The organism is Robertmurraya mesotrionivorans (genome assembly GCF_050971805.1).
Taxonomy (GTDB): Bacteria; Bacillota; Bacilli; order Bacillales; family Cytobacillaceae; genus Robertmurraya_A.
This window is the reverse complement of the sequence record NZ_JBPCCH010000025.1, coordinates 1-54,881: the sequence shown is the minus strand read 5'-3', so window position 1 is coordinate 54,881 and position 54,881 is coordinate 1. Positions and strand designations below refer to the sequence as shown.

At 37.5% G+C, this 54,881-nt stretch carries 53 protein-coding genes, 1 pseudogene and 1 riboswitch; of the genes and pseudogenes, 11 read left to right on the top strand and 43 right to left on the bottom strand.

What is annotated here, in order from left to right; genetic code table 11:
- Positions 1-264 precede the first annotated feature (264 nt).
- Positions 265-1,203 carry a homocysteine S-methyltransferase gene (gene mmuM, locus ACRX5O_RS22450; RefSeq protein ID WP_433907991.1) on the bottom strand — a complete coding sequence of 313 codons (939 nt, stop codon included), beginning with the start codon at positions 1,201-1,203 and terminating at the stop codon, positions 265-267.
- On the bottom strand, positions 1,181-2,587 hold the full coding sequence (gene mmuP, locus ACRX5O_RS22445; RefSeq protein WP_433907990.1) for an S-methylmethionine permease: 1,407 nt from the start codon (positions 2,585-2,587) through the stop codon (positions 1,181-1,183). Before mmuP ends, mmuM begins: the two co-directional genes overlap by 23 nt.
- A 124-nt stretch (positions 2,588-2,711) precedes the next feature.
- A riboswitch (SAM riboswitch) is annotated at positions 2,712-2,817 on the bottom strand.
- Between the two features lie 146 nt (positions 2,818-2,963).
- Between mmuP and ACRX5O_RS22440 the strand changes: the two genes are divergently transcribed.
- Positions 2,964-3,182: a YuzF family protein gene (locus tag ACRX5O_RS22440; RefSeq protein ID WP_160549507.1), complete on the top strand. Its 219-nt coding sequence runs from the start codon at positions 2,964-2,966 to the stop codon at positions 3,180-3,182.
- A gap of 12 nt (positions 3,183-3,194) precedes the next feature.
- On the top strand, positions 3,195-4,088 hold the full coding sequence (locus ACRX5O_RS22435; protein WP_433907989.1) for a manganese catalase family protein: 894 nt from the start codon (positions 3,195-3,197) through the stop codon (positions 4,086-4,088).
- A gap of 47 nt (positions 4,089-4,135) precedes the next feature.
- Here ACRX5O_RS22435 and ACRX5O_RS22430 read toward each other — a convergent pair whose 3' ends face one another.
- Positions 4,136-4,807, bottom strand: coding sequence for a bifunctional 4-hydroxy-2-oxoglutarate aldolase/2-dehydro-3-deoxy-phosphogluconate aldolase (locus tag ACRX5O_RS22430; protein ID WP_433907988.1), 672 nt, complete (start codon positions 4,805-4,807; stop codon positions 4,136-4,138).
- 158 nt (positions 4,808-4,965) lie between these two features.
- Here ACRX5O_RS22430 and ACRX5O_RS22425 point away from each other — a divergent pair, with 158 nt between their 5' ends.
- The gene (locus tag ACRX5O_RS22425; protein WP_433907987.1) at positions 4,966-5,730 is read left to right on the top strand and encodes an IclR family transcriptional regulator; all 765 of its coding nucleotides are present in this window, start codon (positions 4,966-4,968) and stop codon (positions 5,728-5,730) included.
- A 38-nt stretch (positions 5,731-5,768) separates the two neighbouring features.
- On the opposite strand, the gene ACRX5O_RS22420 is transcribed toward ACRX5O_RS22425, so the two are convergent.
- From ACRX5O_RS22420 to ACRX5O_RS22335, 18 genes are all read right to left on the bottom strand, one after another.
- Complete coding sequence (locus ACRX5O_RS22420) at positions 5,769-6,722, bottom strand: sugar kinase (protein WP_433907986.1); 954 nt, start codon at positions 6,720-6,722, stop codon at positions 5,769-5,771.
- A 63-nt stretch (positions 6,723-6,785) separates the two neighbouring features.
- Complete coding sequence (kdgT, locus tag ACRX5O_RS22415) at positions 6,786-7,778, bottom strand: 2-keto-3-deoxygluconate transporter (protein WP_433907985.1); 993 nt, start codon at positions 7,776-7,778, stop codon at positions 6,786-6,788.
- 195 nt (positions 7,779-7,973) lie between these two features.
- Positions 7,974-8,420, bottom strand: a complete 447-nt coding sequence (locus ACRX5O_RS22410; RefSeq protein ID WP_433907984.1) for a NanQ anomerase/TabA/YiaL family protein — start codon at positions 8,418-8,420, stop codon at positions 7,974-7,976.
- 25 nt (positions 8,421-8,445) lie between these two features.
- Positions 8,446-9,222 (bottom strand): 2-dehydro-3-deoxy-D-gluconate 5-dehydrogenase KduD, encoded by a 777-nt coding sequence (gene kduD / locus ACRX5O_RS22405; protein ID WP_433907983.1) that lies wholly within the window; start codon positions 9,220-9,222, stop codon positions 8,446-8,448.
- A 57-nt stretch (positions 9,223-9,279) separates the two neighbouring features.
- Complete coding sequence (gene kduI, locus ACRX5O_RS22400; protein WP_433907982.1) at positions 9,280-10,110, bottom strand: 5-dehydro-4-deoxy-D-glucuronate isomerase; 831 nt, start codon at positions 10,108-10,110, stop codon at positions 9,280-9,282.
- A 174-nt stretch (positions 10,111-10,284) separates the two neighbouring features.
- A complete protein-coding gene (locus tag ACRX5O_RS22395) occupies positions 10,285-11,007 on the bottom strand; it encodes an amino acid ABC transporter ATP-binding protein (protein WP_433907981.1) in 723 nt (240 codons plus the stop codon).
- A complete protein-coding gene (locus ACRX5O_RS22390; RefSeq protein ID WP_119706937.1) occupies positions 11,000-11,659 on the bottom strand; it encodes an amino acid ABC transporter permease in 660 nt (219 codons plus the stop codon). Before ACRX5O_RS22390 ends, ACRX5O_RS22395 begins: the two co-directional genes overlap by 8 nt.
- A gap of 36 nt (positions 11,660-11,695) precedes the next feature.
- A complete protein-coding gene (locus ACRX5O_RS22385; RefSeq protein WP_433907980.1) occupies positions 11,696-12,463 on the bottom strand; it encodes a transporter substrate-binding domain-containing protein in 768 nt (255 codons plus the stop codon).
- 169 nt (positions 12,464-12,632) lie between these two features.
- Positions 12,633-13,805 carry a M20 family metallopeptidase gene (locus ACRX5O_RS22380; protein WP_433907979.1) on the bottom strand — a complete coding sequence of 391 codons (1,173 nt, stop codon included), beginning with the start codon at positions 13,803-13,805 and terminating at the stop codon, positions 12,633-12,635.
- A gap of 195 nt (positions 13,806-14,000) precedes the next feature.
- Positions 14,001-14,867, bottom strand: a complete 867-nt coding sequence (locus ACRX5O_RS22375; RefSeq protein WP_433907978.1) for a glycoside hydrolase domain-containing protein — start codon at positions 14,865-14,867, stop codon at positions 14,001-14,003.
- 114 nt (positions 14,868-14,981) lie between these two features.
- Entirely contained in the window at positions 14,982-15,290 is a 309-nt protein-coding gene (locus ACRX5O_RS22370) for a hypothetical protein (protein WP_433907977.1), read from the bottom strand.
- A 155-nt stretch (positions 15,291-15,445) separates the two neighbouring features.
- The gene (locus tag ACRX5O_RS22365) at positions 15,446-16,174 is read right to left on the bottom strand and encodes a nucleoside phosphorylase (protein ID WP_433907976.1); all 729 of its coding nucleotides are present in this window, start codon (positions 16,172-16,174) and stop codon (positions 15,446-15,448) included.
- Positions 16,167-16,835, bottom strand: a complete 669-nt coding sequence (locus tag ACRX5O_RS22360; protein ID WP_433907975.1) for a sulfite oxidase-like oxidoreductase — start codon at positions 16,833-16,835, stop codon at positions 16,167-16,169. The genes ACRX5O_RS22365 and ACRX5O_RS22360 overlap by 8 nt, the downstream gene beginning before the upstream one ends.
- Positions 16,836-16,852: 17 nt before the next feature.
- The gene (locus ACRX5O_RS22355; protein ID WP_433907974.1) at positions 16,853-17,770 is read right to left on the bottom strand and encodes an ABC transporter permease; all 918 of its coding nucleotides are present in this window, start codon (positions 17,768-17,770) and stop codon (positions 16,853-16,855) included.
- A complete protein-coding gene (locus ACRX5O_RS22350; protein ID WP_433907973.1) occupies positions 17,757-18,833 on the bottom strand; it encodes an ABC transporter permease in 1,077 nt (358 codons plus the stop codon). Before ACRX5O_RS22350 ends, ACRX5O_RS22355 begins: the two co-directional genes overlap by 14 nt.
- Positions 18,799-20,337, bottom strand: a complete 1,539-nt coding sequence (locus ACRX5O_RS22345; RefSeq protein ID WP_433907972.1) for an ABC transporter ATP-binding protein — start codon at positions 20,335-20,337, stop codon at positions 18,799-18,801. Before ACRX5O_RS22345 ends, ACRX5O_RS22350 begins: the two co-directional genes overlap by 35 nt.
- A 62-nt stretch (positions 20,338-20,399) precedes the next feature.
- The gene (locus ACRX5O_RS22340) at positions 20,400-21,419 is read right to left on the bottom strand and encodes a BMP family protein (RefSeq protein WP_433907971.1); all 1,020 of its coding nucleotides are present in this window, start codon (positions 21,417-21,419) and stop codon (positions 20,400-20,402) included.
- A 228-nt stretch (positions 21,420-21,647) separates the two neighbouring features.
- A complete protein-coding gene (locus ACRX5O_RS22335) occupies positions 21,648-24,308 on the bottom strand; it encodes a putative bifunctional diguanylate cyclase/phosphodiesterase (RefSeq protein WP_433907970.1) in 2,661 nt (886 codons plus the stop codon).
- A gap of 202 nt (positions 24,309-24,510) precedes the next feature.
- Here ACRX5O_RS22335 and ACRX5O_RS22330 point away from each other — a divergent pair, with 202 nt between their 5' ends.
- Positions 24,511-25,089 (top strand): CBO0543 family protein, encoded by a 579-nt coding sequence (locus ACRX5O_RS22330; RefSeq protein ID WP_433907969.1) that lies wholly within the window; start codon positions 24,511-24,513, stop codon positions 25,087-25,089.
- Between the two features lie 78 nt (positions 25,090-25,167).
- On the opposite strand, the gene ACRX5O_RS22325 is transcribed toward ACRX5O_RS22330, so the two are convergent.
- The 5 genes from ACRX5O_RS22325 to ACRX5O_RS22305 all read right to left on the bottom strand — a co-directional run bounded on the left by ACRX5O_RS22325 (position 25,168) and on the right by ACRX5O_RS22305 (position 28,018).
- The gene (locus ACRX5O_RS22325) at positions 25,168-25,623 is read right to left on the bottom strand and encodes a GNAT family N-acetyltransferase (RefSeq protein ID WP_433907968.1); all 456 of its coding nucleotides are present in this window, start codon (positions 25,621-25,623) and stop codon (positions 25,168-25,170) included.
- Between the two features lie 149 nt (positions 25,624-25,772).
- A complete protein-coding gene (locus ACRX5O_RS22320; protein WP_433907967.1) occupies positions 25,773-26,135 on the bottom strand; it encodes a group I truncated hemoglobin in 363 nt (120 codons plus the stop codon).
- 142 nt (positions 26,136-26,277) lie between these two features.
- Entirely contained in the window at positions 26,278-26,481 is a 204-nt protein-coding gene (locus ACRX5O_RS22315) for a zinc ribbon domain-containing protein (RefSeq protein WP_433907966.1), read from the bottom strand.
- 63 nt (positions 26,482-26,544) lie between these two features.
- Entirely contained in the window at positions 26,545-27,429 is an 885-nt protein-coding gene (locus ACRX5O_RS22310; RefSeq protein ID WP_433907965.1) for a PhzF family phenazine biosynthesis isomerase, read from the bottom strand.
- A gap of 37 nt (positions 27,430-27,466) precedes the next feature.
- On the bottom strand, positions 27,467-28,018 hold the full coding sequence (locus ACRX5O_RS22305) for a GNAT family N-acetyltransferase (RefSeq protein WP_433907964.1): 552 nt from the start codon (positions 28,016-28,018) through the stop codon (positions 27,467-27,469).
- Between the two features lie 145 nt (positions 28,019-28,163).
- Here ACRX5O_RS22305 and ACRX5O_RS22300 point away from each other — a divergent pair, with 145 nt between their 5' ends.
- Positions 28,164-28,346 (top strand): YolD-like family protein, encoded by a 183-nt coding sequence (locus ACRX5O_RS22300; protein WP_119706919.1) that lies wholly within the window; start codon positions 28,164-28,166, stop codon positions 28,344-28,346.
- 143 nt (positions 28,347-28,489) lie between these two features.
- Here ACRX5O_RS22300 and ACRX5O_RS22295 read toward each other — a convergent pair whose 3' ends face one another.
- The 3 genes from ACRX5O_RS22295 to ACRX5O_RS22285 all read right to left on the bottom strand — a co-directional run bounded on the left by ACRX5O_RS22295 (position 28,490) and on the right by ACRX5O_RS22285 (position 30,332).
- On the bottom strand, positions 28,490-29,200 hold the full coding sequence (locus tag ACRX5O_RS22295; RefSeq protein WP_433907963.1) for an SAM-dependent methyltransferase: 711 nt from the start codon (positions 29,198-29,200) through the stop codon (positions 28,490-28,492).
- Positions 29,201-29,284: 84 nt separating this feature from the next.
- Complete coding sequence (locus tag ACRX5O_RS22290; protein ID WP_433907962.1) at positions 29,285-29,509, bottom strand: hypothetical protein; 225 nt, start codon at positions 29,507-29,509, stop codon at positions 29,285-29,287.
- Between the two features lie 64 nt (positions 29,510-29,573).
- Positions 29,574-30,332, bottom strand: a complete 759-nt coding sequence (locus tag ACRX5O_RS22285; protein ID WP_433907961.1) for an AAA family ATPase — start codon at positions 30,330-30,332, stop codon at positions 29,574-29,576.
- Positions 30,333-30,577: 245 nt separating this feature from the next.
- Between ACRX5O_RS22285 and rarD the strand changes: the two genes are divergently transcribed.
- Positions 30,578-31,498: an EamA family transporter RarD gene (gene rarD, locus ACRX5O_RS22280; RefSeq protein ID WP_433907960.1), complete on the top strand. Its 921-nt coding sequence runs from the start codon at positions 30,578-30,580 to the stop codon at positions 31,496-31,498.
- Between the two features lie 45 nt (positions 31,499-31,543).
- Here rarD and ACRX5O_RS22275 read toward each other — a convergent pair whose 3' ends face one another.
- The 3 genes from ACRX5O_RS22275 to ACRX5O_RS22265 form a co-directional block, all read right to left on the bottom strand.
- Positions 31,544-33,055, bottom strand: a complete 1,512-nt coding sequence (locus ACRX5O_RS22275; RefSeq protein WP_433907959.1) for an HD domain-containing phosphohydrolase — start codon at positions 33,053-33,055, stop codon at positions 31,544-31,546.
- On the bottom strand, positions 33,039-35,132 hold the full coding sequence (locus tag ACRX5O_RS22270; protein ID WP_433907958.1) for a 7TM diverse intracellular signaling domain-containing protein: 2,094 nt from the start codon (positions 35,130-35,132) through the stop codon (positions 33,039-33,041). Before ACRX5O_RS22270 ends, ACRX5O_RS22275 begins: the two co-directional genes overlap by 17 nt.
- 119 nt (positions 35,133-35,251) lie before the next feature.
- Positions 35,252-35,767, bottom strand: a complete 516-nt coding sequence (locus ACRX5O_RS22265) for a ferritin (protein WP_433907957.1) — start codon at positions 35,765-35,767, stop codon at positions 35,252-35,254.
- Between the two features lie 252 nt (positions 35,768-36,019).
- Here ACRX5O_RS22265 and ACRX5O_RS22260 point away from each other — a divergent pair, with 252 nt between their 5' ends.
- Positions 36,020-36,439, top strand: a complete 420-nt coding sequence (locus ACRX5O_RS22260) for a hypothetical protein (RefSeq protein ID WP_433907956.1) — start codon at positions 36,020-36,022, stop codon at positions 36,437-36,439.
- Positions 36,440-36,491: 52 nt separating this feature from the next.
- Here the strand turns inward: ACRX5O_RS22260 and ACRX5O_RS22255 are convergent, their stop codons facing one another.
- The 10 genes from ACRX5O_RS22255 to ACRX5O_RS22210 form a co-directional block, all read right to left on the bottom strand.
- Positions 36,492-36,971 (bottom strand): hypothetical protein, encoded by a 480-nt coding sequence (locus ACRX5O_RS22255; RefSeq protein WP_433907955.1) that lies wholly within the window; start codon positions 36,969-36,971, stop codon positions 36,492-36,494.
- Positions 36,972-37,149: 178 nt separating this feature from the next.
- On the bottom strand, positions 37,150-38,100 hold the full coding sequence (locus ACRX5O_RS22250) for a TRM11 family SAM-dependent methyltransferase (RefSeq protein WP_433907954.1): 951 nt from the start codon (positions 38,098-38,100) through the stop codon (positions 37,150-37,152).
- Between the two features lie 557 nt (positions 38,101-38,657).
- Positions 38,658-39,590, bottom strand: coding sequence for an exonuclease domain-containing protein (locus tag ACRX5O_RS22245; RefSeq protein WP_433907994.1), 933 nt, complete (start codon positions 39,588-39,590; stop codon positions 38,658-38,660).
- A gap of 38 nt (positions 39,591-39,628) precedes the next feature.
- A complete protein-coding gene (locus ACRX5O_RS22240) occupies positions 39,629-40,192 on the bottom strand; it encodes a GNAT family N-acetyltransferase (protein WP_433907953.1) in 564 nt (187 codons plus the stop codon).
- A gap of 95 nt (positions 40,193-40,287) precedes the next feature.
- Positions 40,288-41,298 carry a glycosyltransferase gene (locus ACRX5O_RS22235; RefSeq protein ID WP_433907952.1) on the bottom strand — a complete coding sequence of 337 codons (1,011 nt, stop codon included), beginning with the start codon at positions 41,296-41,298 and terminating at the stop codon, positions 40,288-40,290.
- Positions 41,299-41,312: 14 nt separating this feature from the next.
- Positions 41,313-42,248 carry a phosphodiester glycosidase family protein gene (locus ACRX5O_RS22230; RefSeq protein WP_433907951.1) on the bottom strand — a complete coding sequence of 312 codons (936 nt, stop codon included), beginning with the start codon at positions 42,246-42,248 and terminating at the stop codon, positions 41,313-41,315.
- A 168-nt stretch (positions 42,249-42,416) separates the two neighbouring features.
- Positions 42,417-43,805: a sigma-54 interaction domain-containing protein gene (locus ACRX5O_RS22225; protein ID WP_433907993.1), complete on the bottom strand. Its 1,389-nt coding sequence runs from the start codon at positions 43,803-43,805 to the stop codon at positions 42,417-42,419.
- A gap of 144 nt (positions 43,806-43,949) precedes the next feature.
- A complete protein-coding gene (locus tag ACRX5O_RS22220) occupies positions 43,950-44,909 on the bottom strand; it encodes a DUF561 domain-containing protein (protein WP_433907950.1) in 960 nt (319 codons plus the stop codon).
- A 32-nt stretch (positions 44,910-44,941) separates the two neighbouring features.
- Positions 44,942-46,183 (bottom strand): L-lactate MFS transporter, encoded by a 1,242-nt coding sequence (locus ACRX5O_RS22215; RefSeq protein ID WP_433907949.1) that lies wholly within the window; start codon positions 46,181-46,183, stop codon positions 44,942-44,944.
- A 24-nt stretch (positions 46,184-46,207) separates the two neighbouring features.
- Entirely contained in the window at positions 46,208-47,794 is a 1,587-nt protein-coding gene (locus ACRX5O_RS22210) for an acyl CoA:acetate/3-ketoacid CoA transferase (protein WP_433907948.1), read from the bottom strand.
- Between the two features lie 570 nt (positions 47,795-48,364).
- On the opposite strand from ACRX5O_RS22210, the gene ACRX5O_RS22205 reads away from it, so the two are divergent.
- From ACRX5O_RS22205 to ACRX5O_RS22190, 4 genes are all read left to right on the top strand, one after another.
- Positions 48,365-48,859 (top strand): L,D-transpeptidase family protein, encoded by a 495-nt coding sequence (locus ACRX5O_RS22205; protein ID WP_433907992.1) that lies wholly within the window; start codon positions 48,365-48,367, stop codon positions 48,857-48,859.
- 284 nt (positions 48,860-49,143) lie between these two features.
- A complete protein-coding gene (locus tag ACRX5O_RS22200; protein WP_433907947.1) occupies positions 49,144-50,835 on the top strand; it encodes a multicopper oxidase family protein in 1,692 nt (563 codons plus the stop codon).
- Positions 50,836-51,601: 766 nt separating this feature from the next.
- Entirely contained in the window at positions 51,602-52,177 is a 576-nt protein-coding gene (locus ACRX5O_RS22195) for a TetR/AcrR family transcriptional regulator (RefSeq protein WP_433907946.1), read from the top strand.
- Positions 52,178-52,243: 66 nt separating this feature from the next.
- Positions 52,244-53,455, top strand: a complete 1,212-nt coding sequence (locus ACRX5O_RS22190; RefSeq protein WP_433907945.1) for an MFS transporter — start codon at positions 52,244-52,246, stop codon at positions 53,453-53,455.
- A 278-nt stretch (positions 53,456-53,733) separates the two neighbouring features.
- On the opposite strand, the pseudogene ACRX5O_RS22185 reads toward ACRX5O_RS22190, so the two are convergent.
- Positions 53,734-54,633 (bottom strand): annotated as a pseudogene (locus ACRX5O_RS22185) (IS110 family transposase); the annotation flags it as partial.
- Between the last annotated feature and the right edge of the window lie 248 nt (positions 54,634-54,881).

Here is a 54,881-nt window from a genome sequence, read left to right as displayed (position 1 = left end):
AAATTTTATAATTATGAAAGATTACAAAAAAGACTAAACGGCCTTAGTCCCTTAGAATACAGGGCTAACGCCGCTTAGAGTCGTTTTTTTATTTCCGCTGTCTACTTGACGGGGGGCACTTCAAAATTCTCACGCTATTTTATGTGTCATTTTATACGTATGCACCTTAAAACGAAACCCTTTGCGTTTTTTGAAATATGGTTGTAAATGCTTTTTAGCGAATTATGGTAAATCCCCACGAAGTTTTTGATATTTCCTCGGAAATTAGCGCCACTTCCCCGAAATAGCTTCAATGTCCCTTGGTGATGTTCGGCAACATCCTCCAATTAATCGAGCCCCAGCTTCGTACCACTCTTTTGATTTCGACTCTAGTGTATTGCATGATTCTTGACCGTGCCAAGTTTTTGTCTCGGGATCATACGTTTCCCCAGAGTTTGGGTAAACAATGATAGGTTTTTCTGTGTGGGTTCTAAGATTGCTAATGGCCCCTGTAACATAATCTAATGGAGCACAGTTTAGTCCAACGGCAGCAATCTGTTCACATTCATTCGCCAGTTCAGCACATTCTTGTAACAACGTACCGTCACTTATTGACCTTTCGTCCTTCAAGGAGAAGGAAAGCCATGCATAAGTTCCAGGAAACTCCTGCAATAAAGAAATTAATACTTTCGCCTCCTGAAGGGAAGGAATGGTTTCAAATGCCAAAATATCAGCTCCAGCTTCTATAAGTACCGCCATTCTCTGACGGTGGAAATCTTTAAGGAGATTATCGCTCACCCCATAGTTTCCAACATACTCTGAGCCATCTGCTAAGAACGCACCATATGGTCCAACAGATGCAGCTACCAATGGTTTGGATCTAACAAGTTGTTGCTCTTCTTGCCAAAAGTCATCTCTTGCACTCTTCGCAAGCACTACTGTCTTTTTTATCAATTCCAAGGCTTCTTCTTCTTGTAATCCACGTTTTGTAAATCCTTCAACTGTTGCTTGATAGCTTGCAGTTATCGCACAATCTGCGCCTGCCTGAAAATAGTCTAAATGTACCTGATAGATCATCTGCGGATTCTCGAGTAACACACGAGCTGACCAAAGAGGATCATCCAAATTACATCCATAGGATTCAAGCTCGGTAGCCATTGCTCCATCTAAAATAATAAGTGAATGCTCTTGTAAAATAGCATCAATTGGATTGTTTTTTTTCAACGTAAACGTCTCCCTTCTTGTTAAACCCTTGTTTTATATAATAACTAGCATAGCAAAGCAAGATAAATGGAATTCCACAAAACAGTGCAATTCTCTGTGTTGGATCAAAAGCAATACCTATACAGGAAGCCAGACAAAGAAAGAACGCTGCAATCGGAACGATAGGATACAATGGCGTTCGGTAAGCAAGGTCTTGCACGGAATGGCCTTCTTTTACATATTGTCTACGGAATAATAACTGTGAAACACTAATACTCATCCATACAATAACTACTGCTAGTCCTGAAATGGACACAAGTACGATATATACAGTATCAGGTGCAATAATACTAGAAAACAGAGCTAAGCCGCCACCTAGCATACTGAAAATGATAGCATTAAGTGGAACACCTCGATTTGTTAACTTTGCAAAGAATGGAGAGATTGTTTCTTTTTCTGCAAGTGACCAAAGCATTCTTGAGGAAGCGTATAATCCAGAGTTCGCTGCCGATAAAATCGCCGTTAAGATAACGAAGTTCATAATATCCGCACCATAAGGTACCCCTATTCTATCTAGAACAGCAACAAAAGGGCTTTCCAATACCCCAGCATCAGAAAAAGGGAGCAGAGCTGATAACACAATGATGGTTCCGACAAAGAAGATAATTAATCTCCACAGTGTCGTTCGAATAGCCTTCGGAATTGCCTTTTCTGGATTTTCAGTTTCTCCAGCAGCAATCCCAATTAATTCTGTCCCAGAAAATGCAAAATTCACTGCCAACATGGTCATAAAAATGGCAAATACACCGTTTGGAAATAACCCTTGGCCAATGATATTTGAAAACACGGGTGCTGTCTCAGAACCCTCTATTGGCAGAATACCGACCATAGCTGCTGCACCTAAAATAATAAAGAACAAAATTGCGAGAACTTTTATGGATGCAAACCAAAATTCTGATTCAGCAAAGAATTTAACAGTTACTGCATTTAATAAAAAAATTAAAATAGCAAATAGAGCACTCCAAATCCATACATTCACATTTGGGAACCAACGCTGCATCAATAACCCAGCAGCTGTGAACTCTGAACCTAATGCCACTGTCCAAGTTAACCAATACAACCAAGCAACAGTAAAGCCTGTTGCGGGTCCAATATATTTGGCTGCGTAACTATGGAACGCTCCCGTTTCTGGCATATGTACAGATAACTCCCCCAAACATAACATAACTAAATAGACCACCAAGGCACCGATTAAGTACGAAAGAATCGTTCCAAACGGTCCTGCCTGTTGAATCGTATAACCTGAACTTAGAAACAAACCGGTCCCAATGACCCCACCTAAGGATAACATGACTAGATGTCTTGCTTGCATTTTCCTTTGAAATCCTTGTTCTTCCACTTTCACAAATAACTCCTCCTTAACCTACATCCAGAAGCAACCATTACAAACGATCAATGAATACTTTAGTGGGGGAAACAAAAAAACGCACTCAGGAAACGAGTGCACTACTGACAAATAAAAACGTCCGCTCCTATCTATCGAGGAAAAATCACCCGCTGGAATTAGCACAGTATCCTAGTTGATCTGTTGCTGAGGCTTCACAGGGCCAGTCCCTCCACCTCTCTGGATAAGAAATATTTTTATCAACCTTACCAATCTACAAAAATAATGTCAAGAAACTTTTGAATAAACTAATAGTTTACATATTACTATGTATAACTATTACAATCCCGTCATACATATAACTGTTTGATATACAAAACAAAGGAGCGAACACTTCATGAATCAACAAACACCATCTTTTGTCAGTCACATTGACTCGTATGTGTATCATGCATTCCAAGGGATTACCGGGCGAATGGTTGCCGTCCAAACGGTCAGAGGGACTGTAACAGGATTACTTAAGTCTGTTATGCCTGACCATATTGTAGTGGAATCAGGAGGTTCTCCATTCTTTATTCGCACTCAACAAATTATCTGGGTTATTCCTAGAGGATAAGGAGGTCATCCGATGTTTAAACGTGAAAATAAATTATTGATTGACCTTCCTGTTCCAGAGCATGGTGATCCGAATGCGGCCGCTGCTGTTCAGGAGTTGTTAGGTGGAAAATTTGGAGAAATGTCAACTTTAAACAATTACATGTATCAGTCTTTTAACTTTCGTCAAAAGGATAAATTAAAACCTTTTTATGACCTCGTAGCAAGTATTACAGCAGAAGAATTTGGTCATGTGGAGCTCGTTAGTAATACAATCAACTTGTTATCACGCGGAAACACCTTTCCTGGGGACCCTGATGTTACCCCTTTACGTGAAGGAATGGATGCACGCAGTACGTATCACTTTATTGCTACTGCTCAAACGGCATTAGCAGGTGATTCTATGGGGCGCCCTTGGACCGGAGACAATGTGTTTAGCAGCGGAAACTTAGTGCTAGATTTACTTCATAATTTCTTTTTAGAGGTAGGAGCACGCACACATAAGATGCGAGTATATGAAATGACAGAACATGAAACTGCTCGTGAAATGATAGGTTACTTACTTGTCAGAGGTGGGACGCATGTACTCGCTTATGCTAAAGCATTAGAAATTGCTACTGGCGTGGATGTCAAAAAAATGATTCCGATTCCTGATCTATCTAACAGAAAGTTCGACCATGCAATAAAGTTTGAGGATCAAGGCTTAGCTAATGTTTTATATACCTGGAATGATGTGGGTCATTATACCGATATCTCAAAAATTTGGAAAGGAACAAACCCTGAAAATGGAAACCAACTCAAAGTAATTACTGGAGCTCCTAAGGGTGCACCTATTCCAAATTTAGAGGAACTACCGGAGGAATTTGCTCCAGGAATTGATCGGGATGATTACGCAAGAATCGCCAAACGTTTAATGGAAAATATGTAAAATAGTTAAAGGGTATTCATGCGGCCATGAATACCCTAGTTTTATATTTATATAGTTTTTGCTTCTAACACATCTTCCCCACGTGCAGCTCTAACTTTTTCAACATACTGCTTTGCATACTCCGTAATAAGGTCATAATCTCCCGTCTTAGCTGGTGCTAATAGATTCCCTCCAACCCCTACTGCTACACAGCCGTTTTTAATCCATTGGTCCACATTTTCAAGACTAACACCACCAGTAGGCATGATATTCACTTGTGGAAGTGGTGCTTTTACTCCCTTAACAAAATCAGGGCCAAAGTTGTTTCCTGGGAATAATTTCACAATATCAACACCAGATTCAAGAGCACGCTTCATCTCAGTGATTGTCATACAACCTGGCATATAAGGGATTTGATAGAGGTTACATAATTTTGCGGTTTCTTCATCAAAGGAAGGACTGACTACGAACTGCGCACCTGCAAGGATGGCTATTCTAGCAGTAGTTGAGTCAAGAACAGTGCCAGCTCCAATCACGACATCATTGCGTTCATTATATAGAGACGTTAACTCTTTAATTACTTCATCTGCTTCTTTGACAGTAAACGTTACTTCTATCCCCTTAATCCCACCTCGAATACATGCTTTAGAGATTGTTACTGCTTCTTCCTTCGTCTCTGCTCTCACTACTGCCACTACTCCACACTCTGAAACCTTTGATAGAACATTGATTTTATTCATGTGAATCCCCACTTTTTATATATTTTATGAAACATTTTTTATTAAATTTACAAAACTCTCACGCTGCCGTATCATATAGTAGAACGGCGTTTTAAATTTTTAAATAAAAAGTTCAATTCATTCTACATATATAAATCCATTGAAAGAGGTAACCGACTGTGTCCAACGTCCAATCACTTGAAAGAGCCTTAACTATTTTGAATAAGCTTTCAGATTATCCCGATGGAATACAAATTGCCCGTTTATCTGAACAAGTTAGTCTATCAAAAAGTACCGTCCACAGGCTTTTAGCAACATTATCCAATATGAACTATGTCGTAAAAGATTCTGAATCCGACAAGTATAAATTAGGATTGCAAGTACTTTTTCTCTCGAGAAATATTTTAAATAATAATGACATTGTAAATACGGCAAAGCCTTACCTAGAAAGGCTTTCCCACGAAGTAAATGAAACCGTTCATTTATGCATTGAAGACCGTGGTGAAATTGTGTATATTGATAAAATTGAAAGTAATCAAACCATTCGAATGTTCTCACGTGTCGGAAACCGTGCACCGATGTACTGTACTGCCGTCGGAAAAATTTTATATTCCGGTATGGAGTCAGGCCATTTTGAAGAATTAGTGTCAAAGGTGAATTTTATCCCTAAGACAGAATCAACCATCACAACCCCTGAGGGACTTCGAGAAGAAATAAATAAGATTAAGAAACAAAAATACGCCTTGGATAATATAGAAAATGAAGAAGGAATACGATGTATCGCCGCACCGATATACAACCATACAGGCAAGATTATTGCTAGTTTTAGTATCTCTGGTCCTAGCAATCGTGTGACAATGGATAAAATAAACGATACATTAATAGATAAGATGAGACAGACTAGCTTAGATATTTCTAGAAATCTAGGTTACATTGGTTCTTGATAAAGCCATTTCCTTCCCTGACTGGGAAGGAAATTTTTTTACTTTATGTTTATTCTCCTTGTTTCCATAAATGAGCTTAGTTCTGCTCGATCTGGTAGCCCATCATTATCTCCTGGAGACATAACCGCTAAAGCTCCAATTGCTGTTCCACGTACCACTGCATCCTCTATTTTTTGCTCTTCTAACAAAGCACTCACTACACCGACGGCAAAACCGTCACCTGCACCAACCGTATCAACGACTTTCTCTACAGGGAAACCCTCTGTATAAAACTGCTTCCCTTCCGAACTTGTGAAAGCTCCCTTTGCACCTAATTTTATAACTACTGTTCTCACTCCAGCAGCATGATAAAACTGTGCAATCTCAGCCTCATCTTCACAGCCTGTCAATAGCTTTCCTTCTGCAATACCTGGCAGAACAATATCCGCCTGACAAGCTAAATCATTAATAATCCTCACCATTTCTTTTTGGTCTGGCCATAGTCCTGGACGTAAATTTGGGTCAAAAGAAATTTGAACTCCTTTCTCACGTGCCACTCTCAATAACTCATAGACAGCTGCTCTGCACTCTTTCGATAATGCTGGTGGTATACCAGTTAGATGAATATGATCATATCCGTCCCAGCTTACATTCTTAATTGTCTCTATATTCATATGAGAAGCTGCAGAGTTTTTCCTTGCAGAGAACACTTCTGGGTCTCCCACTTCAACTTTTTGCTTCCATTGCATACCTGTTACATATTTTGATTCATAATTAACATGGGTTGTATCAATCCCATTTTGTTGAAGGAACTTCTCTATGTTTTTACCGAAAGGATCTTCCCCAAGTTGCGTAATGTAGGTAACCTCATGACCTAAGCGGGACATTCCGATCGAAAAGTTTACCTCTGCCCCCGCAACAAACCGACTAAATCGGTTCACTTCTTCTAAAGAACCACTTTGCTCTGCTACGAAGAGAGCCATCGGTTCACCGATTGTAATGATTTTACTCATGCTTCCCCTTCTCCCCTTTACTTAAAGAGAGACATACTGTGATATGCCTCTCTTTAGCTACTTTTAGACAGCAGTTGCGTTGATATCTTCTTTTACATTTCCTTTGTTTTTCTTTTTCATATATTTAGACCAATAGGCTGTTAAGATCGGTACTAGAATTGATGTGACAATTACTGATGCTGCCACCAATGCAGTTGCTGATTGAGCAACATCCATAAATTCCGGCTTCATATTGGCAATAATCATAGGATTAGCAACAGCTGCGCCAGCTGTACTAGATGCAGCTAGTCCCGCCGTACCATTTCCGCCACCAATATACTTATCTGCTAAGATTAACGGAATACCAGTTACAATGATTACAAGAACACCTAGGATAATACCGGCAAGACCTGTTTTTGCAATGACCGTTAAATCAATTGTGTTTCCTAGTGCAAATCCGAAAAACGGGATCATTGTATGAGTAGCTTTGCTAAAGAAATCTTTTAAATCACTATCTAAATTTCCAAGAACAAAACCGACTAAGAAAGGTAGAACTGCCCCTACGAACACATGTGGTTCAAATGCTGCTAAGCCCGTTGAGCCAAGAATCAACATCGTTACTAATGGACCTGATTCAAGTGACATTAATACAAATGCTCCAGCTTCTTCTTTCGTTCCGTACTGTTGCATGATAGAAGCATATAGTCCACCGTTTGTCATATCCATTGCGGCAATTAAAGCAAGGACTGAGAAACCGGCAAATAATCCTGTTTGAATTCCGCCTTCTGGCATAAACATGGAGGCAATAATAGCAACAACCCACGCTACTGCAATTTTCGTTAATACAAGTGTTCCAGACTTTCTTATTACTGTACCTGTTGCTTTTATATTGATTCCTGCACCCATACAGAAGAACCATACCGCTAAAATTGGAACTGTTCCCGTCATTAATCCGTTTGTAAACGACCCGAAATATTCTCCTGAGGTTGGAGCAAGAGTGTGTATAATTGCTCCTATAAATAGTGGAACAAGCATTAATCCGCCAGGGATCTTTTCAATTGACTTCATGATTTTCATTTTGCATTACCTTACCCTTCTAATTTTTATATAGGTAAATTTCACGCAAAAGAACTTGAGATGATTGAATAATTGTCAATTTTATGCTATCTTTAAGTTTCAAAAAACAATTCGAAATGTTATAGGTGGCTTTTTCCTGGTCTGCCAACCTTTGGCCGCCTTAACGTTTCATCCCATATTCTTCTGTGTCTGTCCCTATAACTCCACTTTAAGCACTACTTTTCTCACCTTTTGCTTTCCTTGAGCAATTAAGCCCGTCATATGTGAATCTTCAGGGAAGCAAATCATAACATCCCCAGGATTCATTGTGATTCCAGAGAGGACATCACCTTTAAAAAAGATGGCATCCTTCTCCGCATCGTACTCTTCCTTCACTTGCTGGCGTCCAATATGGTCAACCGCAATTTTCTCTTGTCCTTCTAAAATATAATGGATATCTAAATACTTTCTATGTGCTTCCCAAAAACAGCTTTCTTCCTCTTTTGTTTCGTATTCGTTTAAGAAGAAGAACGAGTTATTATCAACTTCATAACGCCCGGCTGTATATTGCGAAAAGTCACCTTTTAGGAATTCTAACTTTGATAAAATCTTATCGTCTAAAACAGCCTTTTCTCTGATATCTTCTAACTTCCCTGTAATCACCCTAATTCTTCCTTTCTGAGATTCTTTAACGTGCTAACCAACCACCATCAATTGCTATGATTGATCCATTCATATAATCTGATGCTCTACTTGATAAGAACACAACAACCCCCATTAGATCAGAAGGATCTGCCCAACGTCCGGCTGGTATACGTGAAAGAATTTCTGCATTACGCTGTTCGTCTGCACGAATAGGTGCTGTATTAGCTGTTGCAATGTAGCCTGGAGCAATCGCATTAATTTGAACATTATATTGTCCTAGCTCATTAGCAAACGCTTTCGTAACCCCCGCAACTGCATGCTTACTTGCTGTATACGGAGGAACAAATTTCCCACCTTGGAAGGAAAGCATAGAGCAAATATTAATAATCTTTCCGCTCTTTTGCTCAACCATCACTTTTCCAACTTCTTGGCTTAAAAAGTAGACAGCGTTTAGGTTAATGTCCATTACTGCATCCCAATCTTCTTGCTTGTACTCTAGTAAAGGCGCACGTCTAATTGTTCCAGCATTATTTACTAAAACATCTATCTTTCCGTACACATTTAGACAATCCTCTACTACTTTCTTTAAGGAGTCTCTATTCGTTAGATCTGCCTGGTGGAAATGAACCTTTCTTCCTGTCTCTTCAATGAATGCTCTCGTTTCATCCCAATTTGTATCATGGGTAACAATAAACAAATCTGCTCCAGCTTTTGCTAGCGCGACCGCATACCCTTGGCCAAGACCAGTATTTCCACCTGTTACGATAGCTACCTTATCTTGTAGGCTAAAAAAGTCTAATGAAAAATCTTGTAAACTCATATGTTATTACACTCCTATTTCATTATTTTTATAGTTGTTCATGTGACTAGTTTTAAATTACTTTAGTTGATCCATAGTTACTTGATCCATATCGTTGTAGGTCTTATTTTCACCAGCCATTGCCCAAATGAAAGTATAATTACTTGTTGCAGCACCACAATGAATTGACCATGGCGGAGAAATCACCGCTTGTTCATTCTTCATAACAATATGTCTTGTTTCAGTTGGCTCCCCCATAAAGTGAAACATTCTAGCATTTTCGTCCAAATCGATATATAGATAAGTTTCCATTCTGCGATCATGAGTATGAGTTGGCATAGAGTTCCATACACTGCCTGTATTTAGCTGAGTCATCCCCATTACCACTTGACAGCTTTTGATTCCCTCATTGTGGATCATTCTACGAATCACGCGATCGTTCGCACTTTCAAGAGCTCCCAACCGATCACCTTCAATGGATTTAAATGAAACATGCTGCACAGGATACTCTTTGTGAGCAGATGCTGAGAATAAATAATACTTTGCTGGATTTTCAGCTGATTCACTTGTAAAAAGAAGTTCTTTCTTCCCTAATCCCACATACAAGCAATCTTTATTTTCCATCTCATAAACTTCACCGTCGACAGTAATTTTTCCGTTACCTCCAACGTTAAAGATTCCCACTTCTCTTCTTTCTAAAAAGTAGTTAGCCTTAATTTCATCGTAGCCACCTAAAGAGATCGTTTCATTCGTTGGGGTAATTCCACCGATAATTACACGGTCTTCCATTGAATAGGTAAGCTTGATCTCACCAGGCACAAATAAGTCTTCAACAAGATAATGCTTTCTAAGATCTTCAGTAGTAAATGTTTTGGCATGATCTGGGTGTGTTGAGTATCTAATTTCCATAATTTACATCTCCTTTATAATTCGTTCCACATCGTGGTATGATGTTCCATAAATTAATTATAGCGTTTTCACACTTAAAATGCCAACTTTAATTTGGCAAAAATATGAACATTTTTACATTTAATAAAAAATAAAAGAGCCATCCATTTGGATAGCCCTAAACACAACTATATTTTATAATACCTTCTCTAAGAAATCTTTCGCTCTTGCTGTTTTTGGATTACTGAAAAACTCGGCCGGACTTGCGTCTTCAAGTAATACTCCACCATCAAGGAATAATACTCTGTCAGCCACTTCACGTGCAAATCCCATTTCATGTGTAACGATCGCCATCGTCATACCTGACTTTGCTAGGTCCTTCATTACATTCAGTACTTCCTTAACCATTTCAGGGTCAAGTGCGGATGTTGGCTCATCAAATAGCATTAAGTTCGGCTCCATCGCTAGAGCACGAGCAATAGCAACACGCTGTTTTTGCCCACCTGAGAGGTTACTAGGAAATGCTTTTTCCTTTTCTGTAAGTCCCACTTTCGCCAGCAAATTACGAGCCTTTCCTTCCGCTACTTGTCGCGTTTCTCCTTTTACTTTGATTGGAGCGTACGTTAAGTTATCAAGTACATTTAAATGCGGGAACAAGTTGAAATGCTGAAATACCATTCCAATTTGTTGGCGAACCTTTAGTATATTTGTATTTTTATCTGTAATACTTCGACCATCAATTGATATGGTCCCCTTTGTTGGCACTTCTAATAAGTTGATACAGCGAAGAAAAGTTGATTTACCAGACCCGGATGGTCCAATAATTGAAACAACTTCACCGCTATTAATATTAGTCGTGATACCCTTTAGTACTTCATTATCACCGAATTGTTTATAGAGGTTTTCAACTTTAATCACTGAACTTCAACCTCCTTTCAACAACTTTCCCAATGATCGTTAACACCATAACAAGTAGCCAATAAATAACCCCTACAAAAATCAAAGGTTCAAAGTTTCGATAGATATCAGCACCGACTACTTGAGCTCGGCGCATAAGATCTAAATACCCAATAGTTGAGACAATAGCCGATTCCTTCGTTAATGTAATAAATTCATTCATGAGTGCAGGTAAAATATTTTTTAAAGCCTGTGGCAAAATGATGTCCTTCATCATCAACCGATAAGGTACCCCAAGAGCTTGAGCAGCCTCTGTTTGTCCCTTATCAACTGCTTGAATTCCAGCACGGATAATTTCCGATACATATGCAGAGGAATTCAGACCAAAAGCAAGGATAGCTGATAAAAATGGAGAAATATCATAACCCGTTAATTGTGGAATCGCAAAATAAATAATCATTAACTGCAAAATTAATGGTGTTCCACGGAAAATAGATGTGTATGCATCCCCAAACCAGTTCAATGCTTTTATTTTTGAAATTTTACATAATGCTAGAACCGTTCCTAAAATAAAACCAAAGATAATTGATATAATGACAAACTGTAATGTAACCCATATTCCTTCTAAAATAAAAGGAATATAAGGCACAATTTGGCTAAAATCCAAATTCATGCCTTACACCTCACTTTAATATTTTTCTGGTTAAGCCTATTCTTCAGATAACCATTTCGCTTTTAATTCGTCTAGCTTCCCGTTCTCTTCCATTTCCTTTAGGACTTGGTTTACTTCGTCAACTAGTTCACTGCCCTTTGGAAAAGCAACCGCCATTCCCGGTGAGCTCGAAGTAGGATCATCAAATCCTGCTAATCCTTGTTCATTAATATATCCTGTAGCTACTGACTTATCCAAGTATGCTACATCAATACGGTTCGATTGCAATTCTTGAATCAAGATGGTTGCGTTGTCTACAGCCTTGATTTCAAAATCAACTGTTTCCTGAAGCTTACGAGCACCCTCTTCTTGAATCGTACCTAACTGAACTCCAACCGTTTTTCCTTTTAATTGATCAAGGGATGTCACTTCAGAGTCCTTTAATGTAATAAACATTTCACCTGAATGATGATACTGAGTAGAAAAGTCAACGTTCTGAGCGCGCTTCTCTGTAGCAGACATTCCTGATAATACTAGATCGACACGTTTCGCTTGCAGCGCACCAATTAATCCATCAAATTTCATATCCTCAATTTTCAGCTCATAGCCTAATTCATCTGCAATGTATTTAGCTAGATCAATATCGAAACCTTCTACTTCCCCTGATGTGTTTCGAGATTCAAACGGAGCAAAATCTGCAGAGGTTCCCATAGTTAATACTTTTTTGCCCTCTTCTGCTTCACCATTTCCAGAATCGTTATTTTGGCCACATGCTGCCAATACTAACGTTAAAATTAAAGTAATAAGTAAACCGAACTTTTTCATGTTGTTTCCTCCTTATATAACGCTTATATGATGTATACGAATAATTATTCAACTGAATGAATAATAACACATGCATATGATTTTGAAAAGTAGCTTTTTCAATATAAAAATATTCAGATTATTCTCCGAACTGTATTTATAATTTTATTATTTTAATAAATCAATACGATTATCCATGCATTCTTTTCGCTTCTAGGAATTCGTTTACCACTTTTTCAAAGATCTCTTTATTCGTAAGTAATTCATAACCAGTTGAAGCAAGAGCAAGTGCACCTTTACTCAAGATTTGATGAGAATTATCCGTAATGGTGATATCTGCAAACTCTTTTGTATGGGCAACCAGACCCGGTGAATCAAGTCCAATATACGGATGAATAGCAGGGACAACATGACTTACATTGCCCATATCAATGGATCCATATGTGTCCTTTGCTTTTAAAACCTTTTTTACTCCTGTAGCAAGTAGGTTTTCTGTAAAAAGTTCAGAGAGTGTTTGATTGGTTAGCATGTTATCGTAACTAAGTTCATAATTAGTAATTTCAACTTTTGCTCCTGTTACTAATTCCGCACCATGGGCAATATTTTTTACTTTCTGAACGACTTCATCTAAATAGCTACGGTTTTTCGCACGTACATAAAATTGAGCAACTGTATAATCGGGAACGATGTTTGCAGCAACGCCACCTTCTTTAATTATTCCATGAATCCGCACATCTGATGTCACATGCTGACGAAGGGCATTAATGCCGTTAAACAGCTGAATCACTGCATCAAGAGCATTGATTCCTTTTTCAGGAGATGCTGCCGCATGACTAGACTGACCTGAATAGGCAAATTGAATCGCATCCATTGCCAAGGAATCCCCACTTTCATAGGATTCATCAGCTGGGTGCAAAATCATAGCCACATCAATATCATCAAAAATCCCTTGCTCTGCCATTGGAACCTTCGCTCCATTTGTTTCTTCAGCAGGAGTTCCAAGAACAACCACTCGTCCACCTATTTCATCAACCAATTTGCTTAATAAAACGCCAGCACCTGCACTCATTGTTCCTATCATATTATGGCCGCATCCATGTCCCACTCCAGGTAGAGCATCGTATTCGGATAGATAGGCAATCGTAGGTCCCTCTTTTTTACTGTCGTATACCGCTTTAAAGGAAGTTGGCCGCCCGACAATTCCTGTATCCACTGCGAAATGATGCTCCTTTAGAAACATGACTAGTTTTTCCATAGATTTATATTCTTGATCACCTAGCTCAGGATCATGATAAAGGGAATCGCTCATTTCCCATAGCTTATTTTGTATCGTCTCTAAATGTTGTTTTAATTGATTGTTCATTAGTAACACTCCTTTATATATTGAAAGAGGTATATTTATAAAATTACATAGTATTAAATATTTATTCAACATTTTTACTATTTTTCTAATATAATATATGTAACCCTAAAATTCCAGCATATTTATTAGTTAATAATATTAAATATACAAAATAACCTCTCTCCTTTAAGGAAAGAGGTTATTTGATTCGTATTATTACCAAAGAAAATCAAATAAACTGCCTTTAAATAGGTTTGTATCTATATTACATGTTGCTGCATCAATTCCATACTGCCAACCATACAACAATGAACCTTCAGGAGCCTCTGCAGTATTTGCTGGTACATTTGCTTGAGTGGTAACGTCTACATGAGGATAGGCCGTCCAAAGAATTATCTTATTTTGAATACCTTGATTTTCATTTTTAGAAGCTTGGTACGCCTCAACTAAAGCACTGTCCGGAGAGAATACACCATAAATACCCGGCTCATAAGGAGAGACCATCATCGTATCAAACCAGCCTTGTATAAATGCAGAATCGACAGGATAATTTGGTTCAATATCTGCAAATATAGCTACACCCTCTGGCGCATTTAACTCCCCTGCCAGAGAGATCGCAATATTCGCTTGCTCTACCCCGTTTTCATATCCAGTTGCGTTATTAAATTGATTATTGATAAGAAGGATTTTTACTCCATTTGCATGCAAATATTCCACTTCCTCTGTTGTTAACCCACTAGAAACACCATCAATCGTCCCTAGATATCTCCCCCAAACAGTAGGCTTTCCGAAATTTTCATTTACACAGGCGTATAGCTCTTCTGTCGTATATGACGCAGAATCGACTCCCCAATAATCAGCATTTGGATCGATAGTTGTGTTAGCTTTTTCATTTCCATCTTCATTATTTCCATTTTCTTCTGTAGTATTATTTTGTTCCTCGTTTGTATTGGCGGTAGTAGTTTCACTCTGGTTATGACCGGTTTCATTTGAATCAGACTGAAAATAGAAGATTGGAAGCAATAATAAAACTAACGCACTAATGAAGATGAGCAAGAAATTCCCCCATTTCAAATGATTCACCCCCTTGACAACAGCCTATTCAAGTAGGAGAAAAACCGTTTGGGCGGAACTGAACTTTAGAAAAACAATAAGGGTATTCAAAGCACTTGGTTATGGCTTTGAATACCCTTTATACTAAGACTTCAATTGGTTGACTTTATAGATATCTCTTCGATGAACCAGTAGCTTAAGAATGGATGAGCTGACATTTGGATCTACATGATTGCTGACCACTGGATTTACTCCAGTAACAATAGGGGTCTGCACTTCTTTTTTCAACCGGCAACGTATATTTTCAGATTTATATAGTCTATATTTATCTCTAATTGTTTCCTCCGAACGAATGTCTGAACCGATCATGATGGTTTTCCAAGTCAGTTTTGACCAAATCATCCACCCTACTAAAAGGATAATAAGTAACCCAATTACAGTGAGTACTTCCATTTTAATCTCTCCCTTGCGAGTGTTAAAGACTTCATACCCATGAGAGATTAGAGGTTAAACCTGATTCTAGAAAGTGTACAGGCCTAAAAAAATGACCTTCACTTTTAGAGTGAAGGTCATCTCCTGTTCAACTTGATCTTTATCTACCAGTTGAATTACAATTGAATAATTGCATCTAAAGCAACTTTCATTCCTGCATTCACTGCTTTACCAACTACCGTGTTATGAGGATTATACTCTTCTCGAAGTTCCGCATCAGCAAAGCCATCAATCGCTAAAATAGCTCCCGCTTTAATCCCTTTCAAAGAGGAGATGACAAAAAGAGCTGAGTTTTCCATTTCAACTGCGACAACTCCTGCTTTTTTATATAATTGGTGAGGGAATTCGAGAACACCAGAATAAAACGCATCAAGAGTAAGTGTCATTCCTTCTTTCACCAATAGGTCTTTCACATTTGATGACGCTGCATTTATTAATGCCTCTACAATGGTGCGATCGGCAATAGCTGGAAACCCGGGAGGAACAATTTGTTTCGTAAGCCCATCACAGCTTACAGCAGCCGTACTGATGACAAGACTGCCAGGCTGTACTTCTTTTTGATAAGAGCCAGCCGTCCCTACACGAATGATTGATTGTACACCACCCATGATCAACTCCTCAAAGCAGACCGCTGCCCCAGGTGCTCCTACTCCGTGACTAACCACCGCTACTTTTGTGCCTTTCCAGCTACCAGAATAACTATGGTATTCACGGTTCTCACCTAATTTAGTTGGATTGTCCATTAATTCCGCAATTATTTTCGCACGTGCCTGATCACCACATACAATGACTCGCTCTGGTAAACAATCAGACTTTAGTTTAAGGTTTGGCAGAAAGTTAGTCAAAGTCTTTTCGCTCCCATTCATCCTCCGGAATAGGAATGTCCTCTCCCGAAAACCGTTCCTCTTTAAAAGGGTCCCCATTCAGATGGAATCCATTTTGTTCCCAAAATCCAGGTTTATTTTCGTCAATAAACTCAATTCCTCTAATCCATTTCACACTCTTCCAAAAATATAGATGAGGGACAACAAGCCTTAATGGCCATCCGTGCTTATCCGTTAAAGGCTCCCCTTCAAACGTATGGGCAAGAAGTACGTCGTCATGTAACAAGTCTGCCAATGCAATATTTGCTGTATAGTCATGGTCTGCATGCAGCATCACGTATTTGCTCTTAGGAGTGATGTCTATTGCCTTTAAGAAATCACTGAACTTTACTCCCGTGAATTGATTATCAAATCTAGACCAGCGAGTCACACAATGAATGTCAACGGTCACGGTTGTTTCAGGCATTTCTTTAATTTGCTTATAGGTGAGTACGACCTCTTTATCACCCTCACCAAAGATTTTTAAATCCCACTTTTCCAAATCGTAAACAGGAACGTCTCCTTCATGCAAAATCGGAAAACGTTCAGTTAACGCTTGTCCGGGCGGGAGCCGCTTCGCATGCTTGGGATCGGCTACTGGTACTCTTGTTCGTTTAATTCTGTCTGCTTTATTTAAGCTCATGTGTTTCACTCCTGTTCTTATCTAGAGCTTTGCTGTCCAGATGCTTGTGATTCTAAGCCACGATCCTTTAAAAAGAACATCGCGATAATCGTAATCACGTATGGAAGCATGGCCGTGAATTGCGTAGGCATAGAAAAGCCTTGTAGCCTGATACTCATCGCATCCATCAGACCAAACAATAAACTCGAACCAATCATGCCAATCGGATGTGACCCACCAAGCATCATCGCAACTAACGCGATAAATCCTCTTCCAGCCGTCATTCCCTCAGTAAACATGGTAACTTGACCAAGCGAAAGCTGGGCACCTGCAAGACCGCATAAAACTCCACTTGCCACAATTGCTCCATACTGAAGAACGGTAACCTTTAATCCTAAGCTTCTTGCCGCTGCTTCATTTTTTCCAACTGCTAAAATACGGAAACCAACGACGGTTTTAAACAAGAAAATATACAATAGTATCGCTGCAATAAAGGCAGTATACACAAGTGGCGAGTGACCTGATAGAAGCTTTCCAATCACAGGGATATTTTCAATAAGTGGAAGGTCCCACTTCGGAAGTCCCTTCATGTCCTTATCATAAAAGGCTCCTTTTACTTGAAAAATAGCTCGGAGGCCAAAAGTAGTTAATCCTAAAACAAGAAAGTTGATAGCAATACCCGCTACAATCGGATTGGCTTTAAACTTGATAGTGGCTAGTCCAAATAATAAAGAGACTAGAACACCACCGAATGCTCCTGTTAAAACGGCTACAATTACACTTCCACTATAATAGTTACCAACGATTGCGGAGAAGGCACCTGCTAGAATTAAGCCCTCAAGTCCCACATTAAAGATTCCGACTCGAGCACATAACGCTCCTCCTAAGGCAGCCAAAAGAATGGGGCTAACCATACGGATAGCAGAAGCAAAAAGGGAATAATCAAACAGCTCCATTCACGTCACCCGCTTTCTTTTTAACTTTCCACCAGCTTAAGGTAAACTTTGCAGTAACGAATAAAATAAGAACACCTTGAATGACACTAGCAATTTCCAAAGGTACTTCTGTGTTACGTTCCATCCCCATCGCACCCGTTTGTAAGGCTGCTAGTAAAATCGCTGCTACTGCTGTACCTAATGGATTGGAGTTGGCTAACAGTGCTGCCATTAAACCTGTCCATGCATAGCCTGGGACGGTTAGTGCTCCCTCTATATATCGATACTGAGATCCCAGAACCTCAACTGTTCCAGCTAACCCAGCAATCCCTCCGCTAAAAAACATGCTAAAGAGGAGCACCTTATGTTTATTAATACCACCGTATTCAGCAAAGAAAGGGTTCTTCCCAAGCATTCTCACTTCATATCCAGAAGAAGTAAATTGGAGAACCACATATAAGATGACCGCTCCAATAACGGCTATTACAAACCCCATATGCACGCTCATTCCAGCAAACAGTTTAGGAAGCCAAACTGCTTGATCAATCATAGGCGTCTGAGCTAGGGCAGCAGAGCCTGACTTATCCTGGAAAGGTTCCGCCACCAAATAACCTGCGAACAGGACAGCGACATAGTTTAAAAGAAGGGTAGAAATCAACAGCTGTACTTTGTATTTCACTTCCATCCAACCTGCTAATAATGACCATAATCCACCAGCTATAAAGCCTGCAAAAAACGCAGAAAGCAATTTAACGATCCCTGAACCTGGTACATAAAGGGCTGCAAGTGCCGCGCACACGGCCCCTAATACCATCTGACCTTCTGCCCCCATATTAAACACACCTGCTCGAAATGCGAGAGCTAATCCCAAACCTACCAATATGATAGGAGTAGCTCGAGCAAGAGTGGCTGTTAGGAAGTAGAAGTTGCCAAACGCTCCATCCCACATGACTTTGTACGTATCGAAAATAGACTCTCCAACAAGTGCTATGGCAAGTGCTCCTGTTACCAGTCCAATCAGCACCGCTATCATTGGTTGAAATAAAGGCTTAAGCAGTTGTTGTATTTTTCGCTGAAGATTCATCTTCTTTTCCTCCTGCCATAAGTACACTCAGACGTTCTTCTGTTGCATTTTTCCTATCAAGAATATCAACGATTTTCCCTTCAAACATGACCGCAATCCGGTCTGATAATAGTAGGATTTCCGATAGTTCCGAAGAGACAAGTAAAATTCCATCTCCACGGTTACGCTTTTCAAGGATTGCCTCATGGATATATTCCATAGCACCAATATCGACACCACGAGTCGGTTCAGCTGCAATGAGAAAATCTGTTTCAAATCCAAGTTCACGGGCAACAATTAGTTTTTGTAGGTTTCCACCAGAAAGGTTCCCTGACTTGTCATCTAGCGATTTAACCTTTATCTCGAAGCGGTCAATCCAAGTCTTTACCACCTCTCGGAACGAGCTTTTCAAAATAAAAGAATACTTGTTAAAGGCTTTTTTATTGTAATATCCCATTACACCGGTTTCTTCAATCGTAGCTTCCTTCGCAGCTCCCCATAAAAAACGATCCTCTGGTATATGTGCCAGACCTTCATTTCTTCTAAATGCTACGGATTTACCAACTAGATTGGTTCCACCTAAACGTATGTCCCCCTGATCAACCGATGTTAATCCCGAAATCGCTTGAATAAGCTCAGATTGGCCGTTGCCTGATACTCCCGCAATTCCTACGATTTCACCGCGATGAACAGTTAAAGAAAGCTGATCCAATACAGGTTTTGAACTCTTTCCTTTTATCGAAATTGCTTCTAGCTCTAGCAAGGGCTCTCCATTTAATTGATTACGCTCTGAGAGTTGTTGGAGCTCTCGACCTACCATCATCGTAGCCAGTTGATCGATAGAAGTCTCCACCTTTTTTACATTCCCTGTGACACGTCCATTTCGTAACACTGTCACATGATCGGCTACTTTCATGACTTCTGGTAACTTATGAGTGATAAGAATGATACTTTTTCCTTGATCCGCTAGAAAGCGAATCGTTTTTAATAGCTCATCCACTTCAAAAGGGGTTAACACAGCTGTCGGCTCATCAAGAATAATAATTTCCGCACCCTGATATAGCACTTTCAAAATTTCAATCCGTTGCTGTTCTCCTACTGAACAATCTCCAGCTTTTTTACTAGGATTCACTTGAATCTTATATTGTTCACTCAATTTTTGAACTTGTTCAGCTGCCATTTTTCTATTAAAGAATCCATTCTTGATGGGTTCATGGCCTATTACAATGTTTTCGGTAACAGTAAAATCACTAAATAACATAAAATGCTGATGAACCATTCCTATTCCTTGTTCGATCGCATCTTGAGGTCCATAAAATTGGGCTTGTTTGCCATTTAGCTTAATTTCTCCACTCGTTGGCTGTTCTAACCCATAAAGCATCCTCATGAGCGTTGTTTTACCAGCACCATTTTCACCAACAATCGCAAGAACCTCTCCTTTTTTTAATTGAATGGAGATGCCATCATTCGCAAGGAAATCGCCATATTTCTTGGTCATTTCCTTCATCTCTAAGCGATAAGTCATTGTTTTCCCCCCTGTAAAAATGGAAACCGACTACAATCTGCAGTCGGTTTGATTTTTTCAGTTTACTCACTTAATGGATTTTCAATCACTTTACTACCTGCAATGATCTCATCATAAAGTGCTTTTACTTGATCAATAGCTTCCTGACCAACAAAAGAATGTAGTGGTGTGTTGCTTTCATGTGTCACATATGTTAAGCCAACACCTTTTTCTTTTAGACCGTATTCTACCACTCCAGGTTCAAAGCTACCATTTGCAAAAGCTTTTACCGTTTCATAAGCCGCTGCATCCGTACCTTTAAGCTGGGAAAGAACGACATGCTCAGGATCTACTTCTGTACGATCAATATCTTGACCTGATGTGAAGAAACCTTGCTCCTTTGCTGCTTCAAATACTCCTAAATCACCAACTGCTGAAGCACCAGCGACAAAATCCGCCCCTTTCGAAGCTTGAAGCAACGCTAATTCCTTAGCTTTAGCAGGATCAGAGAAGCTTCCCACATAGTTTACTAGGAACTCAGCCTCTGGATTCGTTTCCTTAAGACCTTGTTCAAATGCTACCGTCCACTTTTTCATTAATGGAATATCCATTGCCACTACCATACCAACTTTGTCCGTCTTTGTTGAAAGTCCTGCAGCAGCACCTAAAAGATAAGCCGCTTCGTGTTCACGGAAGTTAACACTTTGAACATTAGGTAAATCAACCACTGTATCAATGATCGCAAATTGACGATCTGGATTATCTGCTGCTACCTTTTTAAGGGCATCTTCTGATTCAAAAGAAGAGGTAATAATTAAGTCATAACCTTCAGCAACTGCTACACGAAGATTTTCTTCAATAGCCGAATGATCAGTTGATTCAATCGTCTTTAACTCCACTCCAAATTCCTCGGCCGCTTGTTTCGCCCCTTCGTCCATTTGCTGGAAGAAAGGATTCACACCCATTTTCTCAGGTAGTACTAAGGCAATCTTTTTCTTATCTTCGCTTGTTGAACTATTATTATTCTCTGATTCTTCCGCTCCACCACAACCTGCAACTAGTAGAATCAATGCTAAAATCAATACGGAAAATAACTTTTTCATGACGTTCCCCCTATGTGTGTTTTCATCATATTCATGTTTAATACCTGATTAATAATCTACCAAATTACACACGAAATAACAATACAAATATCGAACATTATATTATTTTTTTATATTAATGTTCGTGTTTTATCCATAAATTTAATTTTCAGACAGTTTCCAACAATTAAAAAACACCTTTATAGATGTGTCTTTTACATATCATAAAGGTGTTCTTTTATTTATCTATTATTTAAAACCTAATTTTTCAACATACAACATCTTCTCAATTTCATCTACAGGAACCGGTCTACTAAAATGATAACCTTGCATCATATGACACTTCATTTTTTCTAGCATTTCCTTTTGTTTTTGTGTTTCTACTCCTTCAGTAACCACGTCTACCTTCAAACGTTTTCCTAATGCAATAATGCTTTGAATAATGGCCTTATATGCTGCATGGTGTTCCATTTCAACTAGAAACTCTCTAGGAATCTTCAACTCTGTAATTGGTAATTTCGGAAGATAGGAGAGAGAAGAATAACCTGTACCAAAATCATCAATGGATAGATTAACACCTAACATTCTAATAGCTTCCAGTTTTTTTAAAGTTTCATTCATATTACTCATTGCCACTGCCTCAGTGATCTCGATATTGAGAAGATCTGGCCTAAGTTTTGTTTCTTCTAAAACACGCTTTATTGTTTCAATAAGCTGCGCTGACTGGAATTGCTTCGGAGAAATATTTACTGAAACCCTTAATTGCTCTCCCCATAGCTTTCCTTGTTTACAAGTTTCTCTCAGTATCCATTCTCCAATAGGGATGATTAGATCTGTATCTTCTGCTATTGAAATAAAATCACCGGGGTATAATAATCCAAATGTAGGATGCTGCCAACGAATAAGTGCTTCTACACCGTACATTCGATTTTCTTCGGTATCAAATTGTGGCTGGTAGTGTAAAACCAATTCATTATTATGAACAGCTTTACTAAGATCACTTCCTAATACAAACGTGCTTCTTGAGTCTTCTTCCATTTTCGGTTCAAAAATTCTGAATTGATTTCTTCCATTGTTTTTAGCTTTATACATAGCTAAGTCTGCTTTTTTCATAAGAGAAATAGCCGTTTCTGAATTCCCAGGCTCGAAGATTGAAATCCCTATACTAGGTGTGGCTAAAAATTCATAATTTCTTATCGAATAAGGCTCACTTAATACACGACAAACAGATTCCGCTAATGTAATAACATGATCCCGATCTACAATATGATTAAATAGTAGCGTGAATTCATCGCCACCTTGCCTAGCTATTATTGCTTGATCTCCAACACAATCCGAAAGACGCTTAGCCATATCTACAAGTAACTCATCTCCTGCATCATGACCAAGTGTATCATTTATATTTTTAAACCGGTCTAAATCAATATACATAACGGCTAACATACTATTATCTGTAGTACCGTCTTTGATTTCTGTATCTAACACGCTCTCAAACAAAGCTCTGTTAGGCAACCCTGTTAACAAATCATGAAACGCCATATAATTAATCCTATCTATGCTTACCTTTACTTCTGTAATATCTTTCCCAATTCCATAAATCCCTTCAATCTTACCATTAACCACAATTGGTACAAGTGTAATGACTACAGAATAAGCACTTCCATTCTCACTGTTTAAAGTTACTTCGAACACCTGTGGTTCTTCTTCTATCTTTGAAAAATGAGTGGCAACTCGATCAAGGTCACTCGGATTAATGAACTGATAAAATGATTTTCCAATTAGCTGAACGGTTTCCATTCCAACTAATTGTGCACAAGAGGCATTTGCACTTTGAAAGGTTCCATTCAAGCGAAGGGAGAATACTGCATCTGGATGATATTTAAAAAGAGACATATATCGTTCTGTACTAAGTAGTAGATCTTTATTATTTTGGTCATATTTTAAAAGTAATCGGTTGTTTTCCACTAAGATAAATACTAGTCGAACAATGATTAAAAAAATGATAAACGTTGTACTTAGTGTAAATGGAGTAAATTTAATTCCTTCAATTTTATAAAAAATTAGTAAAAGTACCATTAGGAACGTATATAAAATAATTAATCTCCATAACCCAACTTTTGAAGGACTAACTGTATCCGATTGCTGTTTATTGACTGGTTTCATATAAAAGCTAGAAAATCCGACTAGTAATAGAGCTAGAGTAAATAATGGATCAAGTAAGGTGCCTGTCTCATATTTTTCTCTTAGCGTTAAATATACGTATCCAGAATCAGCAAACACTTGAAAAACTAGTCCAACCAAAATATAAAATAACGCATTTCTTTTACCAAAATCATTCGAATCAAAATATAGTATCAGTGCACTAAATAATAAAATTAAGTCCCCAATCGGGTATCCAAGCGAAACTATTAGGTAGGCTCCTGTGATCTCTGGGTTCACAATTAAGCTTTTCATAATGAAATGATAGCTGAGTGTGGTAGCGGATATCATAACAATAAGTACTTCAAATATCCAGCGCATTAACCGATGAATTGTTTTTACCTGATAAAAGTAATAACCTAATGCAATTAAATAAAACATAATCTGAAGCATGTAAAAGATATCAGGTGAACCAGGATATGGAACATTAACAAACAAGTAGCTCTCATAATACATCCACAATATTTCTGCTATGAAGTAGCTAAACGTTCCAAGAGAAAGAAATAACCAGAAATAATCTCTTTTTCCATCACTTTTTAAGAATCTAGATAATAACCACATACTGGAAATCAATGGTCCAACCGTAGAAATAATATTTCTCATTACTACTGTCAAGCGAATACTAGTATCTCCGAACAAGACGACAAAATAGTACAAAAGTATGTAAAGGAAAATAAAAACGCCAATAGATTTCTGATGCTTCACCTTCATGTTATGTCACTCCTCTAGGCGTATAGTCCTGTCTTTCATTATACTCTTAACAGAAGTTCAGTAGTAGGCTACCTATTTAGATTTTTTTAGCATTTTGTGAGAAATATTTACCAATAAAAAGTTTAATTATTGGTTCGGGAGATTTATGGTTAATCATAAATTTGGGTAAACTATAGGTATATGAATAAGTGTGGTGAACTCATTGTCTTTCATTTTCGATTTTCTTCTGTATTCCATTTCTATGGATCAAGTTATAGAGGCGGAGAAAGAGTTTTATGAAACTCTTCGCGAGTATTGGCGGGACCATAACTACTTAACCTTTAACTGGTGGCTTCTCGTCTTTTTAAGTATTTTATCCCCTATTGTCTGGTGGAAAACGATTGATACAAAAAGAATTACTGAAATTACTGCTTTTGGGTTGTTTTATGGTATTACGGCAATTATCCTAGATTCAATTGGCAGCAGCGCACTTGTATGGGTATATCCAGTTCGTCTTACCCCTTACTTGTACCCTCAATACTATCCTTATGATGTTGGGGTGGTAATTGTCCCGTTTATGTATTTGTATCAAAGGTGGGGAAATCATTTTAAACCGTTCCTCATATCAACGGGAATCCTTTCTGCCTTTCTTGCTTTTGTTGCAGAACCCTTTATGGAGTGGTTACATATTTACAAAGAATTAACATGGAAGCATATTTATTCTTTTCCTATTTATTGGCTACTAGGGGTTATTTGTTGGATCATTTTAAAACGATTTAAAAAACTTGAAAGCAAACCATAACAAATCCCCCCTTAACAAGGAGGGATTTGTTTGATATCTTATCTTGAATTAACCGATAATAATTTCCTTAACTCATCTTTACAATTCCTTTGTCATAAAGACACTATTTGGATCTTCTTCGTAATCAGCAAACGGCTCACAATACGTAAACCCAAACTTGGCATACAATGTTTTGGCTGCTTCAAACGCCTCCATTGACCCTGTTTCTAAACTTATTCTTTTATAACCACGGAGCTTTGCTTCTTCAATCAGATGCTCAAGTAACTGCTTCGCTACCCCTTTTCTCAGATGTTTGGGTGATGTTTTCATTGACTTCAATTCCCCATGATGAGGATCAAGCTCTTTCAGCGCTGCACAGCCAAGCAACTCCCTACCTTCCCATGCACTCCAAAACGTTATATCTGGTTGTCTTAATTTTTCTAAATCAAGCGCATGAATGCTTTCTGGTGGAGAATGTAATGTCATGCTGTGCAGATGATCACCTATTAACTCAGCAATCTCCGAACCTCTTAAATCATCTAGTCTAATATCCATCACACTCACTCCTTATCACTTGTTATTTTTCTCCATTATCAACATTAAAGCATAATAAAGATCCTAGTTTAAGGTATAATTCCATTTTTTCTCATATAAATTTCTTTTTTGAATTTAATACAAAAAAAAAGCTACCAAATGGCAGCTAATCATTTATAAATAATATCATCTCTAAGTGATGCTACTTTTGTTAAAGCCGTATCGATGTCTGCTTCGCTAACACCAAAATGAGCAAGCGCATCGTGGAGATGCTTCGCAATCGCATCAAAATGAGCTGGTTGCAAATTCATCCCTTCATGGGCTTTTGCCATTGATTGTCCTGAATATTGATTTGGACCACCTAAAGCAAAGCTTATAAATTTTGTTTGATGGCGACGCTGTTTTTCCATATCGGTGTCCTTAAAAAAATGATTAACAGTATCATCTTTAAGAACCAACTCAGAATAAAAATAGTCTACTACCTTTGCAATTGCCTCTTCTCCGCCAACTTTTTCGTAAAGTGTTTGTTCCATGGTTAATCCTCCTTTATATTCCAACAGAGGTATTTTCCACAGTTTTTTATAAATTATACATAAAGTTATTTCTGTACTTGTTGCTTAAAGCATAAATTTATTGAAATTTCGTATTACGATAACAGTGAGTTTGCATTTGCTATTAACCAAAGAATAAATCTAATATATTCGAAGTTGACGAGGAATGCTTATTATAGAACTCTGAGTAACCACAGTTTTTACAATAAACGACAATGAACTGGTTATGCTGAATATCAAACATCTTCGATAAACCCGTTCCGGTCATGGCAACTTCCTTTTGTGCCGCATCGTGACTTCCACATTTCACACAGCCCTGTCCAGACATACTAACCCCCCTCACCAATGAACTATATTATATTTATTTTTACGATTTATTTGTCATTTAGTTTCACTTTTTTATCTTTACCTCAAACTCTTTCACGAATACAGCAAGACCAGTGATTTCAATATCATCGTGAAAAACGTTGACTATTACACGGCCATCTTTTTCTATTTCTTGTCCTTGTTCAACCATTAGAGTTAGAGGCTGAACTGAATCATTTTTTATGAATCTAGCATAGTAAGCTCCCATTACTCCTGAGGCAGTGCCGGTTACTGAATCCTCAATTGTACCCGAATATGGTGACGAGAAGTGCCGAGCATGCATATGAGCGTTTGGATCATATGTTTCTAAGCAAAAAGGATGAACAGATGATGCGGGCAGGTCTTTTAAAATAGAAGGAAACATCTTGTTATTAGGTTTCATTCTTTTAAAGTCAGCTAATTTTTTTATTGGTAATAAAAGAGTCCAAGTACCGGTACTACCATATAATATCGGTAATTCGGTTTCAATATGATCTTCAGTCAATCCAATGGATGCAGCGAGTTCCTTTCTTGAACCCGTAAATTCTAAAAACTGAGGGGATGCCTGTTTCATTGTTATGGAGATATCTCCATTGGCTGAAGAATGAATTCGTATAGGTAAAATTCCAGCCTTCGTTTCAATCGTTAGTTCTTCCCTTTCACCCAATAGCCCCTTTGTTTTCAAAGCGTATATCGTCGCCATGGTCCCATGACCACATAAGTTCATTTCATGACCAGGCGTAAAATAACGAATTCGAAGATCTGCTTTTTCTGAAGGGATAGGAAAAGAGGTTTCATTAAAACCTATTTCAAAGGCAATTTGCTGCATTTCCTCGTTAGAAAGACCGTTTTCAATGACAACCCCTGCTGGATTCCCTTTATTCACTTCCTTACTAAAAACATCATAGTGAAATGCTTTTATCTTCCTCATCATATTCCCCCTAACCATTCGACTAGCACTTGTATACCTAATTTATACTATTCCATCTCCCCATCACAATGGTGTTATAATATTTCCCATCTGACAGAAGCTTGTCATTCTTTAATACACCTTCAACTGTAAATCCAAACTTTTCATATAGTTGAATGGCTTTCGTATTTATTTCTAATACATGTAAATTCATTTTCTTCATTCCGTTGAAGTCAGCCCAAGTTACAGATTCTTTTAATAAGTTCCTTCCAATCCCATAACCCCAAAAGTCTTTCAATACACAAATACCAAACTCTACCTTGTGTGATAATCTCTTTAAATTAGAACCCTCACATCTTGAATACCCGACAATATGGCCATCTACCACAGCCACTAGAAATATGTTTCTACCACTCTCAGAATCACTTTTTATTAACTGCTCAAAACCAGCAGTATCTATGAATCCTTCTCCTCTTTCTCGATCCATATATTCCGTTTCTCCATCAATCTGTAGCCTTAGTTCAGACAAAGTCTCAGCATCAGTTTCAACCGCTGACCTAATCGTATAACTTAGTCCATTTACCTGGTATTCTTCGTTATTTATGATCACGATTTCGTTCACTCCTGTATATTATTACAATGAACTTCCATTAATTGGTTTATATTTAATATATTCTTAATATGTTATTAACTTCTTGTTAAAAAGCATCTTATATAATGAGTACTGTAAGAAAATTTTCAAAGGAGGAGTCATTATGTTTTTAAAAAAGCTATCAGTAAATAAGTTAATTTCAATTGATTATTATTCAAACGGTTCCCTGAAAACTATTAAAGGACGTGTTTACAAACTCGATCTTATCAAACAGTCCCTTTTGCTTAAAGATGAAACACACAAACCATTTACTATTCAATTATCAGGCATCAGACATATTTATTAACTTCCACTACGTAACGGCCTTCTTTAGAAGAGATCCAAAAGTAGTGGAAGGTTAATCCTTCCTCTTCTCCTCCGCCAGTTGGTTGAACTTTTGTGGTAGCCCTTCATTTTTTATTAACAGACTTCTGCTTTTTACCGGTTCCATTACCCCTTTTTCTTTGAAATTTGTAACATGATATTGGCATTAGCTTGAAATTCATAAGAAACCTTAACTTCCTTAACCTCCAAGCCTTTTTCTGTTAAGTGACCAATCACTTTATTCAAATGTTCGTATCTTTTTCCTTCTAAATCTACTAGGGGAAAGATGCGTACTTCTTCTTTAGTTACTCTTAATAACTCTTCAATTGTATTTATATGAAAATCATAATCTAAGCGGTCGGCATACATAAATAAAAAGTTGGCAGAAAGAAGAATATCAAACTCTTCATTTTTAAAAGGTAAAATTGGGAGAACTACAGGAATATATTGTTTACTAGCATCTACCATATGCTTTGTACAATCATTTAATGCTTTTATACGATTTTGGCGGAGGCCATCAACATCGTGAAAGTAGTCCCAAATATAGTTATCTTTTACCTTCTCCATATGTAGCATAGCATGCTCAATATCTTGTATTCCCTTTTGTTTCAGTTGTTCAACCTCATGGTCGTAAGCAATATCACATGCTGTTACCTCTAAGCCTAAATAGCTGCCATGAGCTGTAAAAGAACATGCTCCGGCTGGACAATCTAGAATTCTTTTACCTCGCATTTCATCGAGAGATAATGAAAACATGTTCATATACTCTTCAAACGTTCTCCCAATAAAAACAATTCTGTCTAAATCTAACTTTGTACTCTTCTCAACTCTGCTCAACTTGTTCACCTCTTGATATAAGCGTATTCTCAACTTCATTAGTTAAAAATGCGTTAATCCCACGGATTAACGCATCAGTATAATCTAATCTCCTCCACCGCCACCACCGCAGGATCCACCACCACTGTCACTGCTGCTATTGCAGTCACTTGAGTAATGGTCACTCGAACTTGATCCAGAATGACTGGTAAAGAAACTGTTCCTGTAGGAATTTGACCGACGTGTTGGTCTATTGGTACCTTTTAAACCAAGAATAATAATGAAAATAATAAATAATAAAAAGAATATGAAGCTATATACTATCGACATTTATATACCCCCTTACTTTTTATTAATGGCTTAGTATGTTATACGTTTATGTATTAAATAAGTTTCACTCATTAAAAAGATGGTGAAGCAACCGCTCCCTATCCTCAAAGAACTGTTTCATAATCGAGTAATGATAGGTTTCTTCCAACTTAACTTCGTCCATCCCCTCTTTGGTCAATTGAATAATCTTCGAATGGGGATAAGCCATTAAAATAGGTGAATGTGTTGAAATAATAAACTGAGATCCTTCTTTAATAAGATCATTGATTCTCGATAACATGGAGAGTTGCCTTAGCGGTGATAAAGCCGCTTCCGGCTCGTCAAGGATATATAGACCGTTCCCTCGGAAGCGTTCAGTGAATGCTGCAAAAAATGATTCGCCATGTGATTGTTCGTGAAGGGATTTACCGCCAAACGAATCAATAATTCTAGGAGCTGAAGAAGGTTCTTTGTCTAATTCCTCTATGTTGGTGGCCACATTATAAAAGGTTTCCGCTCGAAAGAAAAAATGATCCTTTGCCTTATTAACACCCTTCACGACTCGTATATATTTGTCCAGATTTGAGTGTGAATCATAACTTGAAAAATTAAAGTTTAAAGTCCCACCCTCTGAATTAAATCCTAAGGCAATGGCAATGGCCTCAAGCAAAGTTGATTTTCCCATTCCATTTTCACCAATGATATAAGTAACATTCGGATGAAAAATGAAATCCTGAAAGTTCCGGATGATGGGTAGATTCAGAGGAAACTCATCATATGAAACAATTTGATCCTTTTTTAAATATGCCTCTCGAATGTATTGGGTATCCTGGTTTAACAACATCGAACCATCCGCCTTTTCTAAGATTATTCACTATCCTTATTTTACCATCAAAACTATCATATGTTTAACAAGATATTCATGAAAGGAGACAAGGGTTTGATTATTAATCGAAGAATAAAAATAAAGGAGGTGAGAGGAGTATGTAAAAGTTTCAATTATTATAAATAACACTTTCGTTCTTTTATTCAACACCATTAATATGTAATAGAGTAATTGAAAATATAGAAAGTAGGCGTAAAACTGAAATGAAATTAAATAATGAAAAAGATGGTGTTTTGTTTGCAGTTCTTTCTTATGTAATGTGGGGTCTTACTCCAATTTACTGGAAACTTACTCAACAAATTTCTTCAGGAGAAATTTTAGCCCAGCGAGTTCTTTGGTCTTTTATTTTTATGCTTGTGCTTTTATTTTTTTTGAAAAAGTGGAATATATATGTTGAATTCATAAAAGATATCGTTAAGAAACCAAAATTGTTCTGGTCTCTTTTTCTTGCTTCTATACTGATTAGTTCAAACTGGGGTATCTTTATGTGGGCTGTGATTGAAGGGAAGATATTAGAAGCAAGTCTTGGTCAATACATAAATCCTTTAACAAGTATGTTAATTGGCGTAATCGCATTAAAAGAAAGGTTAAGTCGTCATCAAGTTCTTGCATTTATTTTAGCAGGAATGGGGGTGTTAACATTAACATTTCATTATGGTGTTATTCCTTGGATTTCTCTTAGTCTGGCTCTTACCTTTGGATTTTATGGATTAGTAAAGAAAATGATTAGAGCAGATTCAACAACCGGATTAGCTCTTGAAACAATGGTGATTTCCCCTATTGCGTTAGTATATTTGATATACTTGATGTTTCAATCTCAAATACAATTTTTCGATTCTATTTCAACAAGTTTACTCTTAATAGGCAGTGGTGTAGTAACCGTTCTACCGCTTTTATTTTTTACTATGAGTGCCAAAAAAGTCACACTATCTATGCTTGGAATTTTCCAATATATTTCGCCAACGATAGCATTAATTGTGGGGGTTTTTCTTTATAACGAAACGTTAACAAAACAACATTTTATTGCATTTATCTTCATTTGGTCAGCTCTTGCAATTTATACTTTTCCTTCGGTTACAAAGAGAGGAAAAAGAATGAAGAACATATTAAAATGTTACAAGTAAAACCATGTAATATAAAAAAAGCTCTAGATGACCTAGAGCTTTTTTCTAGAAAACCTTTTCGTCTCGATATTTATCTAGAATCATAGTAAACTCTTCAATATGTTGTAAAAATAAATCCGTTAGCATCGGATCAAAATGTTGTCCTCTTTCTTCTCTAAAAAGCCTTACAATACGATCCATTTCCCATGCTGGTTTGTACACCCTTTGACTTGAAAGGGCATCAAAGACATCAGCAATCGCGGTTATTCGTCCGTATAAATGAATTTCTTCCCCTTTTAAACCTTGAGGATAGCCTGTGCCGTTATATTTTTCATGATGCTGTAAAGCAATAATCGCAGCCGTCTTCATAATTTGACGGTTAGAATGCTTAAGCATATCATAGCCAACCACGGCATGACTTTTCATAATTTCATATTCTTCTTCCGTCAATTTTCCCGGCTTGTTTAGTATGTCATCGCTAATTCCAATCTTTCCTACATCATGCATGGGACTAGCTAAACGAATGAGTTCCGCTTCTTCCTCTGACAAACCACATTTTGTTGCTAGTAGACTTGAAAACTCAGCCACTCTCTTAACATGGTATCCAGTTTCTTTCGAGCGAGTTTCTGCAATCTCTCCTAAGGTAAAAATAATTTCACGCTGTGTGCTTTCAATCTCATCATTCAGTTGGAGATTTTCGAGCGATGCGGCCACATTGGCTGCATAAATCTCCATCAAGCTTCGATCCCATTCATTTAATACTTTATCGCAAGAAAGATGCAAACAATAGCTTTGAGTGTCCTTACTTTTCAGGAAAAGAGTACAGGATTGTTCGTTAAACACATGCTTTTGTAAAGTAAATGCTTCATTTACTTCTAAAGGAACAACAATAGTCTTCTCCCCTATTTCAGCAATCGTTCTTACATGGTTTCCTTTGTAAGTAAACACTGCTCCACGGCAAAGATGCTCTTGTATTTTTAAAATATTCGCTAGCTGTGTAATAGCTTCCCTTGCAAAGATTGGTCGCGTATGAATTTGGTTTAATTGAGCAGAGGAAGAGATAATATCCTCTAACCCCTTTTTATTTGAATCAATGATATGTAAATCTCGATACGATCGTAACGCCACAATCAATGTTGAAAACAGCTTCTGTGAAGTAAGCTCTGTTTTTTCCTTGTAGTCATTAATATCGTACTCCATAATGACTTGCTTCTCTGGAGCTTGTCCTGGTTGCCCCGTCCGCAAGATGATTCTCATTAGTTGGTTACCTAGCTCCTGTCGAACGTATCGAATAACTGATAGACCGGAATACTCTTCCTCCATCACAACATCTAGCAAAATTACCGCAATATCCGGTTCTTTTGCTATTAGTTGTTTTGCTTCTTCTGCTGAATAAGCCTGCAGAAAAGACAAACTCTTTCCATCAAACTCCACATCAGAAAGGACAAACTTGGTAACCTGATGCACTTCTTCCTCATCGTCTACGATTAAGATTTTCCATATATTTTCTGCACTTTGCTGAACGGTTTCTAATTCGTCTTCTTCCTGAAATAACAGCTCGTCATGATCTATGTTCAAGTTCCTTTTCCCCCAGAGGTAAATTAATCATAAATGTCGTTCCTTCATCCGGTATACTCTCACAAGTAATCGTACCGCCTAACGATTGAGATACAAGATTATAGACGATATGCATGCCTAATCCTGTTCCACCATTTGCTCGATTTGTTGTAAAAAAAGGATCAAATACTTTCTCCTTTACTTCAGGAGACATCCCTTTTCCATTATCACGATATTCTAAAATAAGCTGAGATTCCTTTGCCACCTTTATGAAGATTGTTCCTTTTTTCTCCTTATGAAAAGCATGTGTAAGTGAATTGATGATTAGATTCGTAAATATTTGTGAATACACACCCGGATAGCTAATAATCGAGAGTTCGTCATCTACCTCGAGTTGAACATCGACTTTGTTACTTTTTAAGCTCGGGCCAAGACTAAAGATAATCTCCTGTATATATTCTTTCAGGTTAAACTCTCTCATTACTTCACTTGTCTGATCTACTGCTACCTGCTTGAATCCCTTAACTAACTCAGATGCACGCTTTAGATTATTGGAAATGATTTGAGTTGATTCGTTTGCAACATTCAAATAACCGGTCAAATCAGATTTTTTCAGCTTATTCTCTTCAAGCACATTTAGCATATCTTTCGTTTTTTGCTGTAAAAACGAGTTGGCTGTCACACTCACTCCCACAGGTGTATTGATTTCATGGGCAACACCCGCTACTAGCGCCCCCAAAGCAGCCATTTTTTCCGATTCAACTAATTGTTTTTGTGTAAGCTTTAAATCCTCTAATGTCGTTTGAAGATCATACGTTCTTTCTTGTACCGTTTTCTCTAACTCCGTAGACCACTTTGCCTGTTTTAACGAAAGCTCCTCAACCGATTTAAATGCCTTCGAGAATTTAATAGATAGCAAGAAGGCTTGGGCAAAAATAAAGCTAAACAAACCAAACTTCGCCATATCAAAGGTTGAGATCACTTGGTTGTAATAGAGGACATCATTTATGACCGCCAAAGCTAGAACTAGAAACATCATACAGCTGAAAAGCGCACCTTCTCGTTTCCTTCTGGCAGCTTTAATAAATTCAAACACCACATACGGAGCTAAAACAAGTAACATAATATGAGAAAGCTTAAGTACCGTTGTAAAGACCACAGCAGGTGTCAATACAACAATGCCACTCATAAGTACGTAAAATCCTGCTCCTATTTTTACAATCGTATGATTAATATCTTTAGGAAACAAACACTGTACATAAAGTAAAAACATCGCTGGCCCAAGATATTGACCTATGTATTCTAGTTTTTTGTAAACCTCAAAAGAAAGGTTAGGAAATACTTCGTTAATATAAACCTCACCTAGAAACAAGGAGCGTAATCCAATTAATAAACAAAATGCGCCAAAATACAAAGGTGATTGATCTCTTCTTCTTATAAAATACAGTCCTAGATGATATAAGCCAATGATGACTATACTCCCAGCAACGAAAAGCTCCTTTGCTAATCGATTGTTCCAAAATTGAACCAAATCCTCCGCAGATCCAATACTAATCGGATCCCATAATCCACCTGTTGTCTGAACATAATTGGACACCTGAATGGTTATCTCATTCACACGTTTTGCCTGAAAAAGCACTACCTTAGGTTCATACTTTCCCTCCATCGCATCTCGGGAAGTCCCAACTTTACCAGCTGAGGCTAGCAAGTCTCCGTTCACATACACTCGGTAGGCTGACTCAATTCCAAAAGGAAGATAAAGCCCCATCATCTTTCCCCGCTGATTTTCATTTAGCTTGACCTGTAACCGGTATGTAGCATGACCTTTTCCAATTAGTTCCTTTTCTCCAACGCTTTGATTATCCCAAAAGCTTGGAACATGAATATATCCTGTTTTTGGTGCATTATTTATATCAGAAAGAAGCTGTCCCCAGTAAAATTCCCATTCCCCATTTAGTTTAACGGTCTCACCATTTGAGAAAGAATAATTCTCTAGGTCGATTGATCCACTCTTAGCTTCACCCCCCCTGTTAGTACAACCAGCAAGAAGACTAGTTAAGAGGAGAAGTAACACGACCATCCATTTTTTATTTATCATATAGGTAAACTTCCTTACTTATTTATAAGACTTTTATACCATACTTCTATGTTGTTAGAAAACACAAAAAATTAGGGCAAAACAAAAGAGTGACATCTAGTCACCCTTTTTTAAAGTATTTAACCTGCAGCAGGTGCTACTACTCCGCCACCATTTTTCCTTTGTCCTAGCTCCTGATCAACCAATAATAAAGCGGAGGGATTATTTTCTGCAATTTTCAAGCGATTAACAATGGTTTGGCTTTGTGCTTCTTCATCTATTTGTTCCCTTAGGAAATCTTGAATAATCACGGCTGCTTGCGGATCAACTTGATTTACATAAGTAAATGCCTGGCGATATGAATTAGTCACGAACTGTTCATGCTCTAATACTTTTTGAAAAGTCTCTAATGGAGTTCCGAAATCACTAGGTTGTGTAGGAATTCCATGAAGCGTAACAGTCCCGTCCTTATTTACTACATAGTCAACCAATGTAAGCATATGGGTCCTTTCTTCTTCTGATTGCAAACGAAGCCAACTTGCCATACCGGTGAAGTTGAGTTTGCCCATATATGCTGACATGGCAAGATACAGTGTAGAAGAAACATGCTCAATTTGAATCAAATTATTCATTAGCTTCTGAAGTTCCTCATTCATTCCTATCCACTCCCCATAAATATTCATGACTAAATTATTTATATTACTCGTTCACTTAAAATGAAACTGGTCCTTAATTAACTTTAAAATGGATTACCGTATTCTTAAAAGTCCCTCCCGCTTCTGCAAATCGTTTTTTGGAACTAAGCAAGCATAGGATTCTTTTTAAAGGGAATGTTAAGTTTCAGCTTATTTATAGGTACCTTACTTGAGGAATTGTATAGGAATTTACTTTGAGAATAGGTGATGAAAATGGCTTTTCGCGGGGACGCTCATAAACTGTACATAAAACTTACAAAAACAAACAAACAGGACGAACCTTTGAGACAAGTGAAGGAATTGACGGAGATTCAAGAAATTCGGGCGTTTTATCAAACCATTGAAACGGCAACTTTACAATTAATATATTATCGTATGATTAAAGAGAAACAGGGATCTGGAATCATACCTATTTTTGTTACTAGCATCCCATGGTTCTTTTTCCTGTTTTCAAAGCAATTACAGGAGTTTCTTTTCAAGGAAGGAAGTCTCCTTTTTCTTCTCTTTGGTATTTTCTATATGGTAACCCTTACCATAAGTGTCATTGTACATTTTCGAGAAAATGCATGGGCAGCGGTGCATATTGAGATTATTCAAGATATTGTTGGTGAAAGGGGGAAACATGACACTTAATGATCTGCATCAAAAAAGGCCGTTTGATTTCTCTATACTGCCTCTGTAATATTTACTGTTGTTTTATTATTCTAGCGTGTAACGGTAAGAAATAACTGTAGACTAAAAAAAAGATTGGAATGCTATAAAGATGATTCCAATGGGTGAGCTTCATATATCCAGCCTTGGCCACTGACCATTCAATTATAAAAGATAGGATGGTAAATATAATCACCAACTTCCATTTATTGTCCTTATTCAAATAATTTAAATAAATCACAGAAAGCGATGAAGGAACAAAACTGTAAGTTAGTAACTCACCAATTCCAGAATATCTGGGATGACCAAAATCAACTAGATTCAAATACCCAGCAAAAATATTATCAGCCACCCACGTGGTCAAACCGATTACTCCTATAGTGACATAAATCCCCCTCCAAGTAATCTCCTTCTTCGGCATAATAAACACAAATAATAATAAGATAATTGCAAGTGTGATTGGCAACCAAAGACCTTTTGCACCTAGATCCATCGCCTTTACTATTGAATCCATTTAAAATCCCCTTCACGTTACATTTAATATTATGTTCTCCCACATTTTTATTCTCTAAACACAGTGACGCCTACATATACTCCTGCTTTACATTTTGTCCAACCCTAATTTGGAGTAATGACTATCTCCAAAATAAAAAAGGTTGTCACCTAATTTATGGTGACAACCTCTATTTTATCTACTTTTCCCCGACGATTACCTGTCTTGTAAATGTTCCTTTTCTAACGTTACAGCGATCCACAATACGAAACCCGGCGTTTTCAATCATTGAATCAATCGGTTCAATGGTGACAATCACGATTCTCTCAGCAAACGAATAGGCACTTTGAAGCAATTCAAGCTGTTCTTGTGGGGAGATAACCGAACAAAGATTATATGGCATATCAATAATCGCCACATCGTAGCTTCCCGTTACCTTTCTAATGTCTTTAAATAGAACTTCACAATGGTACCCAAAATAGGCAATATTTTCACGTGTTCCAGGAAGGATCAGGGGATTCACATCGCTCCCGACAATATCGATCCCCATAGATAAGGCCTCGACGAGTACAGTACCAATCCCGCAGCATGGGTCGACCGCTTTTCTTCCTGCTGGGTGCGGTACTGCAATATTAGCGACAGCTCTAGCGACACGAGTACTTAGAGCAGTAGAATAGCCATGCGGTTTTGTTTGGTGCTGTAACCAGACAGCTTCACCCTTTTGATAATAACCAAATACCCATTTTCCGTTTACTTCTACAATTCCGAACAAGATGTCAGGATGCTTTAGATCCGGCTCTCCTGGCACATGAAGAGCTACTTCCCTTTCCACTCTTCTACGCTCTTCAAAGCCAACTTTTTCTAATGAAAAAGTCTTCAAAAAAATGACCCTATACGTTTCCTTTAAAGGTGTTAAATTTTTTACCTTAGTAATTATTTCTTCCAACTCACTGGCTTCAAATATGATATCTATTCGATCCCGAATAAACGGGCTTCTGCTTGGATCTATTTTTATATTACTTTCTATTATATAATCGTCGGAGTCCTGTCCAAAAAAAGAACGCATCTCTAAGGCACAGAGCTCCACTTCATCTTCTTGACATGAATAATTGTATAGGTATTTCTGCACATTCTCGTTTGTATTATTCATGATCTCATTCCCCTCTAAAAAACTAAATAACTCATCTAGTATACACCTTAATCCGGGAGATGTTTATTTTAGATTGGGAAAGTCCTGTATTTTCTATAAGAGAGATGAAAAGTAGCTTAGTTTTGACTCTGGTTGTGTTGATGAAGAGCAATTAATTGCCATTCTTCGGTTAAAACTAAGAGATTCTTCCTCAAATTAAAAATTTATTTGCGATTTCTACCGCTTATTTGCGATTCTCAGATTTTATTTGCGATTACAAAAATTTATTTGCGATTCTCAGATTTTACTTGCGATTACAAAAATTCATTTGCGATTCTCAGATTTTACTTGCGATTACAAAAATTTATTTGCGATTCTCAGATTTTACTTGCGATTACAAAAATTTATTTGCGATTCTCAGATTTTACTTGCGATTACAAAAATTTATTTGCGATTCTCAGATTTTACTTGCGATTACAAAAATTTATTTGCGATTCTCAGATTTTACTTGCGATTACAAAAATTTATTTGCGAACCAACCGAATTACTTGCGATTGCAAACCATATTTGCGGGTTTCTTAACTCCCCAATAATTCCACAAACTCTTCTTCACCAATTACTTTTATCGCCATGCCTTTTTCAATTAAAGCATACGCCTTTTCTTCCTTTGTGCTAATTCCACTAGCCCCTACGATCGTTTTGTCCTGCTTTCCAACGATTAAATAGTGGGTTTTTCCGCTTACTCCACTTTTAATCGTACCACCTGCATTGACCACTTTTTGCATCGCATCCTTACGATCAAGCTTCAATTCTCCGGTAAAAACAATGTTCTTTTCGAAAAAAGGATGCTCTTCATTAAAGGTTTGAACATTGGCAGAAATCTCTGAAATAACCACTTTTGCAAAAGACTTTTTCTTCTTTTTCTGTTTAAAATACGTTTGTGGTTTTAGCACGGAAAACTTCTTAATTGGAATACTACGATAGGTTTTACAATACGATTGAAGTGATTTTTTATTTTTTACTGTTACACAAGTGGTAACTAATTCCGCGCAAGCTCTTGCATCGTGCAAGGCATTGTGATGATTTTCTAAAATAATATCAAAATGATGTAACCTATCTACTAAAGAATTCCCCACCTTTTCTCTGCAAGCCTTCGCACTCAGAGGAATGCTGCAAATAAATTCAAACTCAGGGATTTCAAGAGAATATTCCATCAAACAGCAGTGGAGAACACTCATATCAAATTGAGCATTATGAGCAATAATAGTCGTTCCTTCGAAATGGTGTTTGATCTCCTTCCAAATCTCATGGAACTTTCTTTCATTCTTTACATCCTCCACGGTCAAACCATGGATTTTTGTTGTTTCCTCAAGAAATGTTAAGGTTGGAGGTTGGATTAAAAAATATTTTTCATCAACAATTTGATTATCCTTAACAAAGACCATTCCGAGTGAACAAGCACTACTCATCCTATTGTTCGCAATTTCAAAATCTATCGCAATAAAATCCACCAAAAATAACCTCCTTAGTACATGTATGATTCAATACTTTATCCGTTCATATAATCTATCTTCAACAGACTGTAAATCTCTAGATCGACTATTCCTTTTCCCGTCCATACCGTTGCTTGTCTCAATAAACCTTCTTTAACAAAGCCATTTTTGAGTAATACCATTTTTGAGTACTTATTTTGCGGCATGACCTCCGCCTGAATCCGATTAACATCAGCTTTCAAAAATAAAAACTCTACTAATAATTTTACTGCTTCCGTAGCAATTCCTCTACCCCAAAAGGCTTCGGCCAGATAATATCCTATTGTTACCATGTTGACCTTCTGATTAAAATCAAAAGCCTCTATAATTCCAACTAACTCCTCATTTATAAAAATGCCCCACTTCACACGGGTCTTCTTGTGATAATCACGTTCAAAGTGGCTGATCATTTTTCTTACAGTCTCTTTATTATGCTTAGGAAGAATTCCACAATACTCAAAAACTCTCTTATTATCATAAATAACAAAGAGCCCATGGTAGTCTTTGTCTTCTATTTTCTTTAAAGCGAGTTTTTCTGACAGTAACAAAGGAAATTCATGAAAGATGGCATCCATATTCATTATCAGCTTTCTCCCTCCATTATCAAGAACCATATTTTGTCATTTTATTTTATCATTTCTAGTAAACAACAAAAAAGCCCTCGTGAAAGGACTTTTTAAAAAATAAACTTCTTCTGTACATAATAGCTAACCATAAACAGAATTCCTTCGGTAAAGCTTTTACTTGTAAAAAGGGAGAGATTACCCGTGTCGTTAAATAAAGAAATCATTAAATAATTACTGATTAATATGAATCCAGCTAAGCTATAGTACTTGAGTATCGGCTTTATATGGGATTGTTTTTTTCTATTAAAAACGATGTTTTTGTTAATTATATAATTGATAAAGGAACTGATTATTCTCGCACCGATTACTGAGAATAACAAATTGTTCGTGAGCCAATGTAACAAGAAGAAACAGATAAAATCAATTAACCCACAAGATACCGAAGATAAACTACACTTTAATATAGGAAGGTAGATTCGGATGGAATCATAGATAGGGCGAAAATGACTTCCTTTATTATTATTTTCATAGACTGTTTGAATGGGCATGCTAGAAATGTGATAACCAGCAGATTTAGCCTCTAGCAATTGGTTCATCTCATATTCATACCGTTTCCCCTTAATGTCTATCAGCCATGGAAGCATATCAATAGAAAATCCTCTAAGTCCCGTTTGGGTATCGTTTATTTTATATCCAGCTACAAATGAGAAGATGGCTCTTGTTACTTTATTTCCTATTAAACTCTTTAGTGGCACTTCGCCAACAAATTCCCTAGCCCCTAATACAATGGTTTGAGGATGAGCAGCTAACTCTTGCGCTACACGCTGAATATCTTCCCATCGATGCTGCCCATCGCAATCGGCACACACTACCCCATCTTCATTTGGATAGTGCGTGTGAATATGGGTAAAGGCTGTTTTCAGGGCAGCTCCCTTCCCTTGGTTTGTCTTATGGGTTAAAACCATGCACCCTCTTTGTGCCGCCTGTTCAAAAATGCCTTCACACTCTACTGAACTTCCGTCATCTACGATTAATACACTATAGCTACTGTTTTGGTGGACCTCTTTAATCAACTGAAGTATTTTCTCGTTTGGTTCATAAGCAGGAATGACGATAATCATATAATTCACCTCTCTTACTGGATATAGATAATATCACTTACGCCACGTTCCTCTCCTGTACCTCGTGGATTATTAACGACTTCTCCCATAAAGTACATGGTTGACGAACCACCACCGTCTAGGTTATAGGCTTCCGTAGCCCCTAAGTCTTCAAACACTTGAGCAAACTCACCTAAGGTTAACCCCTTTGAATATCCTTCACTTCTGCCATCAACCACGACAAACACATAATGATTTTCAGATATAATTCCTACCCCTGTTCTCGGGTTTGAGTCCTCAATCGAACGATTTCCAAAATTCTTATCAATACTCACATCTCCAAAATCTTCAATGGCCACTGAATTTTCAACGAGAGCAGGTCCAAAAGAGAAAGTTTGTGTCACTCCTTCTGCAATCAATTCCTCTGCAGATGTTTCTGTCTCCTCATAGATTTTCATGGATCCATCCTCATAAAATGCTAACCCCGTACGTGCCGGATTATCTCTAAAAATTCGCCCATTCCGAATCGTTATCCCATCTTCACGAAATCCATAATAATCACCGTTAATCGCAAAAATGGCGTTATTATTGCTTGCAATTTCGGAAGTTACTTGGACAATGTTATTTCCAAATTGATTATTGGCAAATGCTGACTTCAAACTACTTGAATCTGTTAACTGGACATCCGCTACGTAGTACACTACCTGATCACTTCCTGAACCAGTCACTACTTTCTCAATTTCAATTGACTTTGTATCACTCGTATAACTCAAATCATCTGCTTCATAGGTCTCGTCCACGGTTGTAGTCGTTTCACTAGAGTCGGTTGTTGAGTTCGTCGTTTCGGAACTTACAAGTGCATTCTCTACCTCAACATGCTCAATCAGGTAGCGGTCAGCTAATAAATATAGAATCAGTGCCACACTGGTAATGACTATTGAAATGGTTACTATAAGTTTTCCTTTTTTCAAGGTGAAGACAACCTCCTTTGTTTCTCCTAAATCTTTATCTTAGACAAATTATAGTCAGCAAATATGGCTGAACCATGTCCAAAAGAGGAAGAAACGGAGAAACAAATGGTAATAAAAAAAGCCCATTCAGTTGTTTACTGAATGGGCCTTCCCTTATGAATCTCCGTACTATTCTTTAAGTACTTGTTCCATTTTCTTTAATTTCCGATAAATAACGGACCGATCAACACCAAGCTTTTTGGCTGCTTCAGTTCCATTTCCATTGCACATGTCCATGACATGGCTTATACATCTTCCTTCTATTATTGCCGTAAAATCCTTCAAGTTAGAGAATTTCTCAATATTTAAGTTAATGAAATGATCTAGTGTGAATCCATCGGATACCTTATCTTCTAGCAGGGGTTTGATTTCCACATGCTCTGTAACAACTAATCTCTCTACGTAATTTCTTAATTCCCTTGCATTTCCTGGCCATTCCATTTTCATCAGCTTCTCGAATTGATCTGCACTTAAAGTGAATTTTTTTCCATAGCTTTGATTAATTTGTTCAATAAAATAAGATATTAACCCGACAATATCTAGTTTTCGCTGTCGTAGAGGTGGGATATGAATAGGGACAACATTGATTCGATAATATAGATCTTCTCGAAAATGCCCTTTTTTCACTAATTGCCAAAGATCTCTATTGGTAGCAGTGATAATTCGGCAATTAATTGGCACATTATTCATTCCGCCGACTCTTCTCAGCTCATTATTTTCAATTACTCTTAATAATTTTGCTTGCATATCCAACGGCATTTCAGCAATTTCATCTAAAAATAAATATCCATCATTTGCCGCCTCAATCATCCCTTTTTTCTCTTCAATTACTCCTGAATAAGCCCCTTTTTCATACCCAAATAATTCATATTCAAATAATGAGGGTGGGATGGTTGCGCAGTTAATCGTTACAAATGGGCCTGCTGATCGATCACTCTTTCTATGGATATACTTTGCAACTACTTCTTTTCCTGTGCCAGATTCACCGTAGATTAATACTTTGCTATCATAAGTCGCAATTTTATTACAAACTTTGATGATTTGCTTCATGGCTATACTTTCTGCAACAATCCCTGGTTCTTTTTCTACTTTAAACAAATCGTATACATTTGGACCGAAATCGTTTGGAATGTTGTGGTTAATCTCAATAACAGGCAATTTCCCATTGTATTTAACAGAAGTTGTCACAACAAGTTGGACCTCCCCATCCTTATCGAGGATAGGAATTGCCATAGACTTCACATTAAACCCTCTGTTTGTGCTTACAATCTTACTGACTTTTTGTTTCATCTCAATTGCTTCCATCGTGATGGAACGATTGTAGTAACCCGATTTTACTAAGTCATTAACATTTGATTTTAATAACACTTCTAAAGATATGCCAATGGTTAACGCTGTAAATTCGTTAGATATTAAAATATTTCCTTTTCCGTCTGTCACAAATAAAGTTGAGGGTTGATCATTGATATTTTTATCAACAAAAGGTTTTTTGGGCTTTCTTGACGTATGATTTTTCATAATCGTAAATATCAATCTCCTCATGTTTTTTCTTTCATTATAAATGGGAAACACTGAAAGATAACAGTGTACATATTATGACAACATTCTTTTCCAAAAAAATAGCCAAATAAGATGAGCACCCTATTTGGCTTTTTCTTTGTATTAATTTAAGACTAACTCTTGTTCAAAAACAGTGATTTTTCCGAGGTTACTTAAAACCTCTTGAGCTTCTTTAAACATGCTAGTAATCATTTCTTCTACAGTAGTTATTTCATTACAAAGGCCGCAAATTTGTCCAGCCATAACAGAACCTTGGTCAGTGTTTCCCTCAAAAACAGACTTACGTAATGAACCTAATGATAGTTTCTCTAATTCATCACGTGAAGCATTTTCTCTTTCTAGCCTTAAGAATTCATTGATCATACTATTTTTTATACTTCTTACAGGACCACCTAAGCTACGTCCAGTAACCGTAGTGCTCGTGTCATCTGCATTAATGACAGCAAGCTTAAAGTTTTCATGTGTTGGACATTCAACAGTTGCTAAGAAGCGTGTTCCCACTTGAACCCCTTGAGCACCTAAAGCAAACGCTGCTGCCACACCGCGACCATCACCAATTCCTCCAGCACCAATAACAGGAATGGAAACAGCACTTACAACTTGTGGTAGAAGAGCCATCGTTGTTGTTTCACCAACATGTCCCCCAGCTTCAGTTCCTTCAGCTACAATTGCATCCACGCCTAGTGCTTCCATTTTCTTAGCGATCTTAACAGATGGAACAACCGGAATGACAATAATGCCATTCTTTTTGAACGTTTCCATGTATGGTGCTGGAGTCCCTGCACCCGTTGTTACAATTTTTACACCTTCTTCAATTATGACTTCAATTAATTCTGGGATATTATGCATCATTAGCATTAGATTGACTGCAAATGGATTGTTAGTGATTTCTTTTGTCTTTCTAATCTCTTCACGAAGCTTATCTGCTGAAAATCCACCTGAACCGATAATCCCTAGTCCACCAGCATTTGAAACCGCTCCTACTAATGGAGAAAGGGCAATTTGTGCCATTCCACCTTGAAAAATTGGATATTTAATACCTAATAGTTTTGTAATAGACATTTGTTTTTCCTCCTTATGGTTATTAATCTTTTTTATGCAGCCTGAGTATTATCAGGAGTATTGGATTGTTTTTTATTTTCTAATGCTTTAAACACAAAGGTTAAACCAAAACCAACTAACGAGATTACTAGAGCGATATAGAATGCATTGGTAAACATTCCATCATTCGCAGCAGCAACCGTATTTGCTATTCTTGGACCAAAGAAGGCTGCACCTGAATAACCAATGAATGTCACACCATAATTGACTCCGTAGAATTTCATTCCGAACTTTTCTCCAACGATAGAAGGGAAAATACCCATTGTTCCTCCAAAGCATAAGCCGATTCCGATAATAGCAACAGCAAACCCACCAACAGAAGTAGACCTCGCGATTGTTAACATCATGGCAGCAATCACCACATAGATGATCATTAAACAATTAATACGTCCAACTTTATCAGAAACAGCTCCCCAGAAAATACGACCCATACAGTTACTAAGAGAATAAAGACTTACAAATAATGCTGCTGTCGCTGCTGATAATCCAAACATCGTTTGTCCGATGACAGAAGCATTTGATGTTACCATCATGCCTGATAAAGCACCGATTAAAAACATACCCGCAATCACATAAAAGATTGGCTTTTTAATCATTTCATTCCAATTGATGTTTACCCCGCCCTTATTTCCTGCGGCAACTGGAGGGGTCCAGCCTTGTGGAGTATAACCAACAGGACAAGCTTTAAAGAGTGTACTGCACCCTAAAATAATCCCTAAAAACGCAAACCCCAAAGTAATAAGAGCTGATTGCACACCATTAGCAGTAATTAAGGCATTGGCTACCGGTGCAAGAATAATCGTTCCACCACCATAACCAGCTGTTACAATACCTGTTCCGAGACCTCTTTTATCTGGGAAAAGCTTCACCGTATTACCAATTGTCGCTGAGTACACAATTCCTTGCCCAACTCCTGTAATTACTCCGTACGTGATGTATAACATCCATGGAGCCGTAGCAAATCCGGATAATATGAATCCTGCTCCAAACATCGATCCCCCTATTAGAATGGCGAGCTTTGCTCCACCCTTATCAACGAGTTTTCCACCTAGAATCATCGGAATTGGTGAAATTGCAGCATTGATGGTAAAAGCCATCATGATTTCTCCCATGGAAGCTTGAAATACATTTGTTAAAGGTAAAGCAAAAATACTGAAAGCGTATATAGCCCCGACGCAAATGTTAATGATTGTAGAAACAACTAATATCGTCCAACGATTGAGTTCTTTATTCATTGAAATTTCCTCCGTTTTTTATTATTAAACTAGCTCTACTTCCGGCTTTGTTTTTTCTTCAATAATGGCTTTTAATTTGCCCCAGTTTTCCTCGAACATTTTTGAGTCCATTTCTTTTAGGTTTGGTGAAATGACTGGTTCAAAATCCATTTGATCTAAAATATGTGTTTGTAAATCTACGCCAGGTGCAATTTCTGTTAATGTCATTTTTCCTTCTTGAAGTTCGAATACCGCGCGCTCTGTCACATACACAACTGGCTGATTCACCTCTGTTGCATAAGCTCCACTGAAGGTGATTTGCTGAACCTTTTTAATGAATTTTTTTGCCTTTCCTTCTTGAAGGATTTCGAGCTTTCCGTCCTTTACTGCAATCTGAAGACCACCAGCAGTAAATGTACCGGCAAATACTATTTTCTTTGCAGCTTGTGATATATTTATAAATCCTCCACAACCGGCTACTCGTGTTCCAAATTTACTCACATTGACGTTGCCACATTCATCTGTTTGAGCTAAACCAAGAACAGATAAATCAATTCCGCCTCCATCATAAAAATCAAATTGAGCGTCATGATCAACGATAGCTTCAGAGTTATACGCATGCCCAAAATCCTTTAATCCAGCAGGTACACCACCAACCGAACCTGCCTCCGTTGTAAGAATGAGCTGTTCACTAACTCCTTCTTCAGCTGCTACCGTTGAGACGCAAACCGGGATTCCTACACCAAGATTTAAGATCGTATTTGGTACAAGCTCTGCTGCAGAGCGGCGGGCAATGATTTTCCGTTCATCTAATGGAAGAGTCTCCATACTTTCTACAGGTACTTTAATATGGCCAGAGAAAGCTGGGTTATAATAAGTATTTTCTGTCTGGAAATGATTTTCTGGTTTTGAAACCACAATATAATCAACGAGAATACCAGGTACTTTTATATCCTTAGGGTTGAGTGTGCCATTTTTCGCAACCGCCTCTACTTGGGCAATGACGATTCCTCCTGAGTTACGAACAGCCTGGGCGATTGGAAGTACTTCCATGTGAAGACCTTCTTTTTCAAGCGTTAAGTTCCCATTTTCATCTGCAACTGTTCCACGTATTAATCCAACTTGGATCGGGAAGGATTTATAAAATAACCATTCATCCCCTTCTATCTCTATTACTTTTACAATCTCTTCTTTTGTGGAAGGTGACATTTTCCCACCTTCTACTCGTGGATCAACAAATGTTCCCATTCCTACTTTTGTGATTACTCCTGGACGCTTCGCTGCAATTTCCCTATAAAGCTGAGTAATGACCCCTTGAGGGAGGTTGTAGGCTTCACATTTATCTTCTTCAATTAATTTCGCCATTCCAGGAGAGGCAATCGCAATTCCACCAATCCAACGTTTTACTAGCCCCTCGTAGCCAAGGTGACTCATTCCCTTTTCACGACGATTTCCTACCGCACTAGCATGCATGACTGTTAAATTTTTCGGATGACCGGTTTGTAAAAAACGTTCTTCAATGGAGATCCCCATTTCTTCCGGCCAACAAGATAAACCAAAACCACTTGCTGCCACTGTGTCTCCATCCTTAATAAGCTCTGCTGCTTTTGAAGCCGTGATTACTTTTGACATTTTGCTTCCTCCTTATGTGAATAATTTCACAATGTTTTATAAAAAAATTTGTTTAACGTTTAGGAGCTTCGATAAGAGTTTGTGAATCATTTCACTTACATCCTATGACAGGTACACCTCCTCGTCAAGGGTGCCCAAATCTTAAGAAATCCGCTAGAAAACTGTGGTTATTTTGCAACTTTATAAATATGCCACATAAAACTTCATAAGGGTTTTTGATGAAATACCCCCCCTTTTTTATAGGAGGAGTCCATAAATAGTAGGCTAGGAGAAAAATGCGTTGCTTGTTATAGTTGGCTTTTGGTTATTTCGCAATAAAACAACATGTTGGGCCAGTCATGGTTTAATCAAACATACGGAAAATTAAATATTGTGTCTCCCAAAGAATTGAAAAGAAGGAGGTAAGAGAAATTAACATATAAAAAAATTTTTTATGAGCTAGTTTTTTTCTAATTTGCATTTATGCTACAGCTAAAACAACAAAAACCCATTCCAATTTTATAACCAACTATGAATCACTTTTCCCCACTAACATAGAATGTAATAAAAAGTCCCTAGGAGGTGTTCCCGCTGATTCATACAGTTAAAACAGGTGAAACCCTTAATCAAATTGCAAAGGATTATCGTACCCCGCTTGCAACCATTCTCCGAGCTAATCCTTCCATTAATCCAAACCTCATTTATCCCGGACAATCCATCAATATTCCAGGCGTTCCTTCACCAGAGAGCAGTCCTTATCGAATTGATGTGGGTATAAATAGTCGTACTCTACGTTTATTTAGAAATGGTACACTTCAAAAACAATACCCTATTGCGGTAGGAAGAATGTTATTTGAAACCCCAATAGGAAATTATATTATTCTAAATAAAGCACCTAATCCCGGAGGACCTTTCGGGACGATGTGGATGAGCTTATCCAAACAACATTATGGAATTCATGGTACTAATGACCCCAGCTCGATTGGAAAGGCAGTCTCAAAAGGCTGCATTCGCATGTATAATAGAGATGTAGAGGAATTATCGAGGATTGTCCCAAACGGAACGGCGGTAACTGTTCATCCATAATTTTGAGAAAGATGTACCAAAAAATATGAAAAAGGACATTACATTCTGGTCATAAGAATATGTAATGTCCTTTCTTGTTTTACTAACGCCCCCATTACTTTATGTACATTTATTCACAATCTTTGTGTTTGGCTAACCCCATTAATGAGGTTTTTCTATAATGACATTCTCTTTCGTATTTATAAATTCCACTCATGTCTTCCTTAGTCTGTCCATGCTCTTAATAATCAAAATCATATAATATGTATGTAAGTTTATTTCAATTTATAAAAAGGAGCAGATATATGTCTTTAGAGAAGTTTGTAGATGCTTTACCGTTTCCTCCTGTCTTAAAAGCAGAAGGCACCCGTGATGGAATCCCATACTATGAAGTAACCATGAAACAAGTAATGCAAAAGTTACATCGCGATTTGCCGCCAACTACCGTCTGGGGTTACAACGGTTTGTATCCTGGCCCTACCTTCGAAGTTCGCAGAAATGAGCCTATTTTAGTCAAGTGGAAAAATGAATTGCCCTTTGAACACCTGCTGCCCGTGGATCGTACAATTCATGGTGCGGAACCAGATAAACCATCTGTAAGAACGGTTGTACATTTACATGAAGGGCGGGTTAGTCCGGAAAATGACGGACATCCAGAGGCATGGTTTACCCGCGATTTTGAAAATGTTGGTCCGAAATTCGTGCATGAAGTCTACTTTTATCCAAATTGTCAACGTCCTGCAACACTATGGTATCATGACCATACCCTTGGAATCACTCGCTTGAACGTTTATGCAGGGCTTGCAGGCTTCTATCTCCTTCGAGATGAAGAAGAGGAAGAATTGAACCTGCCGAGTGGAAAATTTGAAATACCATTGGTCATCCAAGACCGTTCGTTTTATCCTAATGGTGAATGGTTCTATCCAACCCAGCCTGGCCATGAGCCACCTCCAGCACCACAGCCGCCTCCAGCAATAGATCCAACATTACCAAATCCATCCATTGTCCCTGAGTTTTTTGGCAACACAATATTAGTCAATGGAAAAGTATGGCCCTTCCTAGAGGTTGAGCCAAGAAAATACCGGTTCCGTATCCTAAATGGCTCCAATGCTCGTTTTTACCGTATTAGTTTTAGTTCTCCTGATCTAGATTTTACCTTAATTGGCACGGAAGGAGGACTATTGGAAAAAAAGATAGAAAATGTATCCCAAATCATCCTTGCACCTGCAGAACGGGTCGATGTGATTGTCGATTTTTCAAACCATAAAGGTCAAAATATTATCTTAACAAATGAAGCAAACGCACCATTCCCTGACGGTAATCCACCTTCTCCAGACCTTAGTCAGATTATGCAATTTCGTGTTAAGCAAAAACTCTCCAAACCTGACAAAAGTAAAGTTCCAGAAAATCTAAGTTGCTTGGAGAGACTTGATCCTGGCGATGCTGTAACAGTAAGAAAAAACGTCTTAGTGGAATCTACAGATGAATTCGGGCGTTTAAAAAATTTATTAAATAATCTGGAGTGGGATCAATTACCTATAACAGAAACTCCATATAATGGAACTATAGAGATTTGGGAGCTTTACAATACTACACCGGACACTCATCCGATTCACTTGCACCTTGTTACATTTCAAATTTTGAGTCGTGCTACGTTCTCCGGTGATCCAAATAATAATCCTGTTATTGGGCCGCCACTACCACTTGATCCAAGTGAAACGGGCTGGAAAGATACCGTTCGTGCCAATCCTGGTGAGGTTTCCCGTATCATTGCACGTTTTGGGCCATTTACAGGAATCTATCCGTGGCACTGCCACATCCTTGAACACGAAGATCACGAGATGATGAGATCATTCGAAAATCTCGATAATCAAAATTTTAATCCATGTATTCCAATTCCAGGCGTGTGTCCGGATGACTCGTTTACTCAATGTTGTCAAGATATAGACGATGATGAGTCCAGCTCCGATGAACAGGATGAGTCAAGTTCTGATTAGGATCATCACAACCACTCTTAAAAATTAATATAAAGACTAGCTTAAAAATCAAAAAAGCTAGTCTTTATATTATTTCTTTTTGTACTAACCTGCTCCTTTACCACAATAAGAAAAGGCGATCTCCCTTATGGAAGAATCGCCCCCGTTAGCTAAAAACTTCAACAAAAAAGGCAGTTAATCCTTCTTGGACCAACGCACCTTTTAAAAAATAATTATATTTTCACCATACAAACTTAGATGATATGACTATTAACTTCAGTTGTTCCTGTACAGACACCCATTCGCAAATTGTTATAAATCGTCCAACAAGGATAATGTTCTTTCGTTTATTTATTTTCCCTCAAAGTTCTAGGGGCTTACTCACCTACCATACCGTCCTTATCATTATCGCGCATATAGGGGTATAACCATGATTATATTTAGGTTAGGTAAGTGAAACAGTTAACACTAAAAGGACCATACATATTAGACATACCTAATATGTATGGTCCAATTTTATTACCTTCTTCAATGTAGTGTAGTGTTTGTTGGAATCAATGGTAATTATGCTGAAATCTATCCAAGAATCTTACGGTGGATTTTTAACAATTGAAGAAACTATACAATAGACTATAGAGAATTTGGAGTATTTTCTAAAGCAGAAATAAGCACTTTTCATTGTTCCAGAAAAACGCCCTTTAACGAAAGACTTGATTAAGAATATGTTTTTCTGGACTCTTCGTTCCAAAACTTCTATACTAATTTATATGAATGGGGGTGTTGTAAATTGGCTAGAAGGATTAGTTTTAACAAAGAACATGCTTTGAATAAAGCTATGTATTTATTCTGGGAGAAAGGTTATGACGCTACATATATCTCAGATCTTATTGAAACGATGGGAATAAGTCGATCTACTCTCTACGATAGTTTTGGAGATAAGGATGAACTATTTAAACTGGTTTTAGAACATTATAAAAACTATGGCTATCGAAGGCGAAATTTACTTTTTAGTGGTATAAACACTAAAGCATCACTTAAAACCTTTTTTTATCAACAAATTGAAAAATGCTATTCAGATGACAATCCAAAAAGTTGTATTATCACTAATTCTTCACTGCTTATTGGACATATTGATCCTTCCATAGAAGAAATACTTATAAATGATTTTAATGAACTTGAAAAAGTATTTAAGCAAGTCATTGAAGAAGGAAAAAAGAAAGGAGAAATTTCACAAGAGGTTAACTCTGAATTAGTTGCATATTCTTTATTAAGTTTAAATCATAGCATTAATTTAATGTCCAGATACAAAAAAGAGAAAAATCTAGCCTATATTCTAGTGGATAAGACTATTGCAGACCTATAGTCTTTCTTTTTTTAGCATTACGGAACGATCGTACCAAAATAAAAATAAACAAAAGGATTGATAAAATTGACTAAAAAAACAAATTTTCTAATTTTCATTTTGGCAATTAGTTGCGGATCACTTGCTGCTAATATTTATTATGCTCAACCAATCGTACAATTCATTGCAAAAGATCTAAACATCTCTTCTGATTTATCTGGATTGCTCACTACTTTGACCCAAATTGGGTATGGATTGGGATTATTTTTTATCTTACCAATGGCTGACTTATTTAAAAGTAAGAAAATAATTGCTATTCTGATCGGGCTTTCCATTATTTCATTAATTGTTACTCTTATTTCGTCAAATGGAATTGTTTTTTTAATATTAACAACCATAATTGGCATTGGGGCCTGTGCGGCTCAAATATTAGTTCCACTAACAATGAGGATTGTGCCTGTTGAAGAGACAGGTAAATATGTAGGTAAAGTGATGAGTGGTTTATTGATTGGAATTATGATTGCTCGCCCATTATCTATCGGAATAACTGACTGGTTCGGCTGGAGAATGGTTTTTCTATTTTCATTAATAACGCTTGTTGCCGTATTACTGTTAATTATAAAATTTTTGCCTAACTATGAAGTTGTATCAAATAGTAACATGTCATATTCAAATTTAATTGCTTCTATGGTGAAGCTACTAATAAATACTTCTCCTTTACAACAAAGAGCTTTTTATCACGCATGTTTATTTGCAGCATTTAGTCTTTATTGGACAGTACTCCCAATTTTATTAAGGTCTGAACCATTACATTTTTCAAATAATGAAATTGCATTAATTGGATTTGTTGCAATAGCTGGAGCTTTATTAACTCCTACTATTGGTAAAATAGCAGATAAAGGTTATATTTTTTCAATGACTAATGTATCAATGGCGCTCGTACTATTATCTATTGTAGTTTTATTTTTTGTTCAAGATCATTCACTATTAAGTGTAATTTTAATCCTTATCTCCGGAATTAGCATCGATATTGGGGTATCAGGAAATTTATTTTTAGGTCAAAAAGTTATCTTTGGTTTGAATCCCGAGATAAGAAACAGACTTAATGGATTATATATGACTATTTTCTTTTTGGGAGGAGCCTTTGGTTCTTGGATCGGAAGTTACTCATACTATAAATTTAATAGTGAAGTAACTTTACTCATTGGAACATCTTTGCCTTTAATCGCCTTACTAGTTCATTTAATAAAAAATAATACAAAAAATTTATCAAAAACCACAAAAAGTAAAGACATGTGATAAATATTAATGTACCCCAAAGGTTAGAGTGAAAATCTAATTTTTCGGGTACATACATTAGCATTATCATCTACATCAGGAGCAAATTCACTATTATCGCTTATCTTATTCGTTTTTGGCCTGTGCAAAAAAAGATTATAACCAATACACCTCACACATCTCTCCAATGCCTTATTGCATAATCCTATTATTCAATTATCTGCCAGATCGTATAAGTGCATTTATTAAGAATCTCATATATATATTCTGTTTTCTTCAAAAATGTTGCTCGACAATTCAACGGTATCTCTCCCTACTCCCTTAATAGCTAACATTTGTTGAACACCCGGGATATGTTCAATTAGGTTATCAATCTTATTATCAAGTTCTACGAACTTCTCTTGTATCAAGTCGTATTTATCAAGCAGGGTTGCTAGTTCTAATTTAGCCATACCAGCACCTTGACGAAGTCCGATGGACTCTTTTGCTGCTTGTTTTAACTCTATTATTTTGTTTAGTCCTACACTCCGACTAACTGCTTTTCGTAAATGATCCAATAAGTACTGATCAGTGAATTGAATCAGTTCATGTGGTAAGGCTCCTAGCCTTAGAAATTGCAAGGCAGCTTTCCCTTCCCAACTCTTAAAGACGGTTAAAAACTCAGGAAAATACCGATCTAGCCAGTTGTGAATCTGGCCTTGCACCGTTTGAAGGTCGTCAGTTAGGAGATCGCGTATTTTTTTCGCCACACGGAGTTCTGCATAAACACCTTGTGGAATCGGTGGTTCAGCATATCTCCCATCCTTGACTAGCTGTGCGATAACTTTAGCGTCTTTCACATCGTTCTTAGTCGGTGAGTTATCGTCAAGTTCCTTACTCCTCTTAACATGTAATGGGTTCACAGCGACAAACTTTATTTGATTTCCTTTTAGTATATGGGCTAGGTTTAGCCAATAGTGTCCAGTAGGTTCCATCCCTACGATCGCTTTTTCCATGTGTTGTTCTAGTTTTAATTGATTGATCCAATCGAGAAACAGTTGAAATCCCTGCTTGGTATTCTCAAAATAACAAGGAGAACCAAACTCCATTCCTCTATAGTCCTGGGCACGTGCCACATGCTTGAATTTCGCAATATCTACACCTATAATAAGAGTCTGAGAAGTAATTTGAGCAATCTTTTCATTTTGGTTATAATTCATTTTAAGACCTCCTGGTATTTGGGAATTGTCCTTTTTTGCTGGCCAGCTTTAGGACTCTCTCATTCTACCAAGAGGTTCTTTTTTTATTCAAACCTCATTTTCATTCATTACAGGAATGCTGACCCTATTGTTCAATAATGCAAGTAATAAAATAAAAAGACGTGACATAAATGAACTATAACCCGAATAATGGACACCTTTTAAAAAGGGACGTTATTCGGGTTTTTCTATGTCTTATAAAAAGAGAC

Bases quoted from the DNA above. Each gene is read 5' to 3' on its own strand.
- ACRX5O_RS22210 (WP_433907948.1), bottom strand. From the start codon at position 47,794: ATGTCAAAAGTAATCACGGCTTCAAAAGCAGCAGAGCTTATTAAGGAT.
- ACRX5O_RS22435 (WP_433907989.1), top strand. From the start codon at position 3,195: ATGTTTAAACGTGAAAATAAATTATTGATTGACCTTCCTGTTCCAGAG.
- ACRX5O_RS22255 (WP_433907955.1), bottom strand. From the start codon at position 36,971: ATGGATTCAATAGTAAAGGCGATGGATCTAGGTGCAAAAGGTCTTTGG.
- ACRX5O_RS22260 (WP_433907956.1), top strand. From the start codon at position 36,020: ATGGCTTTTCGCGGGGACGCTCATAAACTGTACATAAAACTTACAAAA.
- ACRX5O_RS22250 (WP_433907954.1), bottom strand. From the start codon at position 38,100: ATGAATAATACAAACGAGAATGTGCAGAAATACCTATACAATTATTCA.
- ACRX5O_RS22240 (WP_433907953.1), bottom strand. From the start codon at position 40,192: ATGAATATGGATGCCATCTTTCATGAATTTCCTTTGTTACTGTCAGAA.
- ACRX5O_RS22315 (WP_433907966.1), bottom strand. From the start codon at position 26,481: ATGTCTGGACAGGGCTGTGTGAAATGTGGAAGTCACGATGCGGCACAA.
- ACRX5O_RS22440 (WP_160549507.1), top strand. From the start codon at position 2,964: ATGAATCAACAAACACCATCTTTTGTCAGTCACATTGACTCGTATGTG.
- ACRX5O_RS22360 (WP_433907975.1), bottom strand. From the start codon at position 16,835: ATGAGCTTAAATAAAGCAGACAGAATTAAACGAACAAGAGTACCAGTA.
- kduI (WP_433907982.1), bottom strand. From the start codon at position 10,110: ATGGAAATTAGATACTCAACACACCCAGATCATGCCAAAACATTTACT.
- ACRX5O_RS22335 (WP_433907970.1), bottom strand. From the start codon at position 24,308: ATGAAGGTGAAGCATCAGAAATCTATTGGCGTTTTTATTTTCCTTTAC.
- ACRX5O_RS22290 (WP_433907962.1), bottom strand. From the start codon at position 29,509: ATGTCGATAGTATATAGCTTCATATTCTTTTTATTATTTATTATTTTC.
- ACRX5O_RS22310 (WP_433907965.1), bottom strand. From the start codon at position 27,429: ATGAGGAAGATAAAAGCATTTCACTATGATGTTTTTAGTAAGGAAGTG.
- ACRX5O_RS22355 (WP_433907974.1), bottom strand. From the start codon at position 17,770: ATGGAGCTGTTTGATTATTCCCTTTTTGCTTCTGCTATCCGTATGGTT.
- ACRX5O_RS22220 (WP_433907950.1), bottom strand. From the start codon at position 44,909: ATGTCTATTACAAAACTATTAGGTATTAAATATCCAATTTTTCAAGGT.
- ACRX5O_RS22385 (WP_433907980.1), bottom strand. From the start codon at position 12,463: ATGAAAAAGTTCGGTTTACTTATTACTTTAATTTTAACGTTAGTATTG.
- ACRX5O_RS22300 (WP_119706919.1), top strand. From the start codon at position 28,164: ATGTTTTTAAAAAAGCTATCAGTAAATAAGTTAATTTCAATTGATTAT.
- rarD (WP_433907960.1), top strand. From the start codon at position 30,578: ATGAAATTAAATAATGAAAAAGATGGTGTTTTGTTTGCAGTTCTTTCT.
- kduD (WP_433907983.1), bottom strand. From the start codon at position 9,222: ATGAGTTTACAAGATTTTTCATTAGACTTTTTTAGCCTACAAGATAAG.
- ACRX5O_RS22325 (WP_433907968.1), bottom strand. From the start codon at position 25,623: ATGGATATTAGACTAGATGATTTAAGAGGTTCGGAGATTGCTGAGTTA.
- ACRX5O_RS22390 (WP_119706937.1), bottom strand. From the start codon at position 11,659: ATGAATTTGGATTTTAGCCAAATTGTGCCTTATATTCCTTTTATTTTA.
- ACRX5O_RS22370 (WP_433907977.1), bottom strand. From the start codon at position 15,290: ATGGAAGTACTCACTGTAATTGGGTTACTTATTATCCTTTTAGTAGGG.
- ACRX5O_RS22345 (WP_433907972.1), bottom strand. From the start codon at position 20,337: ATGACTTATCGCTTAGAGATGAAGGAAATGACCAAGAAATATGGCGAT.
- ACRX5O_RS22235 (WP_433907952.1), bottom strand. From the start codon at position 41,298: ATGATTATCGTCATTCCTGCTTATGAACCAAACGAGAAAATACTTCAG.
- ACRX5O_RS22270 (WP_433907958.1), bottom strand. From the start codon at position 35,132: ATGATAAATAAAAAATGGATGGTCGTGTTACTTCTCCTCTTAACTAGT.
- ACRX5O_RS22430 (WP_433907988.1), bottom strand. From the start codon at position 4,807: ATGAATAAAATCAATGTTCTATCAAAGGTTTCAGAGTGTGGAGTAGTG.
- ACRX5O_RS22380 (WP_433907979.1), bottom strand. From the start codon at position 13,805: ATGAACAATCAATTAAAACAACATTTAGAGACGATACAAAATAAGCTA.
- ACRX5O_RS22350 (WP_433907973.1), bottom strand. From the start codon at position 18,833: ATGAATCTTCAGCGAAAAATACAACAACTGCTTAAGCCTTTATTTCAA.
- kdgT (WP_433907985.1), bottom strand. From the start codon at position 7,778: ATGAAAATCATGAAGTCAATTGAAAAGATCCCTGGCGGATTAATGCTT.
- ACRX5O_RS22320 (WP_433907967.1), bottom strand. From the start codon at position 26,135: ATGGAACAAACACTTTACGAAAAAGTTGGCGGAGAAGAGGCAATTGCA.
- ACRX5O_RS22340 (WP_433907971.1), bottom strand. From the start codon at position 21,419: ATGAAAAAGTTATTTTCCGTATTGATTTTAGCATTGATTCTACTAGTT.
- ACRX5O_RS22285 (WP_433907961.1), bottom strand. From the start codon at position 30,332: ATGTTGTTAAACCAGGATACCCAATACATTCGAGAGGCATATTTAAAA.
- ACRX5O_RS22420 (WP_433907986.1), bottom strand. From the start codon at position 6,722: ATGAGTAAAATCATTACAATCGGTGAACCGATGGCTCTCTTCGTAGCA.
- ACRX5O_RS22200 (WP_433907947.1), top strand. From the start codon at position 49,144: ATGTCTTTAGAGAAGTTTGTAGATGCTTTACCGTTTCCTCCTGTCTTA.
- ACRX5O_RS22225 (WP_433907993.1), bottom strand. From the start codon at position 43,805: ATGAAAAATCATACGTCAAGAAAGCCCAAAAAACCTTTTGTTGATAAA.
- ACRX5O_RS22265 (WP_433907957.1), bottom strand. From the start codon at position 35,767: ATGAATGAGGAACTTCAGAAGCTAATGAATAATTTGATTCAAATTGAG.
- ACRX5O_RS22215 (WP_433907949.1), bottom strand. From the start codon at position 46,183: ATGAATAAAGAACTCAATCGTTGGACGATATTAGTTGTTTCTACAATC.